This window comes from Bacillus sp. 17RED48 (assembly GCF_019837545.1).
Classification (GTDB): Bacteria; Bacillota; Bacilli; order Bacillales; family Bacillaceae_G; genus Bacillus_A; species Bacillus_A wiedmannii.
The window spans coordinates 346,028-403,698 of sequence record NZ_JADAXG010000003.1 but is presented as its reverse complement, the minus strand read 5'-3'; the positions used below and the strand labels follow the sequence as shown (position 1 = coordinate 403,698).

The following is a 57,671-nucleotide window of genomic DNA, read 5'->3' as shown; positions in this document are numbered from 1 at the left end:
TAATGTAAATATAAAAGAACTCATTGCATTTCATAAAAAACACGGCAAAACGGCTACTGTTACAGCCGTACAACCTCCTGGTAGATTCGGTTCTCTCGTCTTAGATAAACAATCTGTAACATCCTTTCAAGAGAAGCCACTAGGTGATGGCGGATGGGTTAACGGTGGATTTTTCGTTTTAAATCCTGATGTTTTCAACTACATTAGTGGAGATAAATCTGTTTTTGAAACAGACACTTTAGTTCAGTTAGTAAACAAAAACGAATTGGCTGCATATCAACATACTGGTTTTTGGCATCCAATGGATACATTGCGCGATAAAAATAAATTAGTCGAGCTATGGGAAAGTAATAATGCTCCGTGGAAGGTTTGGTAATATGGCTTCATCATCTTTTTGGAATAAGAAAAAAGTATTTATTACAGGACATACTGGCTTTAAAGGCTCATGGCTCACCCTTTTTTTAAGTTCTTTAGGCGCAGCAGTAGTTGGCTATTCTTCTCATCCCCCATCCATCCCTAACCTTTTTGAACAAGGTAACGTAGCAAATGAGTGCACATCAATGAATGGCGACATTACAGATTACGATTCTTTATTCCATGCCCTAAAACAACATAACCCTGACATACTATTTCATTTAGCAGCCCAGCCAATTGTCACCATTTCATACAAAAATCCTATCGAAACATTTAAAACGAATGTTTTAGGTACTGTTCACGTATTAGAAGCAGCAAAACATATAGAAAGTATACGTAGTATCATTAATGTTACAAGTGATAAATGTTATGAAAATGACGGGAGCGGTAACCGAGCATTCTTGGAAAGTGACCGATTAGGAGGTTTCGATCCTTATAGCGCTAGTAAAGCTTGCGCTGAACTAGTTGCAACGTCATATCAAAAATCATTCTTCCACACTAACACTCTGAGACTCGCCTCAGTCAGAGCAGGTAACGTCATCGGTGGTGGTGATTGGGCAAATGACCGACTATTCCCAGATGTCATTCGTGCATATTTACAAGATACTACGTTAAATATTAGAAACAAACACGCTATTCGCCCGTGGCAACACGTATTAGATCCTTTACACGGCTATATTCTTTTAGCTGAAAATCTTTGGCAAGACGCAGAATATGCAACAGCGTGGAATTTCGGCCCGATAAATGAACCTAACAGAACAGTTTATGATGTCATTCAATCTATAATGAAATTATGGAATCAACCATTAACAGTCCTTTCTCCTCATACAAATAACCCTTATGAATCGCCAATTTTAACACTTGATAGTACAAAAGCAGTAAATAAACTCGGTTGGACTCCTAAGTTATCAACAGATCATTCTATCACTTGGACTGTTGATTGGTACAAAAAATATGCATCTGGTGAAAATATGGAATCTTTCACGCGCCAACAAATCGATGCATTCAAAAATTTATAAGGGGGCTATAAAATGGAACAGAAAAAATGCCGTTTTTGCCACTCATTACTCACAAATACTTTTTTAGATTTAGGTGTTTCCCCTCTCGCTAACTCATTTGTAGCTCCTGAACACTCATATAAAATGGAACCATTTTATCCGCTCCACACATTTGTTTGTCACTCTTGTTTACTTGTACAATTAGATGAATTTGAATCTCCGCACAACATTTTTCATGACTATTTATACTTCAGCTCTTACTCCTCCAGTTGGCTACTACACGCTAAACAATATGTAGAAATGGCGGTTAAGCGTTTCAACTTAACAAATCATTCGAAAGTAATTGAAATCGCGAGTAACGACGGGTACTTATTACAATACTTTCAAAAAGAACATATCGAAACGTTAGGAATTGAACCAGCAAAAAATGTAGCAGAAATCGCTATTCAAAAAGGAATTCCTACTGAAGTGAATTTTTTCAGCAATGACTTAGCAAAAAAATTACCGCAAGCAGATTTAATCGTCGCAAATAACGTATTAGCACACGTACCGAACTTGCATGATTTTGTTGCCGGTTTAAAAACATTATTAAAACAAGACGGTACAATAACAATTGAATTTCCGCACTTATTAAACCTTATATCCTTTAAACAGTTTGATACTATATACCATGAGCACTTCTCCTACTTCTCACTTATAAGTCTTCAAAAAGTTTTAGCTCATCATCATTTACAAATTGTCGATGTAGAAGAACTTTCAACGCACGGTGGTTCCTTGCGTGTTTTTATAAACCATCACAGTGATTCATCCACTATCCACTCCAGTGTTACAAATATAATCCAAAAAGAAGTAGATCACGGGCTAGATACATTAGATTGCTATCTCCTTTTTTCTAAACGCATTGAACAATTGAAAATAAATATTTTAAAGTTTTTTATCGAAGCAAAAGCTTCAAACAAACAAATTATCGGTTACGGTGCTCCAGCTAAAGGAAACACCCTTTTAAACTATTGCGGGATAGGAAAAGAATTTCTAGCTTATACCGTAGATAAAAACCCTCACAAACAAAATTTCCTTCTACCAGGAACCCGTATTCCAATAAAATCTCCAGAAGAAATACACCGTACAAAACCTGATTACATTCTCATACTTCCTTGGAATTTAAAAGACGAAATTATGAAAGAATGCTCTTTCATTCGTGAATGGGGCGGCAAATTTTTAGTAACGATACCAGAAATTGAGGTAATTGAGCCATGAAAAAAATTCTTGTAACAGGCGGTAGTGGATGGATTGGTAAATATGTTGTAAATTCTCTTATACAAAAGAGCTATGAAGTGCACGCCACTTATCATACAAATAAACCTTCTCACATCTCTTGCCACTGGCATAAAGTAAACTTACTTTGCGATGAAGAAGTAAAAAAACTCATTTACGACATGAAGCCTAGTCATCTCATTCATTTAGCTTGGGAAGCCGTACCGCCAGCGTGTTATGTATCTATTAATAATTACTATTGGCTTACATCCAGCATCTCATTGATTCAACACTTCACAACATGCGGCGGAAAGCGCGTCGTTGTTGCAGGTACTGGCGCAGAATATGAATGGTTTAACGGTGTACTATTTGAAGACTCACCACTTCTTTCCTATAAAACCCCGTATGCAGTATGTAAAAATACGCTACACTCCTGGCTACAAACGTACGCTGAACAAAACGACCTCAGCATGTGTTGGGGCCGCATTTTTCATATGTATGGCCCTCACGAACAAGGGAATCGGCTCGTTTCTAACATTATCACTTCCTTATTACAAAATGAGGAAGCACTATGTACACATGGAAAACAATCAAGAGATTTCCTCCATGTGAGCGACGTCGCTCATGCTCTCGTAACAGTATTAGAACACGACGTTACAGGCACAATCAATATCGCTTCTGGTCAATCTGTACAAATTAAAGAATTAGCTTCTATCATTGCTAAAAAGATTGGAAAAGAACATTTAATGAAACTAGGTGCGATCCCATTCTCTACAGATGAGCCTTTATTCGTCGGCGTTAATGTGGAACGTTTAAAAACTGAAGTAAATTGGAAACCAACATACGATCTAAATACTGGAATCGAAGAAACAATTTTATGGTGGGAATCATTTATAAAAAAGCATAACGATACGCATTACTAAAACGTAAATCCTTCGCCCCACTTGCTAAATCCTTATACCATTCTTCTAATTTTTCAGGTGTAATAATATGATGCGTGCCCATTCCACCTTGCTTACTAGCTTCAGAAAGAGTAGGACCAATTTGTAATTTCCTCTTTCTCATCGCATCGTTCCAAGGGCTGAAACCAAACCATGCAATACACGCAAGTGGCGGATAAACCATAGATTCATGTGCAGATAAATGTCTTCCAACCGTATAACTTCCGTGTTCATGATTATGAATAAATCTACCTCTTCTCCATAACGGCCAATCTTCTGGTAAATAACCGTGAAATCGCTGTTTCATTAAAGGTATTCCAAAGTTAAGGTCTGGATAATTATAGTTAAGATCATCGACCATAATAAGCCCTTCCAACCAATACATCCTCCCTCCCAATTCATTTAGTGATTTCCAAAATTGATTTTTATCTTGCACACAAAGGAACTCAGTCGTATTTAAAATCATTTTCCATCCCTTTACTTCTCGTTCTACCATCATCACTTCATCATCTGTCGCTAGTGCATCAAATTCTGGATTTAAAGAATCTCGCACTTCCCAATGCGGCGCGAATTTTTTACAAATTTTCACTGAACGATCTGTAGAACCTTTATTAATTAAAATGCCATGATCAAAAAGTTTCGTATGATGCATAAGCCACCACGGCAATAAATATTCTTCATTATAAAAATGAGAAATAACGGTTGTAGTTATAACAATCTCCTCCTCTTACTCTATTAATCTACTTTTTCATCCTACTCTTACTATACTTATCAGTAATGTAATTGGTTTCTTTTATTTCAAAAATATGTTTTTCTACCATATACTATGCTTTCTTAGACAACCACCATTTCCATTTTCTAAAGAAACATCCCAATAAACTGAAAATTAAGTTATAATATCATTATAAAATTATGAAGGAGGAATGCATTCATGTACTACAACACTTCATTCGAAAACGATCAACCTGTAGGCCGTCTATAAACTAAGGCGGGCATTCATATAACATAAAACACTATGCCTCGTCTTAGGGAACTCATAATACCCTAAAAATAGACGGAGGTACTTTACATGAAACAAACAATTTTAGGAGCTATATGTTTATCACTAGCAGCTAGTATATGGGGCGGTATGTATGTTGTTAGCAAATACGTACTCGACTTTATCCCACCACTGACACTCGTTTGGCTACGCTTTATCATTGCTTTTGTTGTTTTATATGCAATTTTGAAAATAGCTGAGAAAAAGAAAAAGAAAAAAATAACCATACGCAAAAAAGATTGGCTATTATTCGCTTGGATTGGATTTATCGGATACTTCATTTCGATCACATGTCAATTTATCGGAACAAAATTATCTGACGCTCATACAGGCTCGTTAGTAACATCAGCCACCCCTGCATTTATGGTTATATTTGCAGCAATCATTTTAAAAGAAAAGCTAACCGCTCGTAGACTGCTGTCTACTATCATAGCGACAATCGGTGTCATTATCGTCATTGGATGGGATATTGAAATTGGTTCCTATTTTATCGGTACAATCATATTAGTCGGGGCCGCTATTACGTGGGCTTTACTATCCATTTACGTAAAAATCGCTTCAGCTCGATTTTCATCTTTAGTGATTACAACATATGCCATATTCTTTTCACTCTTTTTTATTACACCTTTTATGATATGGGAACTACAATCAAGTTCTATTGAACATACGAACATGTATGTATTATTAGGCGTACTTTATTTAGGAATCGTCTCAACAGCAGGTGCCTTTTTTCTTTGGAATAAAGGATTAGAATTAATGGACGCGAGCATCGGATCATTATTTTTCTTCTTCCAACCTATCGTTGGATCGTTGCTTGGTTGGTTACTATTAAATGAAACATTGAGTAGTAACTTTTTTATTGGTGGTATTCTTATTATATGTAGTGTTTTCATTACTACTTTTGAAAAGAAATGAAAAAACAGGCAGAGATTCTTAATCTCTGCCTGTTCCATACTCTTTACGCACTCCAATGCGATGGACGGGACAATATTTTCGGCAATTTCGTATGTTTGTCCCCTTTCGCTGCATTAATTTGAACTTGCGTCAGAAAAATACTATTTGTAAAATCAGCCCCACGAATATCTGCATCTCGTAAATCTGCTCCGATAAGATCTGCTCCTCTTAAGTTTGCTCCATTTAAGTTAGCCGCAATTAAATACGCTCCTCTTAAATTCGCTCCTTGCAAATCTTTCTTCTTCAAATTTGCTCCCATAAGATCTGCTCCGCGGTGACTCATTCGTTTCTTACGCGCGGCATTCATTTCCTTCCAAACTAGCTCACTCGTTTCTAAAAGTAATACATTTACTTCTGCACGATGTAATAGAATATTTACTTTCATTAACTCGTCCGCATTTAAATTTGAAAGGCGGTCCGTCTCTTCAATTGCTTTACTTAGTTCTTTATGAATCGGTTGTGTCGCCGTCAAAAGAATAGCCTCATTCAAATACCACAGTATTTCATGAAGCTGATGCATAATCGGAAAAGCATCATACATTTTTCTCGCATGCTTTGCATCTTTCCGCCAATCAATCCCGTTAAATGTAACTTGCGAAATCTTCTGCCCAGCACCGAAACACTCAAATACTGTACAACCTTTATAACCTTTTCCTCTAAGATTTTTATGTATGCTACATTTAAAATCTGATTGTAAGTTAGAACATGGCTTCCCGCCATCTTTATTCACCGCAAAATCTACCGATGCTGCGAACGGTAACGCTACACAACATAGACCGAAGCATTTTTCACAGTTTGCTTTTAAATGATCGTTATGATTAGTCAAAATATATACCCCCTGTTGTCTTTTGACTATTTCATAATATTCCAACTGCACTAAATAATCAATTTTAAAATAAAATAGACTCTTTCATTTCAAATCATAACTTTATCATTTGATTTCCTTTCAATTGAAAAAGACAGTTTCTATCTAATGAATTATAATTAAATTATAAATATTCGAACTAAAAGGAGACTTACTATGGCACTCGAAATGAAAACAAACTGTCAAATTTGCGACCAATCTCTCGAATCAAATTCCGAAGCATACATTTGCGTGTATGAATGTACATTTTGTGCACCATGTACAGAAGAAAGACAAAATGTTTGCCCAAACTGTGGCGGCGAATTAGTACGTAGACCGAAGAAGAAATAGAAAAAAGCAAAGCGATATCGCTTTGCTTTTTTATTGTTTTTGGGATATATAGAAATTCTACCAATCACAAATTAAACGTTTAAAAACTTCACACAAACAGGCTCTGGTACAACAACATCAGATTGTAGCAGTGTTAACTTCCCTGTCGTTTCATTTCTTGAAAATAGCACAAGGTTATGTGACTTTTCATTTGTCGCAATAAGAAACTTTTCAGTCGGATCTAATACAAAGTCCCTCGGCCAATTTCCTTCTGTAGATGTATGTGCAACAAATGTAAGCTGACCTGAATTTTGATCCACACTGAAAACAGCGATACTATTATGACCGCGATTACCTGCATATACAAAGTGGCCGTCAGAAGAAATATGAATCGCACTTCCTTGACTATTGTCATCAAATTCTTTTGGAACGGTAGAAATATACTGCAACTCTGTAAAGGACCCATCTTCCGGATTATATGATAATGCAATAACTTCCGAACTCAGTTCAGTCATCACATAAGCGTATTTTCCGTTCGGGTGAAAAGCAATATGTCTAGGACCACTTCCTGGGTTCACAGACAAGCTATTCGCTTCTTTTAACTTACTATCTTTTATTTCATACGTAAGTATTTTATCAATTCCTAAATCAACACCTATCACATATTTTTCATCAGGAGTATATCCGGCGTAATGTGCATGTGGTTTTTCTTGTCTTTCTTTATTCGGACCTGAACCTTCATGTGTAATAATAGATGTGGCCGCATTTACAGTTCCAGCTTCTTCATTTACTACGAAAGACTCTATCGTTCCTTTATGGTAATTCGCTGTAACTACCGTACCATTTTCACTATCCACACTAATATGACAAGGAGAAGCCCCTTCTACTACTTGTCTGTTTTGTTCTGTTAGCTCTCCAGTATGACTATGAATCGAATAGGCAGCTACACCACCAGATTCGCCTTCCTTAACAACAGAATAGAGATATTGATTATTTTTGCTAATCGTTACATATGTAGGGTTATCCAGCTTGGCCGCAAGTGTTACATTACTAATTTTTTTTGCTTCCGTGTCTAAAGTAAACTTATATATTCCTTCACTATTTTCTTTCGTGTACGTTCCAACATATCCAATAAACTCTTTGTTATCCTTCATTTTCATAACCCTCTCCCTATAGTTTTTGTCCCTCATATTTTTTACAGAACAACCTTAAACTATTTTTTGAAAGAACATCTAAAAAAACTTGAGTACCTCTTTATAAGTTACCATATTTCCCTGCCAAATAGCCTCTAAACCCACTTTTTCTGAAAAGCCGCTATACTCTCATATTCTTCTTCCAGATGACGGGCCAGACGAATATAGATCGGTATTAATTCTTTATATTTCTCCACACTTTCCATGTTTGGCTCATGATAAAAATTGGCACCTACCATATGAGAAACTACATGTAATGTATCTATTTCACCTAAGCTATATAACCCGAGGATTGCCGCTCCTAAGCAAGAGCTTTCGAAACTTTCAGGAACATATACGTCTTGATGAAAAATATCCGCCATCATCTGTCTCCAAAGTTCCGATCTGGCAAAGCCACCTGTCGCTTGAATTTTTTTCGGTTCACCAATTAGCTCTTTTAAAGCAAGAAGAACTGTATACAAGTTATAAATGATTCCCTCTAAAACAGCACGGATAAGATGCTCTTTCTTATGATGTAGCCCAAGCCCAAAGAAAGATCCACGCGCATTCGCATTCCATAAAGGAGCTCTTTCTCCTGCTAAATACGGATGAAATAATAAACCATCCGATCCAGGATTCACTTTCGCTGCTATTTCAGTAAGCAATTCATAAGGATCTTTTCCTAAGCGCTTCCCATGTTCAACTTCTAACGCACATAATTGGTCACGAACCCACCTAAAAATCATACCACCGTTATTAACCGGTCCACCAATTACCCAAAGGTCCTCAGTTAACGCATAACAAAAAGTCCTACCTTTCGGATCCGTTACAGGCTGATTTGTTACAACTCGCACCGCACCGCTCGTACCAATTGTAATAGCAACTACTCCAGGTTCTATTGCATTTACACCTAAATTCGATAGTACCCCATCACTCGCACCGACTATAAAAGGAGTAGTAACAAGTATATTCATCTCTCTTGCAAATTCTTCATCTAATCCTATTAAGCTGTGCGTCGTTGGAACGAGTTTAGAAAGCTTTCCCTCCGAAATTCCTGCAACACGAAGAGCTTCTTTATCCCATTTTAAAGATTTCAAATTGAACATCCCTGTTGCTGATGCTATAGAATAATCAATTACATATTCATTAAATAACTTATAGAAAACATACTCTTTAATTGAGATGAATTTATAGCTTTTTGCAAATAACTCAGCATGTTCATTTTTAAACCAAACTAATTTTGAAAGTGGTGACATAGGATGGATTGGTGTTCCAGTACGAAGGTAAATTTCATGACCATTCATATCATTTTTTATTTTTTCTGCCCAGCTTGCACTTCTATTATCTGCCCAAGTAATACATCTCGTTAACGGCTTCCCTGCTTCGTCTACAGCAATGACACTATGCATTGCCGAACTAAAAGAAACACAAAGAATATCAACTGGCTGCACATTACTCGATTGTATAGTTTCTTTAATCGTATGTATGACCGCTTGAAAAATCTCTTCTGGATCTTGTTCTGCTGTTTCTGGTGCGGGAGAATATAAAGGGTATTCAATTCCATGACTTGTAATAACTGATCCCTCCACCGAAAACAAAACTGATTTTGTACTAGTTGTCCCAATATCTACACCAATCATATATTTCGAGCTCACTATGTAACCCCTTTCAAATTTTTCCTATAACAAAAGAGCACCATGATGTATACAAAAAGACGCTCCCTTATGAGAGCTACGTTTTCATAAACTTCACTCTCCATAAGGGGATCCTTTTTATAACCATTGTGCTGTTTTGAAAATGCATGGTGTCTTTTTATATCGCTGCTTTCACGTAATAAGGTACCAAACTCAGGATTTATTTTACAGGATGAAGTTACATAAAGATTGGTCCTCTCGTGAAAAAGCAATTTGTGAAAACTTTACTCCCTTATAACTTAGGCGCTTTCGCCCAATCCGCAGCAAACTTTTCAATACCTTGATCTGTTAGCGGATGCATAGCAAGTTGTTCAATGACTTTATAAGGAATTGTTGCAATGTGAGCACCTGCCATCGCTACACGAGTTACATGGTCTGGGTGTCTAACAGAAGCCGCAATAATTTGGGTATCTAATAGATGAATATCGAATAATTCAGCGATTTTAGCAACTAATAGTACGCCATCTTCAGAAATATCATCTAAGCGACCTAAAAATGGAGAAACGTACGTTGCACCTGCTCGAGCAGCTAAAAGAGCTTGGTTCACAGTGAAAATAAGTGTAACGTTCGTTTTCACACCTTTTTCAGTAAGGTAACGACAAGCTTCTAATCCTGCTAGTGTCATCGGCAGTTTTATTGTAACTTTTTCATCGCCACCGTTAATTTTAATCAGTTCTTCTGCTTGAGCAATCATCTCTTCGGCTGTAACAGCATCTGGCGTTACTTCTGCCGAAACAGATTCAACGTTAGGCACTGCCTGACAAATTTCTGCAATACGGTCTTCAAACTTAATGCCCTCTTTCGCTACTAAAGAAGGATTCGTTGTAACGCCAGCTAAAACACCTAGTTTATATGCCTTTTTTATGTCCTCAAGATTTGCAGTATCAATAAAAAACTTCATAATTTATTCCCTCCATTTTTTAAACGTTAACGAGTTATACTTTTAAAATGTTTATTTCTTTTCTACTGCATGTCCGCCAAATTCATTGCGCAGTGCTGCTACAACTTTCCCTGTAAATGTATCATTATCTAATGAGCGGTAGCGCATTAATAGAGACATTGCGATAACAGGAGTTGCTGTTTGAAGGTCTAATGCTGTTTCTACTGTCCATTTCCCTTCACCAGAAGAATGCATAACGCCCTTAATTTCATCCAGTTTTGCATCTTTAGAAAATGCATTTTCAGTCAATTCCATTAACCATGAACGAATAACTGAACCGTTGTTCCATACTCTTGATACTTTTTCATAATCGTAATCAAATTCACTCTTCTCTAAAACCTCAAATCCTTCACCAATAGCAGCCATCATTCCGTATTCAATTCCGTTATGAATCATTTTTAAGAAGTGACCGCTACCAGCTTTCCCTGCATATAAGAATCCATTTTCTACAGCTGTATCTCGGAAAATAGGTTCAACGATGTCCCAAGCTTCTTGATCTCCTCCGATCATGTAACACGCACCATTACGAGCACCTTCCATTCCGCCAGAAGTTCCTGCATCCATAAAGTGAATACCATCTTTCTTTAATTGCTCATATCGGCGAATAGATTCTTTATAATGTGAATTCCCTGCTTCAATTAAAATATCTCCTTTTGATAACAGCGGTGTAACCTCATTAATAACAGAATCAACAACAGCGTGCGGAACCATTACCCAAAGAATTCTTGGTGATTCCAACGATTGAACTAGTTCGTTTAAACTAGATACACCTGTAGCACCATACTCTTTCATTTCTTCCACTGCACTCGTATTTAAATCAAATGCAGCTACTTCATGTTTATGATCCATTAAATTCTTCCCTAAATTTAATCCCATTTTACCTAAACCAATTAATCCTACTCTCATAATATAATTCCTCCTTGAATTACCTTTCATCATAAATACATGTTAATAAAATGATGAATATCTTTTTTCATATTGCTTTACTTATAAGAATGTACTTATTTTTTCAATCCCTCATCTAACCACCATTTAAATTCACTTTCTTGTAATAGAGCATGGGCAGCATCTGGACCGTACGAACCTGATTTATATTCATGAAGAGGTAACAAGTTTTCTTCGAACGCTTCAAGTATTGGCTGCACCCATTCCCATGACAATTCAACTTCTCTCCAGTGTGCAAAGAATGTAGAATCTCCACATATAGCATCATAAATGAGTCTTTCATAAGCTTCCGGTATTCCCACTCCTGTTTGCTCACAAGTAAAATGAATACGAATCGGTTCAAGCTCTCCATTGTTCAATGGATTTTTACTATTTAATTGGAGCGAAACATTTTCATTTGGGCTAATTTCAATGATTAACAAATTAGGCTCCGAATTTGGATTACTTTCTTGATATTGCTGTTTTAACGTATTTTTAAATTCAATTACAATACGAGTAGACTTTTCTTTCATTCTTTTTCCTGTTCGTATATAAAAAGGAACATCAGTCCAAAATGGGTTATCAATCCATAAGCGAGCCGCAACATATGTATCTGTTTGAGAAGAAGGATTTACTCCTGGCTCATCTCTATACGCTACAACTTCTTGGCCTTTTATCTCCCCTGAAGCATATTGTCCGCGAATGATATGGTTCTGAACGTCTTCTTTTTTCACTTTACGAAGAGTTTCCATTACCTTTCGTTTTTCCTCACGAATTTCACATGCATTTATCTTTTCCGGCAGATTCATAGCAGTCATCATTAATATTTGCAACATATGATTTTGAACCATATCGCGAATGGCTCCTGCATGATCATAATATGCTGCCCTTTCTTCCACCCCAACCGTTTCACTAGCTGTTATTTGTACATTCGCAATATGTTCTTTATTCCAAATCGATTGAAGAACAGGATTTGCAAATTCAAGTGCTTCAATATTTTGAACCATCGGCTTACCTAAATAATGATCAATACGGTATATTTCGTCTTCTTCAAACGTTCGACTAAGCCTATCATTCAGCTCTCGGGCAGATGTAAGATCATGACCAAATGGTTTCTCAATCATTAGGCGCTTCCATCCATCCGTTTTATCAAGTCCACTTTCTTTAATATTTAAAGCAATGGTCTCAAAGAAGTCAGGAGTAACTGAAAGGTAGAACATTCTATTCCCTTGTATATTTTGTTCTTCTTCCCTTTCACGAACTACTTGCAATAACCTTTTATAATCTTCTGGCTTATTCACATCTAACGGACAATAACGAAAATACTCTAAAAAATCTTCTATTTTCGGAGTACCTTCATCTTTGCGACGAGAAAAAGTTTCTATTGATTCTTTTACTCTTTTTTGAAAATCTACATGAGATACTTCACGTCTTCCAAGCCCAATAACGGATATTTGCTTCGGAAGCTTTTGATCTCTATATAAGTTATATAGCGCAGGGTAAATTTTCCTTTTCGCTAAATCCCCTGTTGCTCCAAATAAAACAAAGGTCATTGATTCCAATTTCAGTCCCCCTCGTGATGTATAGTCATTGTCACCTTAGTAAAAATGCATTGTACAGAAGCTACTATTATTGTTGATCCAACCTTACTTCTTAACTTCTAATTTTTTATATTTGTCGCTTTCTAATTGTCCCCAATATTAATAGTGGCAATTCACAGCATTTTCCCCACATCCTACTTACTCATTGTAACTTACATAAAATAACTTAATTATCAAAAGTAATTAAGTTATTTTATGTCTATCATATTAACTACATAGATTATTACAGTCAAGAAAAGTGTCTCGAATTAAAGATTTTTTATTCCGCAACATCTTATTAGAAACATGTTCATTACATAAAATGAATAATAAAAAGGAAAAAACCGAACATATTCTTGTTCGGTTTTTTCCTTTTTACTATTGCTTCAAATGGTTTTTAACTGCCCTTATAACTAATTCATGATCTTCTTCTGGTGGTAATCCTGAAACTGTTATCATTCCAATAACTCCTACGTCTTTTATTTGGACAGGAACGCAGCCACCGAACGCAGCATAATCCGACCTATCTAAAAGATATTTTTCATTATATGGAACGCCCGTTAGTTCACTTTGTATTTGCATATAATACGAGCTATGATTATGCAAAGAAACAACCCGTTTTTTACGCTCAATCCATTGCGTATTTTCCGCAGTCGTCCCTGTCATCTTGAAATGAAATAGTTGCACACCATTTTTCGCTATATCAACAGCAATCAATTTCCCCTCTTTCTTTGCTGTTTCAACGATAAATAAACCTATTTGCAGTGCATCTTCATTTGTAAAAGAGGAAAATTGAAGTGTTTCCTCTTCTATTAATATTTGCTTACTTATTTCATTCAAATTTGAAGTACTCATATCTTTATCCCCCTTACTCACTTTATGCCACATTGATATTTTTCAATTTCTGTGACTCTATCGTACGGCCTTTCCATATAACTAATACCGTAAAGCGCACTCTTTTCTTCTTAGTGCTATTATGAATTATATTTAACGTATTAAAAATGTATGTCCTCTAGCGCTAAACATTTCGTATAGAAGTTTTCTTTTGGATACTACTTACAAGCTAAAAAAACCAGTTGCTTAAGCAACTGGTTCACTAACAATTTCATATAGGATATTCATTCAACCAAAGGAATGCTTGTTCATAGTCATCGGAAAATTTTACAGATTCTTTTGTATTGGACTGTTGTAAATAATTCAGTATCTCCCCTTCTTCAAGGAGAAAAGCAATTGCCTTACTGTGATTCAAAATCGTTTCATTGAAAAACTTCTCTTTCCATGCTTTTTGAACAGAAAAATGATCTGGCGTATATCCTTTTCTATCTACCAGCAATTTGTATTTTCTTCCCTCGAAAATGAATTGCTGACAAACCTGCTCGAAGCCATTAAACCATTCATAAACATCATCTGTTTTAATCTTGCCGATAAGACGGGTAACAATTATATCTCCCGAAACTGTTGTGCTAATATTCAGCTTACTCAACCTAGAATCATCTCCCTTAGCTACAATTATGCGGAAATATCACATAAAATCAATCAGATAAAATTGTTTCGCATTAAAAAAGGACAGACCCTCCAAACGGAGAAGCCTGTCCCAAAATTGTTCTATTTTATATTAGAACTAACAATCGTGAATTAGAATAATGATTTAATACTTGCTAAAACAGTAAGTACACCTACAATAATAACAAATACGTTACTCATTTTCCCTTTGTATTTAGCTAGTACTGGTACTTTATTGATTGCATACATCGGTAATAGACATAAGATAGCAGCAACTAATGGACCACTTAGAGAATCAATAAGTCCAAGAATACTTGGATTTGTATAAGCAACAAACCAGCATGATAATACAACAAAAGTAAGGACGATTGTCTTAATCGTTTTTTCTTCAATTACTTTTCCACGTGATTTACCGAACTTAATAATCATGTCACGCATTACTTCAAATGCTCCAATATAATGGCCAAGGAAAGATTTTGTAATAGCCACAAAAGCAATAATTGGAGCTGCAATCGTGATTACAGGTGAATTAAGCTCATTCGCAAGATATGAAAGGATTGATAAGTTTTGCTCTTTTGCCATTTTTAAATCTTCTGGAGTCAAGCTTAATGTACTACTCCAAACGAAGAACATAACTACAGCGAATGTCATAATATAACAAACTTTTTGTATTTGCGCACATTTAGCATCAGTAGCTTCTATTCCATACGTAGCTCTCTGCTTCACAACAAATGATGAAATCATAGGTGAATGATTAAATGAGAATACGATAATTGGTAGAATCAACAATATCGTTCCAAAATATCCTGTTCCTGTTGAAGCAGTAGAAACAGCTGAAAAGCTAAGCATTGACGTATTCCACTGTGGAATTAAAGATATTGCGATAAACAGTAGAGAAGCTATGAAAGGATACACTAGCATACTCATGATTTTTACAGTAATATCTTGACCAAAATTCAGTATAGCGATAAGACCAAGAACTAATACAAGTGATAAAATAGCTCTTGGAGGTTCTGGCATGTGCAATTGATGCACGATAAAACTACTTGCAGTATTTGTAAGCGCAACCGAATACATTAGTACGATTGTATAAATTGAACCGAAATATACGATGTTAAAAATGATACTTGCTTTATTTCCGAAATACTCTCTAATTGTACCTGTGATCCCCTCATCAGCAGAATTAGAAGCGTATATCATTTTAGCAAGTGCCCTATGTGAGTAATACATAACTGGATATGCAAGCAATGTAATTAGTAGTAATGATAATAAACCACCTGAACCTGCATTAATCGGTAAAAAGAGCACCCCTGCTCCAATTGCAGTTCCAAATAGACTCAATGCCCATGTAGTATCCTGCTTATGCCACTTTTTCGGATCTGCATATTGCTCATTTTTTAGTGCGGTATTTTCAGCTTGAACTTCTATTTTCTTTGCAGTATTCCCGTTCATATAATAACTCCCCCTTGTATCTATTCCTGCGTCTCTCTTTATAGCTAACAAATATTTACCTTTTTGGATAATGAATTCCTTACAAGTTGCCCCACATTGTATGTCCTTCATCATAATGAATCCAAATTGAAACATTCGTTAGTTAGCGTCCTAACATAAATGTTAGCGTTCACAAAAAAGTTTACTCGTAATATCCGCTCTTTATATAAAGACCGCTTAAGAGAACAATATTGAATAGACTTCATAAATACGTTGCAACATTTCTAATAACAATGTATTACTTTAATGGTTTCTCTGAATTACTTGTAACAGTAATTTTAGTTAAACCGGCCTCTCTTCATTTATGAGGCATTTCTTTCTCAATTCTATACATCACTTTAATAGCTTCGGCAGCATTTATGGTATTGATTACACAAGCCACTGAAGCACTTTACATACATTTCGCCTCTAACCACACACCTTTCTTACTAGTAATCGCATTTTTTATATTTTCTCCAGAGATAATAAAATTTCTCTCGACGCCCTCATTATAACGTGTATATTTATAAAATTAATATTTTTATATTTTCTGAAATATTAAATGGATATAATTTTACATGGATAATACTTTACAGTTAGCATGCAACCCTTGTTCCTATCACTTATAACGGAATTAATCAGCATAAAATACAGTAAAATATTGTTTATTTAAGCTACTCATTTTAAAAATATTTATATTCTTCTTTATCGAAAAATTTTATTTCAAACTAAAAAAGATATTCTAATAAATAATTAACGTGGTGAAAAAGAAATATCTTTTTAAATGTATAAACCAATTTTCAGGATATATATTATAGGCATTGCATTCATATACATTTTTAGGAAAATACATATTTTAACTTGATGGCAATGAGAGAACCGCTAATATTTCGCAAAACCTAAGCTAAACGAAAAAATAAGCTGCCCATATGGACAGCTTATTTACATCATTATTAGGATCGGGTAAACAAATCACTTCAATGTCATCTTAATTGTAGTTTTTTCAACTCTTCTTCAGGGATATTCCTATGTTTGTAATGAATTGGTTTTATTTCATTTCCTTTTAGATAATATTATTGATTATTGCACGATTCAACCGAATAATATAATACGTTAAAATCCCTCATTAACTAGCTCTTTTATCGAGTTTAATTTTGCAGAAAGCTCAATAAACCATTCTTCATCCCCTGTTAATAATGCAAGGTCTATAAGATAAAGGATTTGCTCCTTATTTATTATCTTTGATTCAGGGAGTTTGTTAACGTGTTTACTAAAGAGTAAAATCGCTTCGTTCATTGTGTACTTATCGTCACGTTTCACAATGCTAACTGTAACTACATCTTCCACTTCATCAAGTGATACAATGTAACCAACTATGAATTCACCCTCATTTGATATTCCACGAACCCAATCTCCCACTTTTAAAACATGATTATTATTTGACATCATACTTTTTCACCTTCTTATAAATATTTTTTGTAACGATAAACAATATATAAAAACTAACTTAAACTGTAAAATTTTTCATTACAGTTATTTTTTAAGAACTCACGGCTACATAATAATTAAGCCGCTTAACGTTCTTGATTAATAAGGTCAACAACTTCTTTCATTGTATAATTCTTTAAATATTCACCTAGATGTTCTTCCGCACCTAAGAAAATAGCAAAAAGAACTTTCCGCATGTTCGAACCTACAATACACTGATCATTTGATTCTGGACACTTCGGTTGCAATGCACCTTCAGAGGTTATTTGATACATATTCCAAAGATTAATTTCACTTAAATCACGGGCAAAAATAAATCCTCCACCCGTTCCCTCTTTTGATTGTATAAACTTATGTTTTTTTAACAAACTTAGCACTTTGCGAATGCGTACTGGATGAACACCTGCACTTTCTGAAATAGAATTACTTGTTGACATCCGATCTGGCTGTAAAGCTAAATAAGTTAAACTGTGAATGGCCAAAGTAAAGTCGCTGTTCATTGTTGTCCTCCTACGATAAAAAATATGATGTCTCGTTTAGTAACATACTGTAGCCATAAATATTACAGATAGGTTAGTCAAACGTTAAAATATATAAGAAGCATGCTTAGCATGAAAAATTAAATCCCTTTATATTCTATCAGAACTCCCCTATATCTCCTAACTTCATTTAGCTTTTTAAGTTGCAACTAAATTTAAACAGTCCACTGTTTCTTAACTTGTTCTTCTGCCAATTGTTTAATTTTTGTCCAAATCGTATCTTTACTCACAATAACATTTGTATGATAGTTTCTATCTTTATAATTAACTGTAACACATACTTCAATCACTTCTGTTTCCTCCTTTCAAAATATTACTTATTAATTAGCCATTTTTTGCAATTCAATATTCAAAAATGTTCGAACGCTACGCGGTAAAAATTTGCGAATTTCTTCCTCGTTAAAACCAACCTGTAATCTTTTTTCGTCCAGCATAATTGGACGACGTAACATTTGAGGATACTCAATTATTAATTTATAAAACTCATTAAGCGAAAGCGCCTCAATATTTATATTTAATTCCTGAAAAGTTTTAGATCTAGTTGAAATAATTTCAGTAGCACCATCTTCAGTTAAACGAAGAATGGATTTAAGTTCATCAACTGTAAGCGAATTTGATACGATATTTTTTTCGGTATAATCAATTTGATGTTCTTCAAGCCATGCTTTTGCTTTTCGGCATGAACTACAGCTTGCTGTCGTATATAAAATCACCATATTTTACACACTCCTTTACTTTTTAAAATTATTATATAGATTATTGAAATGTATTAAAAAAAATTACAGTTTAGAATGAAATACACGTTATATTATTTATTCGACAATATTTAATTTATCTGTTTTTTACAAACGATGGTAACTCACTTCTAAAAACTATACTGTAATTTTAAACTTTACAGTTTGATTAATCAACTGTTAAGTCTTGGATGCATTCCATTAGCGGACCAAATCATTTTCTTTTGTACGAATGTCTCATAGTTTTACGGCTAACCACCTCTTTAAAGTACATTTTATCCCGCTATTTGAGTGCACCGCCTCAAAATTTGGCAAGAACAAAAAAGTTAGGTCGAAGTCAGGCTCCCCCTAATAACTCGATTGGTGCGATCTACTTATATTTCACTTTATTCATTTCATTTTTACATGTGCTACTATGAAATATATTTAGCATATTAAACGCTACTGCATTGAACACAGCAGCATTGTAGGAGGAAATACGCGAGCAAAAAAGCAAAGCGCGCACACTTTGCTTCTTACAAAATCCCTTTTAACTTTTTACCAATTAACTCCGCTAAATATTCATAACCTTGTCGTCCAAAATGTAAACCGTCTTTTTCATCATCTTCTACAAATCTTTTATAATGAGGCTCTTGAATCATTTCAGCATATAAATTTAGAAAATAACTTCCTGTTTCCTTTGCCACTTCCTCTACTACGTCTGCATACTGACCAAGTACTTTATTGGTTCTATTATGCTGGCGTTCTTCATCAACTGGCGCAGGACTAATAAGTAATACTTTTTCTGGTGAAATCATACTTATAATCTTCTCTAGATTGTCTTTGTATACTTGTAATGGTACTGGATCAAATAATACCGAATCATTCGTACCAAGAAAAACTGTGACAAAATCTGGTTTATGTGATAGTACATCATCTTCAACCCTATGTAACGCATCGAACGTATTATCACCCGGAACCCCCGCATTTACCACCTTCCAATTTGGAAACATCTCTTGCAAACGCGGTGTTAATCTCGGCGTTCCATCAAAAAACGTTTCATCAGCTGTAATACTATCACCGAAGCATACTAACGTTTTCATAGAGCTAATTCTCCTTTTACGTACGAAATAACTTTCCTTCTACCGCCTTAATATATCTTTCAGCAGAACGTTCCACTGCCTCATTTGCATTTTCTTTCACTACTCCGTGAAAAGCATTATATAAACGATTAAATTGTAATGGCTTCACTCGATTCGCCATTTCTTCCACTTTTCTCGCCGGTAATGGAATTAAGTTCGGATAGCTGTACATGAAACTCACCCACTGCTGATCCGCTACAACTTGAATAATATCACCTGTTAATAAAATACCTTTCCCATCATTTCCTTCTTCCCAATGTAATACAGAACCGCCGCTAAAATGTCCTCCGAGACGATGAATAGTAATTCCGTCCGCTAATTGTAAAGACTCACCAGACCAGTAAATAATACGACTACTCGGGCGTACTACCCACTCTTTATCGTCTTCATGTATATAAATTGGTACATTAAACGTTTCTGCCCATTCTACTTGCGTTGAATAATAATGAGGATGAGATAGTGCGATCGCATCTAACCCACCCCACTCTTTTATCTTCTCAATTGTCGTTTCATCTAAATAAGTAATGCAATCCCATAATAAACGATAGGAATCCGTTTTTACGACAAATGCTGTTTGACCGATCGCAAATTTCGGTTTTGTCGTAATGCTATAAAGTCTATGCTCTTCTTCTATCATTTCATTTTTATATGTATCAATCGTTCGCAAGTTTTCTAAAGTCGTCCAACACTGCCCTTTCAGATTCACATATTGTCGCTCCTCATCACAAATAACACAACTTACCGGTTCTTCCACACCCGCTGCATACTGTACGCCGCACGTTGTACAAACGAAATTTTTCATAATAATTCCCCCTATCCCTATATTTTTATTAAGCTGATTTTTGTTGATAATGATCTATTTTTTTATTTTCAATTACTAAACCTATTAGAGTTAGTAAGTAGACAACTGTAACTGACAATGGAATTACAGTAAATCCATTGTCAGCAAAAAGAATCCCGCAAACTGACGTTACGAATATGGTCCCTACTGACAGTAAACCATAACTTTTACTTTCATAAATCCATACGTACGGTACAAAATGAACACCTATTAACATCGCTACTACAAAAGGTAACCACTCTGGAAATTGAAAATAGGCAAGTAACACAAACGGAATATTTAATACATTTATCCCGCCAATTAATCCAGCTAAAGTCCCTAGCGGATTCCCCTTCGCAAACATGTCAATTTTTAATATGGCAGCTATCATTAAGCCACAAGGAAACACACAACCCATACCAATTAAATACACCCACACAACTTGCTTTTCTGAAAGAAAAACACCCGTTATACTCGCTATAACCCAAAATAAAATACCAGCTATTATAACTGGAAATCCTTTTTTCGTTCTTTGTGCTAAATCTCGTTTTGCTTCTGCTATGTTCATTTCACTATCTCCCCCAAACTATTTGTACTATAAAGCCGGCTCAATTTCGCCCATCCAATAACGCCAAGCTACTAAATAATCTTCTAAATCTTTCGGGTGGTGTCTTACACATGTATCTATACGCAAATATAATCCTATGACTATTTCTTCGTATAAATCTCGTTCTGTTTTATGAAATACACATTGTTTCATCACATAATCAATCGTTTCTTTTGTTATATCTTCTGGAGTTGAACAGAACGCGTAAATTAAATCATATAAAGGATCTCCTAAAACAGGTAACGGATCAATTACCCCATGTAACCTATTCTCTCGAAATATAAAATTATGAAATCCGAAATCACCATGTAATAAAAAGGGCTGATTTACTCCGGCATCCCTATTTGCTAGTTTTAGAACAATTCTATAATCTTCCTCACTTATGTAACGTCTTACATTTTCATAAGCTTCCATCACATTTGTCGTTAAAAATTCATTCCAAGTTTGAACCGGACTCTCTTTCCATCCCCAGCCTTCTGCCTCTGGAACCATTTTATACTTATTGATAACTTCTTTTACAAGTGTACGAAGCGTACTTCGTTTAAATCCTTGTTCGCACGAAGTATTACCTTCAAGGAAAGAATACACGAAATATGTATGTAAAGGTTCCTTATACAAAAGCTTTGAAAATAAAGTATTCCCCTCATAAAAAGAAAGAAAATTAGCTTCTTCACGTATCACTTCCGCTTCATTCAGCTTTACTACATATTTTTCGTCCAACAAATATACAGTACTTGTCGTTCCTCCGTTCAACACTTTTACGCTATTTGGATCATGTGAAATAACTTTCTCCTTAACTAGTTGTGCAGCAATTATTGAAATGTCCATTCCCTCACCCTTTAATTCCGAAGATTCCCTCAATTCAAAAGACAACTTTACTATTATTTGACAAACGGATAGGAAACCCCTTCCAAAATCTTAATATAACAAAAAATCATTTACTTTTATATTTCAAAAATAAGGAAATACTAACAACAATGTTACATACATATTAGGAGGACAATATGAAACCTGAATTTTTAAAAGCAGTACATGATGCCATTGGAAATGTCGAACACATTCATATAGAAGAAAGCGGTGCTGACAGCTTACTTATCCATCATGATGATGCACAGCAGTTACAACAAGTCGCTAAAACATTAGAAAACAACAATTTCCGCTCTGCTTTAAGAACGACTGGAGATGCTTCGTATATTGAAGTGTTGAACAGATAACGTAAAGCCCTGGCTATATGCCGGGCTTTCTTCTTTTATATTGAAACTTCAAACTCATTCACATACACCGCTGTTCCAGCAATATCTATTTGTAATCTCTTATTTTCTCCATCTTTCGTTACATATACGGTTACACGACCATCTTTATTCATTTCCTGTCCTTGTTCAACGATTAACTCCATTTCATGGTCAAAATCTTTCTCCACATACATCGCATAGTACGCTCCCATCACACCTGAAGCCGTTCCTGTCACTGGATCTTCAATCGTTCCCGCATAAGCCAATGAGAAATGGCGCCCATGCATTTGTGCCTGCTCATCATAAGTTTCTAAACAAACTGGATGAATAGAAGCGTTAGGTATTTCTTTTAATACCGATGGAAACACTTCATTGTTAGGCTTCATCTTCTCACATACATCTAGATTTTTCACCGGTACAATTACAGTCCAGTTCCCCGTACTTCCATATACAATCGGTAAACTTACATCTAAATCCTTTACGTCCAAACCAATGCTATGAGCTAATTCACCTTTTGAACCTGCAAAATCTTTAAACTGAGGTGCTGCCTGCCTCATTTTAATAAAGGCTTCTCCCTTATCATTTACATCTATTTGTATTGGTAAAATTCCTGCCTTCGTTTCAATCGTAAAATTTGTTTTCTCTTCTAATAAACCTCTTTCACGCAAGGCAAATATTGTCCCAACTGTCCCATGACCACATACATCCATTTCAAAACGAGGTGTAAAATAGCGCATTCTTATATCTGCTACTTCTGAAGAAAGAACGAAAGACGTTTCGTTAAATCCAACTTTTTCAGCAATATGCTGCATCTCCTCTTCCGTTAATCCATCTGCCTCTAATACAACACCTGCTGGATTACCCATATTTGGTCTATTCGTAAATGCGTCGTAATGAAATACGTTTATGTTCTTCATTTTCTTTTCTCCTAACCTTCTTTAAAAATTTTATAATAAAGCTCTATCTCCGTTTTCACCGAACAATTATTTCTCCAAAATATCTTCTGCATCTTTTCATTTGAAGTATGTGTGCTTCCGATGTAATAAGTAGCACCCATTTCCTTTAACATATGTAACGATTGAAGATGCAGTTGGGAAGAGATTCCTTTCCCACGATAATGAGGCATTACCCCAAAGTAAAATAATCGTCCTTCATTTTCCGTTCCAGACTCTATATGCGGTATGGACAAACCAATTGGATCATTTTCATTATAAAAAACAATGCATGACTTTTCCCAACCTTTACCTATCTCCGTTTGCACTGAATAAAAATGCTCATCAATATTTAAAATTGAAGTTTGATTTCCTGAATCCGCCATACATTGCTCCCAAATGCATTTAAATTCTTTTTCCGATAACGTCTCTTCTATTGAACCGTATGTAAATCGTTTGTTAAGCGCCTCTACATTGTCTAACCCTCTACACACTTCTATCTTTGCTGCATGTAAAGAAAAATCCGCATCAAGTAACACCCTCGCACTTGAGTAATAACTACTAAACCTTTTGTTTAATACAATACTCGCTCTTTTTAACTCCCAGTTAAAACAAATTTCTTCAAATCTACTTATCTTCTCTTTATAAGTTTGTACGTTATAAAAAATATCTTCTTCTATCTCTTCAATCGTTACTGCATTTGGTAAACCATTTAATACTTTTTTTGAAGGACCAAATAAACTTTGAACAACTGTAAGATCGTACTTCACCACTTCAATTCCCCTACACCCGGCTCAATAAACTTCCCTGAAACATCCTCATTTGAATCGATTACCCAATCAAATATATTTTGCGCTCCTTCAGCCGGAGTCATATTCGCATCAAAGGCACCAATGTCAGTCTTTAATTTCCCAGGATGAATTGCCGTTACACGAATTCCTTTATTCTCAAACTCTTGTTGTAAGCAGAGTGTTAACATATTTTGTGCAGCTTTAGCAATTCGATAGGAATATGAGAACTGACCTTGCGGAAATTCTTTGTTCGCCATTTTATGTAATGATCCTAATCGAGAGGACACATTTATTATTCTCGGATGATCCGATTTAGCTAAAGCCACATAGGTACCTTTTACAGCTCGAATTACACCTAAGCAATGAATATTAAATAAGTCTGTTAACTCTTCTGAATTCGTATGTAAAATCTCAGTCTCCTTTCCAGTAATTCCAGCGTTATTTATAACTAGATCAATATGCTCCGTATATTCCTTAAGCTGGTTCTTAATTCGCTCCGTACTCTCATCAATCGATAAGTCTGCCATTATAGGAAAACATCTACAACTAAACATTTGCTTCAATTGCGTAACCGCAACCTCAGTTCTAACTAACGGATAAACGATATGCCCATGTTCATGAAATACTTTTACTAACTGTAACCCTAATCCACGATTTCCACCTGTAATTAGAACTCTCATTTTTCCATCTCCTTATTTTTAAAATAAATAAGAAAATCCATCCACTTACCATTCTCTAAAGAAAACGCCTCTCTCTTGCATTCAAAAGAAAAACCTGCTCGTTCCGCAAGACGAATGGATGGCTCATTATCAACATGTATATGTAATTCAATTCTATGAAAATGAAGACTATTAAAAAATAACGATAACGCAGCTTTCACACTTTCCATGCCATATCCATTTTTCCAGTATTGATTATGTATGGAATAGCCCATCATCGCCCATTGATAGTCCATACGTAAAATTTTTATTAGCTCTAGCTTTCCAATATTAGCCCCATCTTCTTTACGAAAAATACCTAATACATACATCTCATCTCGATGCGCTGCTTCATCAAAACCTCTTATCCATTCCGTGAACCATTCTTTTGTTGAAGACGACATATCATGATAGCCATCATCGTATTTATACTGAGCTGGTAACCGCATTCGAAATCCATCTAACCAACTTTCATAATCATTTTTTTGGAACTGACGAATCATAAGTCTCTCTGTCTCTACTTGTAATAGCGGCAGCTTCATTTATATCTCTTCCTTTAATTAATGATTGAATATTCTTTATTATCTTACAAGAAATACAAAATCTAGTAAATTATTATGTTCTTTACAAGTAGAAATCCAGTCATGCTCACTGCATAACTGGATTTCTCATCATCTAATAACTTTTTATTTTACAAGTACATCTTCCCTTAATTCCCTCTTCAACACTTTCCCTAAAGCATTTTTCGGTAATTTTTCCATAAATACAACTTCGGGTATTTTATAACTTGCTAATTTCCCTTTACAATGCTGTATAATTTCTTCTTCCGTTAAAGACGTTTGCATGTCTTTTACAATGTACGCTGTCGGAATCTCTCCCCAAAAGTCATCTGAAACCCCAACTACTGCAACTTCTAAAACACCATGTATTTCATGAATAACATCTTCTACTTGATCTGGATATACGTTGTCACCACCGCGTATGATAACGTCTTTATATCTTCCCATAATATGCAGGAATCCGTCATCATCTATCATGCCAGCATCGCCCATGTTAAACCAACTATCTTTTACTACCTTCTTTGTCGCCTTTTCATTATTCCAATACCCTTTAAACATGTATGGACTTCTTACATGAATCTCTCCAATTTCATTTGTTGTTAGTTCATCACCTGTTTCTGGATGAACAATTTTCAGCTCTACATGTTTCAGTGTTTTCCCTACAGAAGACATCTTTTCTTTTCCCATCATTGGATGCCATGAAGTTACAACCCAACCTTCTGTACTCCCATATCCTTGCACCATATATATTCCTTTTTCCATATATTTTTGAATGAGGGTTTCTGGCACTTTTGTACCACCACTTTGCGCTACTTTAAAAGTTGAAATGTTTCGTTCCTTTTTATTTAGCTCATCCAGCATGTAGCTATAAACAGCTGGGAACGCAAGCATCGTCGTAATTTTCTCTTCTTCAATCTTATCCCAAATTAGAGTAGGATTCGAATCAGCTAAGAAAATCATCGTAACACCATGATAAATACAATTTAAAATAGAAAGCACGCCACTCATATGAAATAATGGATGCACGGATAAAAAGCGTTCACCTGCAGGAAATTCTCTTTGCCCCGCAATTTCAGTAAAATAATGATGTAAGTTTTTATGTCCAATTACACATGCTTTTGCCTGTCCAGTCGTTCCTGAAGTAAATAAGTAAATCGCATCATCATCTTCATGAACTTCTACGTTCGGCTCTGTACTTGGCTGTTCTTGTAATGTTAATTCAAACGAACCAAAACCTTCTTCTGTCGTTTTCATTACATAAGGAATTTCTTTAACAGCATCAATCTTTAATAAAACTTCACTAAATTCTTCATCAATAACTAACACTTTTAATTTCGCTTCTTTTACAATCGTTTCTAGTTCATAAACAGTAAGCTGATGATTTAGCGGAATACATACCGCTCCAATTTTTAAACTTGCCATCATAACGCTTGGAAACAGGTGATTATTTTTGCATAGTATTCCTATACGATCGCCTCTTTGCACACCATTATGTAACAAATAATGTGCAAGCTGATTTACTCGTTCATTATACTGCTGAAACGAATACCGTTTCTCTCCGCCTACAAGCGCTTCCAAATTTGGTGATTGCATTGCTCTTTTTTGTAATAATTTTTGCATCGTTCTCAAGTAAAACTCCCCTTTATATATGTTAGGTTTTTTATTTTACCAGATTAACTATTAATTTACTAAAGATTACACTTAGTGAATATAAATTCACTAAAAATAGCCATCTACTTAACAAGTAAATGGCTATTGCCTCTTATATATTAGAATACTCCTTATTCATCACATAGCGCACATACTCCGGTGCACTTTTATCAATCTCTTCATCACTTAATTTATATTCGGCACCATATAAATAAAATGAAGGTATAAATTTCATATCTGTATATAAGCAAGTAGCTTGAAATGGTTTCGTTAACTCATCCATTGTAATTCCGCTATTTTCATAGTCTTTTTCTAATCCACCTATAGAAATAGCTACACCAAACTCTTTTCCCTTCACTTTATCCCCTTTTGATCCGTACGCAAATCCATATGTTAATACATCGTCAAACCATTTTTTCAATAATGGTGGTGAGCTGTACCAGTAGAGTGGAAATTGAAATATATATCGGTCGTGTTCTACTAACAACTTTTGTTCCTCTTCCACATTAAACTCCCAATTCGGTGCCACTTTATACAATTCATGCACCGTAATTTCATCCGAATATTTCTCAATTTCTTCAATCCATCTTTTATTAATTTTTGATTTTTCAATATCAGGATGTGCTACAATTACAAGTGTTTTCATCATCTTCCATCCCCTTTATAAATTAATCAACCCTTTACGTATTAGTATGAATGAGTCACATATAATTGAAAAGTACGTACTTTAAAGTGCTATAGGAACCTTAAAGTACCTGTGGAGGTGTTATATGAATCAAAATGAAGACTGCCCAATTGCAACGACACTCGATGTAATCGGCGGAAAATGGAAAGTTCATATTTTATGTGTTTTGATGGATGGAAAAATGCGAACAAATGAAATCCGAAGAGAAATCTCAAACATTACGCAAAAAGTTCTGACTCAACAACTTCGGCAACTTGAAGCTGATGGGATTATCCATCGTACTGTATATCAAGAAGTACCACCAAAGGTTGAGTACACAATAAGCGAATACGGGAAATCTTTAATGCAAATTATGGATGAACTATGTGAATGGGGAAAAGATCATCAAATGAAAAGATTACATGACTAACAGAACATTACCATCTTTATTAAATCTGATACATTCATATTAGTAGTTCAATATTTCTATTGAAATTTTATATTAGAGGTACTCCAACAACTCGTAATTTAGAACCTCAAATCTTTCAAAAGTAAAAAACAATAACATTCATCTATAAATACTCTTTATAACAAAAGTATCCTATACTTTTTACCTTATATTTAACTCGGACACTTTTTATTAATTGAACCGCATCCTAGTTGTTAGACATACAGTCGACAATTTGAGATGTGGTTTTATTATGACTAGAAAAATACGGGTTATCTCATAGTCATAGTAAAACATCATCACTGCATTTAACACTATATATATATTGATCACCGCTAATCCTTTAAAATATCCCCTTATGAATGTATCCTTTTGCGAATTATAGCAATAACAAATATAAATTACCGGTATAATAATCTGAAGTGGAATATGCACAAATATCAGGACTTTCTACAATCCTAGTTCTACATGCTCCATATAATTAACAGCAATCATAAGTGATAGATGGACTACAATTGTGTCCTGTTTTCGGAATTCACTTCATATAAAGGAACATCTTGATAATGATTATTTTAATACCACTCTTTTCTTAACTGTCGCTCTAGTAACTGGTCGATGGGGTTTCTTTTTTGGGAGCTTAATGGCTAGTTTTATTAGTCGGATAACAGCTCTCATCAACTTTAAAAATTATGACTGCAGACAAAATACTTTGCAAAGAGTGCCTGTACAAGACGTTTTTTTACATAGACTTACCAAATAGCGTTTTTATTAAAAAACTTCTCACATTTAAATTGGACAAGCATATTTTATTGTATGGGGACTCCCTACTCATAGAAAACTACCTTTCTATTCTAAGAGCACGCATATTTGTGTGCTCTTACATTATTTACAATAAAATAAAGAGTTTATTAATTTTCTTAATTCACTATCGGAAAAGTACCCATAATAATATCTTTATATTTATCTATTGTTTTTTGATTTTTATAAAACTATATTATTTTGGAGTTGGTTAATACGTTACAAAAAACTGGCCGTGTAATCATTATGGTCCCTCCATTTTCACAAGTGTTTGTTACATTTTACTCATCATCAGGAGAACTTCTTTCATCACAAGTCTTATCTAATACCTCTCCACATCCTGTATCAATGTATGCACTTAATGAAATTGAAAGCGAATTATTTGAAGTCGAGTTAAAACCACTACTACTTCATTAAAACTACGAATAGCGGAAAGACCTTTACAACTCCCACATGGAACTACAACAGTAGCATTTTTAGCAAAAATAGCACAAGCAGAAGAAGCTGCAGCTTTTAATGCAAACGCCATTACATATCAATGCTACCCAATGGCTACTGCTGTAGACACGCTATATAGCTTTAACTACACACTTACTATGTAGACTTCTCCTAGGAACTTCATTTTAGTTTCTAAGGAAACTAAAATGAAGTATACTTATATATGTACAATAGATAGCATTTATAAATCTATTTACAATTTTTCACATTAGCTCTTAAACTATTAAATAAATGGAGGGCATGATATGGACAATTATTATGATGTAGCGGTAGTTGGTGGTGGTCCAGTTGGACTTATGGCAGCATGTGAATTAGCTATCCAAGGCGTAAAAGTTGTTGTTTTAGAGAGAAGATTAGACAGGGTACGAAATTCTAGAGCACTCACACTACACCCCCGCTCCTTAGAATTGATGGCTATGAGAGGTATTGCAGATAGATTTTTAGCTAGAGGAAAGAAATTAAATACAAGTCATTTTGCTGCCTTAGATACAAGATTAAACTTTAAAAATTTAAATACTGATTTTCCATATACACTTTTTATTCCCCAATCTATTACAGAAGAAATATTAGAAGAACATGCATTAGAATTAGGTGTAGTCATTAAACGCGGGCATACTCTGAAAGACTTAAAACAATATGAAACATTCGTACAACTAAAAATAGAACAAAGAGAAACAATATATAAAATAGAAGTTCCATATGTAATAGGAGCTGATGGAGCAAGAAGTATAGTTCGTGAATTATCAAATATACCGTTTAATGGAACAAACACAACAACTACTGCTATATTAGGTGATGTTATTTTAGAAGATATACCAGATACTCCATTTTTATCTACTTCTAATATAAATGGGATATTAATGATGGTACCTATTAAACCTGATGTATTTCGTTTTGCAATTGTTGATCCTAAAAATCAGACAATACCTGTTCATGTTGCTGTTACAAAAAAAGAGTTTATAGATAGTATTTATAGTATTACAGGTGAACATCTTCAAATTAAGAGCACAATATGGCTTTCTCGTTTTGGTAATGCAACCAAACTAGCAAATACTTATCAACATAAGCGTGTATTCTTAGCAGGGGATGCAGCACATATTCATTTCCCTGCTGGAGGACAAGGTTTAAATGTAGGTCTACAAGATGCTTTTAATATAGGCTGGAAATTAGGACTCGCAATAAAACAAAAAAAATATGAAAGCCTATTAGAAAGTTATCATATTGAAAGACATGCTGTGGGAAAACAATTTTTCAAGGAAGTACAAGCGCAAGAACAATTAATGATAAACTTTTCAAACGCAGGAATGGAATTAAGGGATTTATTTTCGCACCTACTTACATACCCCGAGATAAATCACGATTTATCTGAAAGAGTAAGTGGCTTAGGGATAATGTATTCGTCGATGCACGATACAGAAAGGCATCCATTGATAGGAAAAAGATGTACAAATCTCACTATTTCTTCTCTAAATAAGAAAAGTTATAGACTCTTTGAATTAATGCAGGATGGTAAATTTATCTTATTAATACACCCTTCTTATATAGATAAGATAAATAAAATAAATATTGATTCACACATAAAGGTGATAGTAGGAGAAATACAAGATCCCAAGTTAAAAAATATAGATACCGTTTTGATTCGACCGGATGGTCACATAGCCGACATTGAGTATAACAAGGTAGATAATTGCGAATAGTCCAGAAAAATGATTATCAATTGTATTAGTGATATAAGATAAATTCACTTTTATAAAACGAAGAGAATCCTATTTATTTAGGACTCTCTTCGTTTTGCCCATCTCACTATTTATAAAAACATATCTACAGGGGAAGAAACACTACATTTACAGTTAACTATAAAATCCCGTTCCAAAGGACTACCCAAAACTCCCCACCTATATACTCTCATGATCATAAATATTTGTCTCTATTTCATATAAAGTATTATAAGCATCCATAAAGATAAAGCACCAAGGATAGCAAGCACTATACGAGTAGATAGTACCCTTACTTCGAAATCGGTTTTCTTGGATGGTTCAGGATATGCAATTACATAAATCCCTTTTAATAGTGCGAGCCATGCAATCAGTGTAATGAGTCCCTGCCAATTAAGTGTCCAAACATTATGCAGGATAACAGTACCTAATCCTAGGAAAATTGATAGAAAGCCATACATAATTCCAAATCCTCTGTCTTCTACCACTAATTTTTTCAGTTCACGTAGTACAGATGGTCGCACAAAAAGTATTCCTGTGATGATAACCGTTACCCATCCCCAAAAAAAACCTAAAAAAAGGCTTACCTCCATTGTTATTCCACTCCTTTCAATTACATTTATATTTCAGTTATTTTCCCTTTAGTATTAGATCTATAGATGAAAAAACTAAAAATGTAACTTTGGAGTAAAGTCGTACTCTTTATAAAATATTTCATGTGTACATAAATAATCCTTCACCTTACTAATTTTTAATAAAATAATATTAAATTTAACAAGGTGAAGATCATACAATATTATTAAATAAATAAAATAAGCTAATTAAGAAGTATAACAAATTAATAACCAGTCTACATACAACTTATGTTAGTAAGAAAATCACACACACTTATACATATTACTTTTGTATAAAATCTTAAAAATTGTAGTCATAAACTTACTTTAGCATCCTCTTCTTAATGTCTAGACAATCAGTATTTAAACTAAACATGCTAGTATTGATTTTGTGCGATTGTCAGTTACCTCATAATAAATTTCTAACCCTTTCCGAGTACCTGTAACGACTTTCGTAGCTTTTAGTTTAGATAAATGTTGACTAATTGTACTTTGAGGCATTTGTAACATTTCATACATTGTCGTTACGTTAATAGGACCTTTTGCAAGCATTATTTTTACTAATGATAAACGGACAGGATGTGCTAATACCTTCAATATTTCAGTGATTTCTTCATACATTTCTTTCATATTTTTTCTCCCCTTTTATATAAACATTAATGATATCCATATATATAATTCGAAAGGATATACGATTTTATGTCCGTCATTTTAAAAAAATGTTAAAAAATATCTTCAGATGGAAGGAATCTCTCCTCCGTTCAATATTCTATAGATTTTCTTTCACTAAATATTATGTGGTAGGAGCCTTCCTTACTGAGACCCTCTGCCATTCTTCTCTTGCTGATTTCCATTATTCCCTTGCGAACCTCTTCCGTTGTTCTCTTGCTGGTGTCCATTATTTCCTTGCGAACCTCTTCCGTTGTTCTCTTGCTGGTGTCCATTATTTCCTTGCGAACCTCTTCCGTTGTTCTCTCGCTGATTCACATTATTTCCTTGGGACCCTCTTCCGTTATTCTCTTGCTTATTTCCATTATTCCCTTGCGAGCCTCTCCCGTTATTCTCTTGCTGCTTCGCATTATTTCCTTGTGATCCTCTTCCGTTATTCCCTTGCTGATTCACATTATTTCCTTGCGAACCTCTTCCGTTATTCTCTTGCTGATGCCCATTATTTCCTTGCGAACCTCTTCCGTTATTCTCTTGCTGGTGCCCATTATTTCCTTGCGAACCTCTTCCGTTATTCTCTTGCTGGTGCCCATTATTCCCTTGCGAGCCTCTTCCGTTATTCTCTTGCTGGTGCCTATTATTTCCTTTTATCTGCTTCGGTTGTTGTTCCTTAGATTGCTTTTGTTCTATATACTCTTTCTTCTCGTTACTTTCTTCTTTTACAGGAGATGCGTCCGATGATGCATCAGAAGACGACTTTTGTTGTTCTTGATTAGACGGCGTTTCAGATGGAGCAAGCGATTTTTTCTTCTCATTCTCTTGTTTTATATAAACGCCCGTTCCAACTCCTGCTTTCTCGGCATCCTCCCGCATTTGCATCGTACTGCTTTGATATTCGACTGTAACATGTTTTATCTCATACTCTTTCTTTAATTCCTGCATAGCCTTTTGCAACTGTGGTTCTAGCAACTTGTCCTTTGCAACAGCCGTTAGCATAACTTGCTTATCATTCGTTAAATACTTATCCTCTTGACTTTGCTTTATAATCGTACGTATTACGTCTTGCAGATGTTTATTTTCCCATCTTTTCATTTCTTGTAAAATACGCCTTCCATCATCATTACGAGCCCGCAAATCTATAACACGAAGATCCTTCGTTACGCTCGCCTCTAAACTTGGATTTATATCAACTGAGACATAAGCAAACACTTTTTCTTCTGGTTGATTGTAAAAAAACAGCAATACGCATAGAAAACCAGCAACAATTACTGTTGTAGGCTTTAAGAAAGGTGGTATGGAAAAACGCGACGCTCTTTGTTCTTGTTTGTTAAACGAGATTTCCTCTCCTATCATGTATGGGTGCGCTTTTCTTTTAAATGTAATAAACTCTCCATTTGGAGTCAAAACAACTACGTTATGCTTTTTTATATCCATCACAATTCCTTTATTCATCATGCTTTTCCCCTCTTATATAATCAAGAATGTATGTATAGTTGTTTGCAAAAATAATACTCATCGCAATAATGTATTTTCTATGTCGTTCCAACGTTTTACGACTTACCCTAACAAGTGGTTCAATATGTTTTAGGGGTAATCTTTTCTTACGGAACAGCTCTTCCATCATTTCCTCTTCTTTTATAATAATCTTCACAATTTCTATTAGGTGCTCACGCGTATCACGATGCTTAGGAGATTCTTTAGCAAGCTCTGAAAATGTAATTTTAAACTCAGCTAACACACTTTGAAAATGAAGAATTTCCTCCTTACGGTTACTATTTTCGATTTCTTTCATATACTCCGTAAGCGATACTTGCCTTTCTAACATTTCCTCTTGCTCATCTTCTTTTAAAAAGACAAAGTTATGCTTAGACTCCTTGCGTATATAGTCAATTACATCTCTTTTTATAAGAAGATCAGCAAACGCTAGAAAAGATTTCCCTCTTTTATATGAATACTGTTCAATTGCTTCGTTAAACGCAAACAGTCCAATACTATATTCATCATCCTGTTCTGTAATATATCGGCGACAGACAGACGATATGGATTTTCTAATAAAAGGCTGATACTGTACGATAAATGCTTCCTTATCTCCTCCGTTGTTTTGTATGTTATATACGATATCTTCTATTTTCGGTTTTCTTAGGATCTTCATTACTAAACTCAACACTAGTAATCTTCCAGCCTCCTTCTGCTTCAAATAGCAAAATGACCACTAAACAAGTGACCATTTAACCACATTTTCTTAGTACTTTTCTTTGGGCTTGTCTACTTGCTATTACTCATATTTTTCGAGGCCGATTTTTTATATGACTATTTTTTCCACTTGTACTAAAGTGAAGTCTGTATTTTGTACTGCTTTCTTGTTTTCTTTTGCAATACCACTTGCTCTTTTCTATTTTAGCCGCACTCTTTGAATAACTCTTCGCTATATTTTTGGTAATTTTAGCTTTTTCTTTCATTTATTTTCTTCTACTTTACATATATTCGAAGGAACAAATAATTTTATGGGGGTCAAAAAAATTTTTTTTATAAAATAGTTATTTTTTCAAAAATAAAAACCATCAATTGGAAGAAAATCGTTATAACTCCTCCTTATGGTAATTCCTTTGTAAACCTTTTTATTTAAATGTATAATTGTATCAAAAGTCTAAATTTTCAGAATCAGAGGACGGCGTCATGAAAAGTTTTGGTACGTTAGTAATCTCTACCGTCATTTCAGCAGGCTTAGTGTATTATAATATCGATTCCTTTTATAATACATTTACATCCGGGAATACATATTACTGGGTAAACGGTATCCTAGCTGCTGGATTCCTTATATCCTTAATTATCAACATAAAAGATATCATCAAGAAAAACTACACAACTTCTGAATCAAATTAAGGAGCCTATTATGGTTCCTTTTTCTATGCAAAATAAAAAAGCAGCTGTTAAGCTACTTTGAATTCTTCTTATCCCCAAATGAAATGATATATATATTCTCCCGTTACACGTTCATTAATTCCAGCGATTCTAGCGAATCTCATTAAGTCCGCCCCTTGAAGAAAATACACCGAGATCGTAACTGGTACTTGTGACCACATGAATTGATAAAGCTCATTCATTCTCTGATTCGTCGAAACGATTAAATCATTTACAGGTCCATGATTCCATGCAGAGGTTTGAACTGAAGTGAACGGAAGGTCTTTCCCATTAACCACTATTCTTACCACACTTTGAGTTATGTCCATAACAATCCCCTCCACCATTACAGAATTTAGACCTGTTTCTATACTCATATTCTTGATTAATAATAAATGTTTAAGGCAACCCCCTATTTTCATTTCTACTCAAAAACAATTTATTTGATAAAATAAAAAAGCAGCGCATTCGCTACTTTAAAATGTCCATTTTGTTCAAATTCACGTTTAATGTGTACTAATTTATGTTTTTTCTTCTAAATAGACCAACGATATATTATAATCCTCTATATACCCAAGGAGGTTTACCATGCTTAATTTTCATAAAACATTCCCCATCTTAGGATTCTTTTGGTTTTTATACGGTTTCATTGGCCTCATCTTTTTATTACTATTCCTTAGCCTGTCGTAACAGCGCTTATTAATATATGTTTAATGTATAATTTCTATATAACAAAGAAAAAAGCATTCATGTCCCATTGTTATTCCTCGCTTTCTATTAAAAGGATTATTTTGTTAAAAATTGATTCTAATTTATAACCTCTATATTTTGCTTTTATTTCCCATTAAAATTGAATAAAACTATTTTGAAAACATAGGAGAAAGCTATGAAGCATAACCTCAATCTATGGTCCTTTATATGCTCTTTGATTTGCGTTGGACTATTCCGTTTATATTTTGAAATTCCACTTGAATTATTCAAATTTTTCACGGATTCATTACACATTCACCCTTTATTTATATTACTAGTTTTAACAATAGGAACTTTTTTTGCTGGCATTATAGGATTTTCTAAGATGAATAATTGGATCGCGATGCTTAGGAGTGTAGCAACAGTCTTACTAACATTGTTATTATCAGTGTTTTTAACACTAACTTTGATTGTGGGTTATGCATTAAGTTAAACGTAGTTTTTTATGAGTAAAACTCAATATTCCGTCAATAATATAGATGACATTAGATTTTTCTCTTTGTTCCCCCTTGGAGATGAGCAGTTAGTTTTTGCTAACTGCTCTTTTATTTATAACAAAGATAAGATTCTTTAGAATGATTCTTCTTTATTTCTCAATATAAGGAGCCTTGGATTTTCATTAAAACTCCTGTAGTATATGAACAAAGAGTAAGGTAAGAGTTACTCTTTGCCATTTTAGGAAAGGTTCTGTTGGAAACAACAGGACCTTTTTTTTGTAAAGAGATGGTTTTGTTAAATTTTTCACCACTAACCACAAAAAATATCTTATAATCGTTATATAATAAATTAAAATAATTGATTAGGAGTAGATCAAATGCCAGTTACACTAGAACTTATTCTTTTCATTCTTCTAGCAATTAGCGCTATTGGCTATTTAGTAAAAGAATTTCAAAAAACTAGGAAAAGAACACTTGGAATTTCACTAGAATTCTTGGTTCTTTTCTGGTCAATATGGAGAATATCGACTATCATAATCTGATTTGTAAAACATGAATTCCTTCGAATAAAAATCAATATTATGTCCATAATGTTGATAGGCTGTATGCCAAAATCCATTTAGTTTTCTCTGTATCTCCTTGTATTGAGCAGTTAGTTTTTGCTAGCTGCTCTTTTATTTATGAAAAAAGATAAAATTTTTTATAATGATTCTTCTTTATTTTTCAATATAAGGAGCCTTGGATTTTCATTAACACTCCTGTAGTATATGAACAAAGAGTAAGGTAAGAGTTACTCTTTGCCACTTTAGGAAAGGTTCTGTTGGAAACAGCGGAACCTTTTTTCGTGATTTTAAGGTACTAAGGCAAAATGAAATATTTACCACGAAGGTAATTGTTAAATATTTTACGCTTATACAGTATAATGGGATAGTTATTGTGTATTGGCATTAAGAGGAGCGTCCTGATTAAGCGCTTCTCTTTTTTTATAAAATAGCTCCAAATTACTTGGACACATTTACCAGTTTATTCAACACAAATATCATGTTAAAATCCCTTTTGAATACGACATAACTCAACTTGGTGAAGCCCTGTAATATTTCCTGTAGGGCTTCTTTTTTTACAAGCAGTTATTTCATTAAGCTGGCTACCTTGTTGTGCAAAATAACGATTTTGTTCACTTTTTTGATACATTTATAAAACATTCATATGTTATCTTCAGTAAGTTCTATTTCCTTTATAATATTGTGTGAAGTATACCAACGAACGAAGCCTAAAAAACTCTAATAAAGTAATGAAAAAAAACTAATTTCTCTACAAAACATTGAGAAATTAGGCTTTTTAATAGAAAAAGTAGCATTCATAAACAATGAATACAGTTTAACTCTTCAATTCTATTTTCACAGATTCATATATTCTTCTAAAGTTAGTTTTTCTTTATATATATTTTTAGCAATATCTCCTACGTAGCGTATATGCCAAGGCTCATAAGCATATCCAGTAATATTCTCTTTACCTTTTGGATAACGGATGATAAATCCTGCACGATGTGCGTTATCTTTTAGCCATTTTCCTTCCTTCGTATTTGCAAAGGCTAGCTCTAGCTCATTGTTTGCACTTTTAGAAGAAACATCCATCGTTAATCCTGTTTGATGTTCACTATGCCCTGGCTTTGCAGAGAAGCGATCCGTATGCTCTTGCCCTTTCTTTTTAACATTGTTGGCATACAGGCCTTTTTGATACTCATAGGAACGAAATCCTGAAACAGCATTCAACTGGATCTCATCTTGCTTAGCTAAAAGGAATAGTTTTTCTAACGCTTCTGCTGCTTCTTTACGAAGATGACTCTTTTCTACCGTTCCACTAAATGAGAACGGTACATTTGGTACAACTAAATCCTCTGGCATATAGTCTTCGGGTAAACCATATTCCTTATTTACTACAGCCTGTACACTAGCAAAAGAACTTGCTATCTTATTTGAAGTCCTATTTTGCTTACTATTTTTTTCTTTATTTATGGAGTTTTCACTAGTTTCATAGTTTGTCTTATATGGTTCTTTACCAATAGATATATTGGTATAAATGATAAAGATACCTAACATTACTACTATACAAGTTAAGGTTCCTACTAATTTAAGTCTCATCATTCATTTCCTTCCTGCAACTCCTACTGTTACTGTTACTGTTACTGTTACTGTTACTGTTACTGTTACTGTTACTGTTACTCATTCATCATACTTCAACCATATCAAATCCATATTAATTCCCTGTGAACTTTTCTTCATAACGTATTCCTTAATAGATTGATAGTATATCTTCCCGTTCTTTTGGCACCCTTAAAATATCCGCTCTATTCATACATGTAGAAATATAATCTAAAAATTTTTATAATAAGATAAGAAGTGTAGCATTCTATTATAGAAAGGTCTTGGTATAATGCTAGGTATTGATGTCAAAAAAACAAAAGAAGAGTTAATTATTTCATGGCAATTTGCGGAGGTCACGATTCCATTACGTGATGTAATCGAGGTTGCCGAAGATGATACCTATGCGGGTGTTGAAGAACCAAGTGCAATCCGTATCGGAACAGCATATGGGACAACTGATCGTATATTAATTAGAACTGTAAAACAAAATTATGTATTATTTACTACAAACAAAGTGTCAATTTTAAAAGCTATTCTTGCTTAAATATGGTCATATAAATAGACTCAAACAAAGTTCGAATAAAGCAAAAGAGAGAAGTCATAGAATAGACTCCTCTCTTTTGCTTTATTCGAAATAAATTTTATAATCCATACTCACTTCAGTATAGATTTTACAACATAAGTACGTCTTACTGTTTCGATTCTAATATTACTAATCTTATTAAGACCAAATCCACACATCATCATTATTTTGAGTGCTATTGTTTATCTCATGCACTTTTTCGATATGATCAACTGTGTTGTAATTAATAGAAATGCCGCCCCAACCTACATACTTCATATCAATTTTCACTTTCTCACCTGTTTTAAATACTTGCCCCTTTGTTAAGAACACGTCAATAACATCTTTCTCCCCATTTTGTGATGGATACTCAACTACGACATATGTAGTCGCACTGTCTTCCATCGTACCTACTTCTGATACTTCACCAATCACATAATCAGGTGAGCCATTTTCTTTTAAATGCATACCTAATTTGTTTGTCGTATTCTCAACTTCTGTTGCAACCATATATTCCGTGAAGTTACGCATCATAGATCCAGTTGCTTTTACTTCGTCTCCTACTTTCACATTTGAAAGATTTTCTATATACACACTAACTGGTTCTTCGTATTGTTTAGATTTCACAACAATCACACCATGGTCCACTTCTACTACGCGTCCTTCTAACGTCGAGAAATTCGTTTCAATAGAAGCTGCACTCGCTTTTGTTGCTTCTAATCCTGGTAGATTTGTTCCTGATAATGCTGCGAATCCTAAAGCACCTGCTAAAATTAATTTTTTCATACCCATTCTATAACATCTCCATTCATGATAATTGTATTTGTTTGATTGGTATCGGCCAACCTGTAACTATTATAGTTACAGGTTGGCCAGAATTGCAACCATTTTATTGATGCAATCTTACATACTACATTTTCGCAATATATCTATGTAATTTTCTTATGCCTGCTTCTAACTAACAAAAAATAACTTGATAAGGTAATTAAAAGACCTTCTATTTACAATATAATCCTCGTTAGAACACAATAATGCAAACAAAAATATGCCCCCCAGATTTGTCCTCAGGTTTTGTTGAGTTTAAATTAAAGCCTACTTCTCCCTGATGTTTCCCCTTTTTATTAAGTACTTCAAATCTACCATGTTGTGTATCTAAAGCATAAAGATATTACATTGTCTAAAAAGGGCGTAGTACTGGTGTATTCAAAGGAAAGTTAATTAAAAACAGATGGATTCTAATGAATTGTGTACAGTTTAGCAGTATATTATGAACATTATCTTAAGGATAATGGTATCACTTTATTCAGTATGTTGTTTCTTGTTTTTTCGTTGGTAGGTTTACAATAAAGAGACGATAGACATGTCTCACCTGCATATGAACATAATCGGACCCTGTTTTACTGTAGAAGTTTAAACAGGCGAAGTAACACCCTCGAACAATCGCGGGTGTTTTTTTATATTGTATGAAATGGATAAAGAGCATAGCCTTTAATTAAATATACCAATACATTAATTGGCTAAATAATACAAACGGTATGAAAAGAATAGAATTTCTACTCTTTTCATACCGTTTTACATTTGTTCATAAGTATCATATGAGATTCGTGGGAAGATGGCAGCATTTCTTTATAAATAAGACTCAAAAGTTACCATACCTGATAAAGGAAATATTAATGTAACTCTAGTTCCTTTATTCATTTCAGATTCAATGCCAATTTTCAATCCTAATTTTGAACACAGTTTTTCGCATAGATACAAGCCCATTCCTGTACTTTTGCTAAATCTCCTTCCATTCTCTCCAGTAAATCCTTTTTCGAAAACTCTATTTATATCTTTAGGTATTATCCCTACTCCATTGTCCTCTATGGTTACTATTACTGAGTTAGCTTTCTTAATTGAATATATACGTATCATTGATTTTTTGTTATTTGAGTACTTTATGGAATTTCCTATTATTTGATTAATAATAAATTCAATCCATTTCCCATCACTATATACAATCTCATCAATATCCTGTATATCTAATTTTATTCTCTTATGAATAAAATCTCTATAATTTCTTTTAATTACAGTTCTTACTACATCATCAAGGTTGATTGGTTTTATAATATAGTCCTTACCGACATTATTGCTTCGAGAATAATACAGCACCTGTTCTACAAACCCTTCGATTCGATCCAATTGGGAGTCTATTTTATTAGTTACTTCATTTTGATTATTTTCAATTATTAGCTTTGTAGAAGCTATCGGCGTCTTAATTTCATGTACCCATGTTTCTATATATTCCCTATAATCCGATTGCATATCTCTATAATATTTTACATTTTCATGCATATCTCTACTTACTTCTTTCAGTATAGCGTTAAGCTTTTCCCCATGTATAAAGTTTGATTCCTTTACTACCTCTGGAAGTAGGTATTTTTTCTCCAACTTTTCTAATATGCCATTAATCTCATTATAATAATTTTTACATTTTATAAATTCTATAGCCATATATATAATCAATGGAAAAAACCAAATACAAAAGACAAAGAATATTATAATGAACTGAACATTCACAGTCAGCAATATACCTGCTAGTATAATAAATAACAGTACATTAAATAGTATTACTACCATTTTATCTTTAATAAATTCACCTATATTCATGGCATTATATACCCTAAGCTTCTTCTTGTTGCAATTGGATTTTCTATACCTATCTCTTCAAGCTTTTTTCTTAATCTATTTATATTAACAGTTAAGGTGCTATCATCCACAAAATAATCAGATTTCCATAAGGTTTCTATGAGTGAATCTCTTTTTACAATATATCCGCGATTATTTATTAAGCATGAGAGTATTTTAACTTCATTTTTAGTTAACTCTACAGACTTGTCTTGATAAGTAACTGTTGCATTTGAGAGATTTAAATTAAAATCTCTATAAATTAAGATATGATTCGTCTTTAAATCTCCAGATGTTCTTCTTAAAATGTTTGTTACTCTTGCTAATAGTATTTCTGTATTATAAGGCTTTGTTATAAAATCATCTGCTCCTAAATTCATACTTATTAGTTCATCTACATCACTATCTCTGCTTGTAACCATGATGATTGGAACATCTGAAGTTTTACGTATTTCTCTGCATATATAATAGCCATCGAACACAGGAAGATTTATGTCTAGTAATATAAGGTCTACATTCTCACTTTCTATATGTTTGATAATATGATTAAAATCTGTGGGAGCCTTTACTTCATATCCATACTTTATAAAAAAATGTTGTAATTCTTCTCTGATGATTTCGTCATCTTCAATCAGAATGATTTTTTTCATGACTTTTCCCTCCCTATACAGAATATAAGGCTATTACATCTTGAGAAACAAAGTGTAATAGCCCTAATAAGCATTATAAAATCAAGTATTACTTTTTACAATATTTTTATAACCGACATATGTCGTGTAGAAATATACTACATAAACTACAAGAAATACTAAGCCTGTCATCAATGCTGGTAAAATAATGTCTGTTTGTTGAAATCTGTTAATATAATAATTGACTACATAAATTCCAACTATAGAATGAATTATGGCAAGAAAAACTGGAAGACTAAAGTATACGAACGTTTGAATGAAAATCGTTTTGTCGATCATTGTTCCGTTTGAACCAATTCTCTTCAAAGATTTATATCGATCTATGCTATCACTGGCTTCTGATAATTGTTGAAGAGCTAATACAGCCATACTCGTTATTAAAAATACAATACCTATATATATCCCAATAAACAGTACGATAGTTTTCAATCCCTTACTTCCTGCACAAACTTCATCCTTTGATTTGCCTGCTATACGATTAATATTTAATTTCGGGCCATTTTCGTCATAAAAGCCCCGTGCAACGTTATCATATTTTTTATTATATTCTTCTCTATTTCCATCTAAATAATTTACATTAAGTACGGATTCAGTAATTTTGTAGCCTGATAAAAACTCATCATTTATAACGATTGTGAAGTAATTAGTTCGCACATCATAAGTGTAAAGATTCTCTTGTATAACTTTAGCGTTTTTTACCAAATATTCTTTTTCTTTAATATTCACCTTATTGCTATTTTTTAATCTTTCATTTGTCGAATTAGCCAACCGGCTTTCATTTGATAAAAGTAAAATTTCATTGTTATTTAAAGTGATTTCCTTTTCACCTTTAAGATTTAAAATTTTATTATAATCAGATACTTTAATGAAATCTATATCGTTATTATAATCTTTACCTTCTGGTACAAAGTCCACCACTTCCATCCCTGTTCGATATACATTATAAGATACATATTTTTCGTTATTACTTATTTTAAAATTAGCTTTATTTAATACTTCTTCTATAGTGTAACTTTCATCCTTATTCTCCAACGTAATACTGGCATCAAATGGTGTTATTTCTTTCGTTGTGGCGTCCATCATTCTGTTAAAGCTGATTCCTGTAGATAAAGCCACCATTGTAAGGAATAACATTAAACAAATTACAGACATGGATATAAAATTTGTATTAACCTTACTATTTATTTGTTTGATGATAAATATATTTAAACCTTTAAAATAGACTTTTTTATTCTTCTTTACAACATATAATATAAATCCAGATAAACTAAAGAAAAACAGCAATGTACCTAATATGCCAAGAATGATTGATACCACGAGCATAGGATTAGTAAAATTCAATCCGATTTTTAGTACAGTCACATATGCATATCCAAGTGATGCTACACACATAATAAATGTGATTACATAGATAAGAGGATTTCTAAATTTTACATCTTCGTTTTTTCTACCTGCTGTTAACAAATCAATTATTTTGTATTTAGAAACAACATATACATTAAATAACATAACAAGTAAAAACATGATTCCAAAGTATAATACGCTTTTACCTATAGCACCTGTTGAAATTGCAAATTTATATTTATTGATGGGCAAGTCAAATAGCTTTAATGCAAATGTAGATAACCCCTGCGATACTCCAATACCTATTATAAGTCCACTCACTAAAGATATAACGCCAACTAGAAATGTCTCTGTTACTAATATTCTGGATATGTTTCTTCTTCCCATACCTAAAGTCATGTATATTCCTAATTCTTTTTTACGTTTTTTAATTAAGAAATTATTTGCATACAATATTAAACCACCTAATATTACGGATACAAATACTGACACATTTGAGATAGCGTTCATTACTGTAGGCACATACTTTCTATCTGAAGCGTTAATTTCCATAAGTGCCTTTTGTGATTCTATTGAGTTAAAGCTATAAAATATACAAACAGCCAGTGTTAGTGTTAAGAAATATATTGCATAATCTTTAAAACTTTTCTTTACATTCCCAATAGCAATCTTAGAGTACATTATTATCGTCACCTCCAAGAAGGGTTATAACTTCGATAATTTTAGTAAAGAATTCTTTTCTAGAATCATTCCCTCTTACCAACTCAATAAATATTTTTCCATCTTTAATAAAAAGAATTCTACGAGCATAGCTTGCTGTAAATGCATCATGAGTAACCATAAGTATTGTAGCTTTTAAATCCCTATTAAGACTTTCAAATCTTTCGAGTAATAATCTAGCTGATTTAGAATCTAGCGATCCTGTTGGTTCATCTGCAAGTACTAAAGATGGATCTGTTACGATAGCTCTTGCCGAAGCAACCCTTTGTTTTTGTCCGCCTGATATTTGATAAGGGTATTTGCTTAATACTTGTTCAATGTCTAAATATTTTGCAACAGCTTGTATTTTGCCATCAATTTTTGAACTTTCCTCACCTTTTATAGTTAACGCTAGGGCAATATTTTCATAAGCAGTAAGGGTATCTAATAAATTAAAGTCCTGAAATACAAACCCTAATTCATTTTGTCTAAACTTATCTAGTGACTTTGATTTTAACCGAGTAATGTCACTATTATTGATTATTATTTTTCCCGTAGTAACATTATCAATAGTTGATATACAGTTAAGTAATGTAGTTTTTCCGCTTCCTGAGGGGCCCATTATCCCAACAAATTCTCCCTCATCTACCTTAAAACTAATATTATCTATAGCCTTTGTAACATTATCTTTATTACCATAATATTTTTCGATTTTTTCTACATTTAATATATTTCGCATTAATACTTCTCCTTTTTCATTATAAAAATTCTTTAACTCTCCTTCATTTTATATAATTTCATTAATAGTATCGGTGGAATTACATTTCATTAACATTACATTTTTGTTATATTGAGTGATACCTCTATATGTAAGTTATCAGGAATCGCAGTGGTATACATACGGTTTATTCGATGCCTTACCAAATGGACAGATAAATATAGGGATATCGGTTCTGGTGCAAAAACGATAATCTTTATGTATGTCGAACAATTAAGATGGCTTCCTGCCATCCCTTGTTCGAAGCCAATTCATCTCCCACCTACTCACTGGGCTGTAACCCTTCACGCTCATTGAGAAAGGAGTTTTCTTGGCTAAAATGATAAAAATAGTTACTAAAACATCTTTTTAAAATGTGGTTGCTCAATATAACATATAAGCTTTATGTATCCTTAAGTTCAATCATATCGAGAATTCAACTAGTCCTTTATAGAATAGAATGTTATGGAAGTTTTCCAAGTAATTTTGAAATCCCTGTCATTGCCATGTATTTCTGTAGCTTTGAAATAAAGTCTTATCAAAAATATTGAACAAGATCATATTTTACAGCATGAAAAAGGAATCTATTTTGACAAAAGATTAATCAAAACTCAATTGTTTTTTTGAAGTAATGCAATATCGCCACTTTTTTCAAAACCTCGCGTCTTTCTTAAAAACATCGTGACTTTATTTCAAACCCACAAATACTGTAAATAAGACTAAATTACTAACATAAAAAAGCACATCTTGTAAAAAACAGATGTGCTTTTTTAAAATTTTTATGCGTTTTTACGTTTTAAGAAAATAACTCCACCAACAATTAACAGTAATGCGCCTACAGCCATAGAGATCCAACTTGTAAGGTCTGCACCTGTTTGCGGTAACCATCCAATTTTAGATTGAACTTCTTTCTTAGGTTGTGGTTGTTCTTTTGGTTGTTCTGTAGTTGGAGTATTTTTATCTTGATGCGGCTGTTCTGGTTTTGGTTGCTCCGGTTTTACTTCTTTAAATTTCACTGTCTGACCCTTATCTTCGATGTCAACGTGAATAGCTACCAAGACATTATCTTGATACAATTCTTCAAACACTACCACTTCTTTACCTTGTAATGCAGAAGCATTGAATGTGAAATCGAGTGTGATAGAACTATTCTTCTCTTTAGCAGTAAACTTAGATTCTACTGTTACTTCTTTACCACTTACTAATAATGGTTTTTTTGTTGCTTTATCCATTAGTTTACCTTTTACTACGTACTCTTTACCCACGATTAAGTCTTTGTATTCAACTTTATCTTGGATAGTTACTGTTTTAGAAGCGTCTAACTCTTTAGAACCATCAGCTTTATTTGTAGCTGTCGTTTTAATTGAAGGCTCTACAAATCGAACTGTTTGACCTACATCGTTAATGTCAGCGTGAGTTGCAATTACTTGCCCTTCATGCAATAAATCTTCGAACACAACTACTTCTCTTCCTTGCTGTTCAGCACCAACGAAAGTAAAATCTAATATTACAAAACCATTCTTTTCTTTTGCAATAAATTTAGTCTCAGCTGTTACTTCTTTACCATCAATTAATAATGGTTCGTTCATAGCTTTGTTCATTAATTTTCCTTTTACAGTGTACTCTTTACCAACAACTAAGTTAGTGTACTCCACTTTATCCTGGATTGTGATAGAATCCTTTGAATGTATCTCTTTTCCACTATCAGCTTTGTTTGTAGCAGTTGTTTTTACTGATGGCTTAACGAACTTAACTGTTTGACCTTTATCATTGATATCAGCATGTGTAGTAACAACTTTTCCGTCTTTCAGTAACTCTTCGAATACTACTACTTCTTTTTCTTCTAAACCAGTTGCATCAAAAGTGAAATCTAGTGTAATAGAACCGTTTGCTTCTTTTGGTGTAAACTTAGTTTCAGCAGTTACTTCTATACCATTTACAACTAATGGTTTATTAGTCTCTTTATCCATTAATTTACCTTTTAAAGTGTACTCTTTACCTACTTGTAGGTCTTTGTATTCCACTTTATCTTGGATTGTTACAGACTTAGAAGTGTGCATTTCTTTTGTACCATCGGTTTTATCAGTAGCTGTTGTTTTTACTGATGGAATCTTTTCATCTTTGACAATATGTTTAATGATTTGACCATTCTCTTTGATCTCAAAAGAGAATATTTCTTCATTCAATACATAACCTTTTGGTGCAACAGTTTCTTTATATGTGTATTTTCCAAATGGTAACTTTTCAAACTTCGCGATACCTTTATCGTCTGTTTTCCCTTTAACTACTTCTTTTCCTGCTTCATTATAAATAGTAAACTCTGCATTCGGAAGCTTATTGTTTCCATCAGCTACATCAACTTTTGTAATTTCTAGATCACCTTTGATAAGATGATTAACTGCTAATAGCTCAATAATTTTTCCGTGTTCCTTTATTTCGAATACAATTGGTTCTGTAATAAGAACGTAACCATTTGGAGAAGCCTTTTCTACAAATGAATATTTACCATACGCTAAATCTTTGACGTTAACTTCACCATTTTTATCTGTCTTATATTCCCCAATTACTTTCCCGCTTGCATCTTTTAGCTCGAATACTGCACCTTCTAATTTTTTACTGATATCTTCATTATCTACTTTTAGTAATTTCACACTACCTTTCACTTCTGTATTTTCCACTGTAAAAGTAAGTGTTTTATTGTGCTCTTTAATTTCAAAAGGATACTTTGTTTTATTTCCAATATATCCATTAGGTGTTTTTGTCTCTAAGAAATAATATTTACCATACGTAAGACCATCAACATTTGCAATTCCATTTTCTTTTGTTACTACTTTTTTCACTTCTGTTCCATCTTCAGTAAAGACCGTGAATTCAACATTAGGTAACATCTTACCTGAATCACTAAGTTTTTTTATTTCGATGTTACCTTTTACTTTGTTGTTTACTACTTGAACAGCTCCTATTTCCCCTGTCTTAACTTCAATAGTTTGTGGTTTATCACCTGAAACATAACCTGTTGGTGCTTTAATTTCTTTTACTGTGTAGGTACCAATTGGTAGGTTATTTAATTCTGCAGTACCATCAGCACCCGTCGTGATTTTTCCAACTGATTCATTATTTGCATTAAAGACTTCAAATATTGCACCAGCTAATATTTCTCCATTTTCCCCAACCTTTTTAATTTTTAAAGAACCAGCAGCTTCCCAATTTACTGCAAGGTCACTACTAAGCTTTTCCTCATTTCTTTCTAGTAGCACTGTAGCATTCTGAACAGTATCAGTACCGCGATAAGCAATTGCTTGAACCTTAGTTAAATTTGCAGCAACACTTAGATTAAATTCACCTGTTTTTGTATCTTTAGGAATTTGGATACGGAATTTTTCCCCAAGTGAAAGCTGATCTTTCACTTCTCCATTTTCACTAACAATTTTAACTCCATTAGGTGCATTTTTCGCTACTACTTTATAAGAACCACTCTTAGCATTTGTTTGTACTGTGTATAGGTTTGTTTCAAAAAACTCACCCTTTAATTCTGCCTTTTGCTTTTCAGCAGGAATCACATTCATAAAAATATCCTGAGTATCTTCACTTGTATTTGCAGCATTAATAATTGTCTTAGCCGCTTTTTCAACATTTTTATTTTCATGCTTTAATTCATTTACATCAAGTTGACCTAATGCATTCCAAACCGCAAGCTGGGTTGCATAATGTGCTTCATTCTTATTAGCTACTCCCAGTTGTTCTATACTTTTTTGTGGGAAACCATTTAATAGAACCCTATATACTACATTATCTGTTTTCCCCATTTCAGGAAGATCTTCACCATTTGGTGATTTTAAGCCAAGAGTTAAACAATAAGCAATTTGACCGCTTGAATTTTTAATAATTTCAGTTCGGATATCCTTTCCTAAACTGTTGCTATAACTCCAGTTCATTGAATACTTTTCATGCGTCATAACCTCCGCATTTGCCTTCGGTAGAAACACATTCAAGAATAATGCTAGTACTGATAATAATGCAAAAACTCTTTTAACAACTCTTCTCCCCAATTTTAAAACCTCCCTAGATAAAATGAATCTGATGTATTATTCAAATATTTAAAATAATCACAACGAAGATATTTCATATTATAAGACATAAAGTTACAAATATTATATTATTTTTACAAATTATTTATTTTCTCAACATCCACTATAAATTATAATATTTAAATATTTAATTTCATAAAAGTAACGATATTAGGATACCTTAACAAAATAAGAAACTTGGTAAAATACTAGAATAACGGTAGTTGGAGTACGGAAACGATTCTTGGCATGAAGGACCACTACAAAGATATTTTAATATGTAAACAGATATTTTCAGATTGAATATATGTATTAATAATGAAATTTTATTGCATTTACACCTGCAATGTTTATATAAAAGATTGTAAATTATGTTTTTATAGGATTTTTTCTATTAGTTTACTGGAAATTTGCATTATTATGTGACAATAAATATCATTGTATTTAATATAAAATGATATAAAAAAAAGGGTATGCAAATAATTATCAGAACTTTCGATTAATTAATTATACTAAAATTAGTATTAAGAATATTAGCAAAAAAAGTAACAACGTTATTACAAAGTTCGAATATTGGTCTAAGTACCCTAGCATCTCAATGGTAACCTCTTGAATACTTTTACGTCTTTAAATAAATTAAAATAACAAAAAAATAATAATTTTTAATTTTTTCTTTGTAATTTAATAAGTTGCATGTTAATATGGCGAAGGTTATAAAATGGATTTCGCCATATACAATGTTTTTTCGGAATATTCACTCCAGAGAAATGTAGCTATTTTAGTAATTTGCTTCATCTTTTACCTATACACGGGCTACTCTCAATTTTTTTGTTCATAAGTAAAAGTAACTTTTTATTCTATATTCCTCATCAATTTTAATATAAATGGTAAAAAAGCACTTTTTCAAGTGCCCTTCCTTTTCTTTTTTTAAAGATAGAAAATCTAATAAAATCAAACACCTAGATTAAACACAGACATAATCCTACTTACAAACTCTCAGAGAGGTATAAACTATGGGAATTCCTACACTATTATTAAATACATTTATTATTATTATTATTTGTATCCTTAGTTACCAAGTATTTTGGCTAGAACATAAAGAAAAAATGGCATGTAATAATATATTAATTTCTGTACTTTCCTCCATTGCAATTATTTTTTGTATGACTTTTCCTTTTCATTTACACGCTGGGTTCATTTATGATTTACGTTTTATTCCCATTATATTAGTTTTTCTATATGGAAATACAAAGAGCATTATTTGTATTGGAGTTTTATATCTTTCTTATAGATTTTACTTAGGTGGAAGCGGGGTCTTCCCATCATTTATTATCTTTACTATTATTTCTGTTATTACAATCATGTTTCGTTACTTGTCACCTACTTATTTCAAGGAAAAGAAGATATTATTAAGTATTCTACTTATTTTGATATGTACAACTTCCCTTTCTATCTGCGGTATTGTAACGCAAATAGATACAGGTGGTAAAATTGACTCTACTCTCATTGAATTTTTATTCAATTATATAATCATAAATATTTTCACAGTATTATTATCAGTTTATTTAATAGAAGGAATGATCAAGAAATATAAAATAAAAGAAAGAATGCAAAGAGCAGAAAAATTTTATATAGCTAGCGAACTAGCTGCATCGATCGCGCATGAAATTCATAATCCACTGACCACGGTACGTGGATTCACTCAATTACTAAATGAAGATGAGAGTGCTAAGATGTCTCAAGATAAGTACTTAGAAATTATGTTACTTGAAATGCAGCAAATACAATCTACTATTAATAACTATTTATCTTTAACCAAACCACAAAATATTATAAAAGAGGAACTAGATATTAATTACATATTAAATCAAGTGAAAGATAATATTTCACCACTCGCGCTTTCATATAATGTTGAAATAAAACAGCATATTACAACAGATTCCCTTTACATAAATGCTAATCCTGAAAAATTAAAAATATGTCTAACCAACATCATACAAAATGGAATTGAGGCTATGAAAAATGGTGGCGTATTACAAATAAATATACAAAAAATAAAAGATAATATTGTAATTGATATCATTGATACAGGAATAGGAATGTCTTCCCAACAAATAAAACGTATTGCCTTGCCATTTTATTCAACAACAGAAAAAGGTACTGGGCTTGGTACTATGATTGCGTACAGTATTATTAAAGAATTAAACGGAGATATAGAGATAGAAAGTGAACTAGGAAAAGGAACACACTTTTCTATCACTATCCCCTGCTAATATAATAGAAGATTTATTTAAATGATATTATTTTGTGGCTAATATACCCATATAAAAAGAGGACGTAACTATTCGTCCTCTTTTTGTATGGTTCTGGTTCAAAAATAAAATACAAATGAAGTTACTACAGAAAGGATAAGGAAAATAACATCAAAAAATGTAGGTACACTCGCATAGATTGCACCATCTATTTTATCCCCCCATCTTTTATTACATCACTGCCCCATTAAACAAAGAACCAAACCAGTCTACAATCCAATCGGTCATCCAAGAAATATCGAATGGTAAATCTTCATTTTTTATTTGTGTAGGAGCAACTCAGTTGAAAATTTTCAAATTCTCCTCCCCCTTCATTAAAAATTACCCCCTTTACTTTAAGTATATAAATTTCCTTAACCAAAACTAAGAAAGTATTAAATCATACTTGATTAAATAGAAGAACCACACTTATGATTAGAAATTTCATTTGTTACATTTGTACACTCGCTTTTTGATAACTATCCGTTGCATTTAGCTTTGTCCCTATTTTGGAATGTGTAATGAAGTACACATTCTTTATTCTGTTTTTATTGACATAGACGAGGTTTATACATTTCATGGTGATACAAACTGAAGTACCGAATAAAATAATTTTTAAATATTACTACATAATTCACTCGATTTAAGAAAATAAAATTTCACAAACCTTCGATGATAACTTCTTGGTTTATCGGATAGAACATATGTATGGAAAAATGCAACATAATATCGGTTTTTCTAACCTTGTAAATGACTTAATATATATCTTTGCGTATTTATGTCTTGGCGTTTTAATGCCGTTACTAATTCTCGATTAACATCTGATACAAGTAATGGTTCTCCATATATATCAAATAATCTTATACCCAATTTACTTAGAATCCGTATATTATTAAGATTCCTACTCTCTTGTGTATAACTAATAATATTGCGTAAATTAATCCCGAAACTTATCATAAATTAACGCTCCCTCTTCAATTTAAATAGATATGGATATACTTCTATTTATTTTCGAGGAATCCCTTGAAGCTTAATAAGCCCTATATATTTCTCAATACCATAACAATATAAGCTCTCTTTTTTTCTACTATAGTGCTACGCCACCTCTTATAAGAAGTATTCAATAGGTAACAGTTAATAAATCAAAAAAAATCCATTAATGAAACTTGTACTGTCTTAACTATACTTTTTCAAATTTACAAGCATGGACGATCGGATAATTCAGAATATTCTGTATATTAATGAAAAAAATCGTAGTTAAATTTAATGTATCTATTTCCTGTTATTATCAGAATAAGCCTTTACAGAGAAATGGGGGATATTATGACTGTTCAAGAAAAAAGTAATAAGCAATTGATGGAATTATTACATGAATGGTATGAAGAAATTCGTTTATATCATGTAAAAGAAGCACAACAGACATATCTACAAATAAAAGAACGTTTAAAGGAAATAGAAATAGACCAATATGTATCATTCTATTATTCCCTACTGAATTTTAGATATAAAGTCTTGGTAGATGGAATGAGTATTACAAAAGATTCTTTTAATCAAATAGAAAAACTCCCTAATATCAAAGAGGAATTTTCATTTTTAGCTTACTATTATTATTGCTTTAAGGCAATCCACTCTACAATTTTAGCAAATTATACTGAAGCGAAAACACACTATGAAAAGGCAGAAGAACTTTTAATTGATATACCTGATGAAGTAGAAAAAGCCGAGTTTGAGTATAGATTTTCAACTTACTGTTATCAATCTTATCAACCATTTGAAGCGATTCAACATGTAGTAAAAGCCAAAGAAATATACCGGAATCATGTAGGCTATGAAATTAATATTGCTTTATGCGACAATGTATATGGACTGGCTTGTATAGATCTAAGAGAATTTGAAAGAGCGGAAGAATGTCTCAATACGGTTATTGATGTTTTTAAGAAGTATGATGAAGAACAATTATTATTACGAGTACGATCCAATTTAGGCTGGTTATATAATATTCAAGGTTTATATCCATTGGCGATTAGACAGAGTTCTGAAATTATAAATACCATACCGAACCATTTTAAAGCATTATTTGTCTTAGCAAGAGCATATTATAAATTAGAAGGCGTTGAAACAGCAAAAGCATATATCGAGCAAGGAATAAAGTATACAAATGAATCAGGAAATGAGGAATATAAGCATCGTTTCGCAGTTTTAAATGAACTAATCACAGAACTACCTAGAATTAAATTAGAAAAAGTAGTTACTGATGCAATTTTTTATTTTGAAAAAGAGGACATGTGGGATTGTGTAAAAGAATATGCAGAGATTTTAGCACTCCAATTTTACGAAGCAAATAATCATGTTAAAGCGAGCAAATATTTCTATATTAGCAATAATGCTGATAAGAAACATTTGAGAAAAGGAGCGTTAAAGTAATGAAAAAAATAAAAAAAGTGTTATTAAGTATGGTAGTAGTAAGTGCATTAGCATGTAGCATGATCAGTTTAAATGTATCACAACACTCTTCGTTTAATGGTGGAGATACGCCAGCACCAACAAAACCGATTGTCTCTAGTGGCGTATCTATTGATTAACGTAATACATTTTTCTCACTTTAAAAACCGGAAAATTCAGCCTCTTAATCTTTAAAAAATGTTGAATAAAATGGATAAAATATTGAACCCCTAGTCCGAAACATATTTGTTTCGGACTATTCACGTTCTTCTTTCAACTTTTCTATATAATTGTGAGCAGAATGAAAAATATTAAAAAGTTGATTGAGAAAAAGCACTGCTAAAATCTTCAGCAATGCTTTTCTATTAAACGTACCATGAAAATGAGCGTCTACTTTCTTTTATTCATGAGTACTATAGGTTCATATATTTTTACTTTAATTTCAAGATACGTTCTATTTCCTCTACATTCAACTTACTTGCTTTTGCAATAGTTGCAAGCGGTACACCAATTTCATGCATCCCTCGAATATCTTACCTTGCTCAATGCCTTTTTCCATACCCTCTTGTTCTGCATGTGCTAGCTTAGCTTGTTCATCTAGAAGCAATTTCTCTCGAGCTTCATATGCTGTTCGGAAAGTAGAATCATGGCTCATATTTTCCCATTTCCTTTCGTTCCAAATAACTGTTTAAAAGAAAAATCAATGCGTAAATTTACTAATTTGGTGGACAAGGATTTTCTCTTGTCTAAATTTACTTAGCATACAGTGGTCATATATTTTTAAGAATAACGGAAGAATATATAAAAAATGCTACATAAATGTGAAGTTTGAAATAAGCATAAACTGGTTGGTGGATCAAGGTTTAATCATTAGCTAATAATTGTTGAGGTCTATTGTACGTTGAAAAGGCGGAGTCTCTTTGAAGACTTCGCCTTTTTTTATATAGGACATGAATGGTCTCGATACCTTTTTGTGGGTTCAGTTATTCCTTTACCACTCTCCCCTTAAAATTCTCACAAGTTCTTAGATGTCATCTCAATTTTATTTTTAAAAGATGAACGTAACATTGTATATATACTAAAGTGCTTCATAAAATTAAACAAAATAGGAATTTATATTCGCAAATGGAGAGGTATCTAAAAATAAGTATCTAAAAAATACTAATATTCCCTTAAAAATGTAAAGTTTTTTATTGGGATGTATGAAGAAAGTGTTAAGAGGATCTTGACTGTCGAGAGTTGTTTTTTTATTAATTGTATCCAGTATAATTAGGCCGAAAATATAAAGAGAAATTATATAAGCTATTTCATCCTACTATGTTTTTTTGTAAAAATCGAATAATTATGAATGTATATTGAAGGAGGATTTATAGTGGAGAATGGAAAGCCAAAGGTTATTGTGTATACTGCCTTATTTGGTAATTATGACTCAGTGAAAGAACCCTTATTCATAGATGAGAATATAGATTATATATTATTTACAGATAATGGAGGTATACAATCGGACAATTGGAAAACTAAAATATTAGAAATACAAAATTTAAGTTCTAGAAAAATGTCTCGTATACCTAAAATATTACCTCATAAATTTCTACCATCCCATGATATTAGTATTTATTTAGATGCAAGCTTCCAATTACAAACACAACATATACATCGAATGATTACAGATTGCTTAGAGGGACATGAAATAGCTTTATATAAACATCATTGTAGGAACTGTACTTATGAAGAAATAGAAATTTGCAAGCAAATTGGATTTGAAAGCCCAACCATTGCAGATCGAGTTAGAAAAAAATATTTGAAGGAGTGTTTCCCTAATAACTGGGGATTATTTGAAAATGGATTTATTTTAAGGAAAAATACAGAAAATATAAATAAACTAAATAAAATGTGGTTTATAGAATATATATCAGGAAGCGAAAGAGATCAATTTTCTTTAATGTATTGCTTGTGGAAATTGGGAATCACTGCAAATTCGATAAAAATGGGGAAAGATATATATAATAATCCTTATCTTAAATGGTATAACCATTTATAAAGGTTGTTGGGAATTTATTGAGAATATTGTGAGAAGTGAAGAATAAGCGATTGTTCCCAAATTATATTGAATCTCTTTTGCTGTTGAATAGAAGTGCTAATTACTTATCTAATCATTGACAGACTCCATCTCTTAGTAGATTTTTACCTTTTTGTTTATATATGCATCCCCCATGCCGGTTAGTCCATTTGTTTAATAGTAAATTTTATTAATGAAATAACAATCTAATAACTGTGTGCGCAACAGACACCTCTCTTTCTCCACGAAAACTTAAGCCATACCGAAGGTACACCTCATCGTAAATAAAATAATTTTTGGTTGATACTATTTCCACATAAAATCTGCTGGTTTTGCCCTACTAAATCTTTATCCTTTGTAAGTATGTCTCCTCTGTACAATCTAACTTTTCAGTAACTTTATCCTTTTGTATTAGGACATTCAACCTCTTGTACTAAAAACAATATTTATACAAAGTAAAGGAGGAAGTACATTGAATACTTATTTAGTAACGGGTGGTGCCGGTTTTATTGGATCTCATCTCGTTCATGCATTATTAAAACAAGGGAAAGAAGTAAAAGTTCTAGACAATCTATACTCAGGAAAAGAAGAAAATTTAAAAGGAGTATTACATGACATTAAACTAATAATAGGTGACATTACAGACTACCATACAGTAAAGAATGCATTGAAAGGAGTTGATGTAGTTTACCATTTAGCTGCAGTTCCATCAGTACCTAGGTCTATTGTGAATCCAATGTTAAGTAATAAAGTTAATATTACGGGCACATTACAGCTTTTACATGTTGCATTAGAATTGAATGTAAGGAGGTTCATATACTCCTCTTCATCTTCTATTTATGGAAATTCGAATTTTATAATTAAAAAAGAAAATATGGCTCCCGCTCCCTTATCTCCATATGCTATTAGTAAATATGCTGGTGAACTTTACTGCAAAACATTTTATGAATTATACGGCCTGGAGACCGTATCCCTTCGTTATTTTAATGTATTTGGTCCAAAACAAGATAGTCAATCCGAATTTGCAGCGGTAATTCCAAAATTTATTTCTACAATACACCAGAATCATTACCCCATCATCTATGGTGACGGGACTCAAACACGTGATTTTACTTACGTCGATAATGTAGTTTCGGCTAATCTTTTAGCAAGTGATGCAGAAAAACTTCACGGTGAAGTTATTAATATTGGGTGCGGGAATGGTATTTCATTAAACAGTTTAGTAGATAA

General features: G+C 33.1%; 56 protein-coding genes and 4 pseudogenes (2 of these 60 running past the window's edge). 17 read left to right on the top strand and 43 right to left on the bottom strand.

Annotated elements, in window-relative coordinates:
- The 4 genes in view from rfbF to ILT06_RS14890 are tightly spaced (at most 12 nt apart) and all read left to right on the top strand, a layout consistent with a single transcriptional unit that may run on beyond the window.
- Positions 1-376: the 3' end of a glucose-1-phosphate cytidylyltransferase gene (gene rfbF, locus ILT06_RS14905; protein ID WP_154131382.1), read on the top strand. Its footprint begins 392 nt before the window's first position; only the last 376 of its 768 coding nucleotides appear in the window; its start codon lies beyond the left edge, outside the window; the stop codon is at positions 374-376.
- A gap of 1 nt (position 377) precedes the next feature.
- The gene (gene rfbG / locus ILT06_RS14900) at positions 378-1,433 is read left to right on the top strand and encodes a CDP-glucose 4,6-dehydratase (RefSeq protein ID WP_154131383.1); all 1,056 of its coding nucleotides are present in this window, start codon (positions 378-380) and stop codon (positions 1,431-1,433) included.
- Positions 1,434-1,445: 12 nt separating this feature from the next.
- On the top strand, positions 1,446-2,669 hold the full coding sequence (locus ILT06_RS14895; protein WP_064475879.1) for a class I SAM-dependent methyltransferase: 1,224 nt from the start codon (positions 1,446-1,448) through the stop codon (positions 2,667-2,669).
- Positions 2,666-3,589, top strand: coding sequence for an NAD-dependent epimerase/dehydratase family protein (locus ILT06_RS14890; protein ID WP_064475880.1), 924 nt, complete (start codon positions 2,666-2,668; stop codon positions 3,587-3,589). The genes ILT06_RS14895 and ILT06_RS14890 overlap by 4 nt, the downstream gene beginning before the upstream one ends.
- Here the strand turns inward: ILT06_RS14890 and ILT06_RS14885 are convergent.
- Positions 3,558-4,325, bottom strand: a complete 768-nt coding sequence (locus ILT06_RS14885; RefSeq protein ID WP_081257302.1) for a glycosyltransferase family 2 protein — start codon at positions 4,323-4,325, stop codon at positions 3,558-3,560. The two genes, ILT06_RS14890 and ILT06_RS14885, sit on opposite strands and share 32 nt — an antisense overlap.
- A gap of 351 nt (positions 4,326-4,676) precedes the next feature.
- Between ILT06_RS14885 and ILT06_RS14880 the strand changes: the two genes are divergently transcribed.
- Positions 4,677-5,561 (top strand): DMT family transporter, encoded by an 885-nt coding sequence (locus ILT06_RS14880; RefSeq protein ID WP_088047121.1) that lies wholly within the window; start codon positions 4,677-4,679, stop codon positions 5,559-5,561.
- Positions 5,562-5,604: 43 nt separating this feature from the next.
- On the opposite strand, the gene ILT06_RS14875 is transcribed toward ILT06_RS14880, so the two are convergent.
- Positions 5,605-6,426 carry a pentapeptide repeat-containing protein gene (locus ILT06_RS14875; RefSeq protein ID WP_222655240.1) on the bottom strand — a complete coding sequence of 274 codons (822 nt, stop codon included), beginning with the start codon at positions 6,424-6,426 and terminating at the stop codon, positions 5,605-5,607.
- Positions 6,427-6,621: 195 nt separating this feature from the next.
- On the opposite strand from ILT06_RS14875, the gene ILT06_RS14870 reads away from it, so the two are divergent.
- Positions 6,622-6,795, top strand: a complete 174-nt coding sequence (locus tag ILT06_RS14870) for a DUF1272 domain-containing protein (RefSeq protein WP_001162795.1) — start codon at positions 6,622-6,624, stop codon at positions 6,793-6,795.
- A 71-nt stretch (positions 6,796-6,866) separates the two neighbouring features.
- Here the strand turns inward: ILT06_RS14870 and ILT06_RS14865 are convergent, their stop codons facing one another.
- The 17 genes and pseudogenes from ILT06_RS14865 to ILT06_RS14790 all read right to left on the bottom strand — a co-directional run bounded on the left by ILT06_RS14865 (position 6,867) and on the right by ILT06_RS14790 (position 22,194).
- Positions 6,867-7,934 carry a lactonase family protein gene (locus ILT06_RS14865; RefSeq protein ID WP_483861602.1) on the bottom strand — a complete coding sequence of 356 codons (1,068 nt, stop codon included), beginning with the start codon at positions 7,932-7,934 and terminating at the stop codon, positions 6,867-6,869.
- A 128-nt stretch (positions 7,935-8,062) separates the two neighbouring features.
- A complete protein-coding gene (gntK, locus tag ILT06_RS14860; protein ID WP_222655318.1) occupies positions 8,063-9,604 on the bottom strand; it encodes a gluconokinase in 1,542 nt (513 codons plus the stop codon).
- Positions 9,605-9,872: 268 nt separating this feature from the next.
- Complete coding sequence (gene fsa / locus ILT06_RS14855) at positions 9,873-10,541, bottom strand: fructose-6-phosphate aldolase (protein ID WP_000667683.1); 669 nt, start codon at positions 10,539-10,541, stop codon at positions 9,873-9,875.
- 51 nt (positions 10,542-10,592) lie between these two features.
- Positions 10,593-11,486, bottom strand: a complete 894-nt coding sequence (gnd, locus tag ILT06_RS14850) for a phosphogluconate dehydrogenase (NAD(+)-dependent, decarboxylating) (protein ID WP_064475886.1) — start codon at positions 11,484-11,486, stop codon at positions 10,593-10,595.
- 95 nt (positions 11,487-11,581) lie between these two features.
- A complete protein-coding gene (gene zwf / locus ILT06_RS14845; protein WP_064475887.1) occupies positions 11,582-13,066 on the bottom strand; it encodes a glucose-6-phosphate dehydrogenase in 1,485 nt (494 codons plus the stop codon).
- A 396-nt stretch (positions 13,067-13,462) separates the two neighbouring features.
- A complete protein-coding gene (locus tag ILT06_RS14840; protein ID WP_176713067.1) occupies positions 13,463-13,972 on the bottom strand; it encodes a heme-degrading domain-containing protein in 510 nt (169 codons plus the stop codon).
- Between the two features lie 217 nt (positions 13,973-14,189).
- Positions 14,190-14,597 (bottom strand): STAS/SEC14 domain-containing protein, encoded by a 408-nt coding sequence (locus tag ILT06_RS14835; RefSeq protein ID WP_255299893.1) that lies wholly within the window; start codon positions 14,595-14,597, stop codon positions 14,190-14,192.
- Between the two features lie 122 nt (positions 14,598-14,719).
- Positions 14,720-16,039: an aromatic amino acid transport family protein gene (locus ILT06_RS14830; protein WP_064475890.1), complete on the bottom strand. Its 1,320-nt coding sequence runs from the start codon at positions 16,037-16,039 to the stop codon at positions 14,720-14,722.
- 1,001 nt (positions 16,040-17,040) lie between these two features.
- A pseudogene (locus ILT06_RS33280) lies at positions 17,041-17,130 on the bottom strand (DUF3888 domain-containing protein); the annotation flags it as partial.
- 40 nt (positions 17,131-17,170) lie between these two features.
- Positions 17,171-17,506: an IDEAL domain-containing protein gene (locus tag ILT06_RS14825; RefSeq protein WP_064475891.1), complete on the bottom strand. Its 336-nt coding sequence runs from the start codon at positions 17,504-17,506 to the stop codon at positions 17,171-17,173.
- 125 nt (positions 17,507-17,631) lie between these two features.
- A complete protein-coding gene (gene saiR, locus ILT06_RS14820; protein WP_222655239.1) occupies positions 17,632-18,045 on the bottom strand; it encodes an Rrf2-family transcriptional regulator SaiR in 414 nt (137 codons plus the stop codon).
- Between the two features lie 194 nt (positions 18,046-18,239).
- On the bottom strand, positions 18,240-18,374 hold the full coding sequence (locus ILT06_RS14815) for a BA3454 family stress response protein (protein WP_000573513.1): 135 nt from the start codon (positions 18,372-18,374) through the stop codon (positions 18,240-18,242).
- A gap of 30 nt (positions 18,375-18,404) precedes the next feature.
- A complete protein-coding gene (gene spxA, locus ILT06_RS14810) occupies positions 18,405-18,800 on the bottom strand; it encodes a transcriptional regulator SpxA (RefSeq protein ID WP_000236196.1) in 396 nt (131 codons plus the stop codon).
- Between the two features lie 533 nt (positions 18,801-19,333).
- A complete protein-coding gene (locus ILT06_RS14805; RefSeq protein WP_064475893.1) occupies positions 19,334-19,900 on the bottom strand; it encodes an SGNH/GDSL hydrolase family protein in 567 nt (188 codons plus the stop codon).
- A 16-nt stretch (positions 19,901-19,916) separates the two neighbouring features.
- Complete coding sequence (locus ILT06_RS14800; protein WP_064475894.1) at positions 19,917-20,741, bottom strand: MBL fold metallo-hydrolase; 825 nt, start codon at positions 20,739-20,741, stop codon at positions 19,917-19,919.
- A 28-nt stretch (positions 20,742-20,769) separates the two neighbouring features.
- Positions 20,770-21,327 carry a DUF7010 family protein gene (locus ILT06_RS14795; protein WP_064475895.1) on the bottom strand — a complete coding sequence of 186 codons (558 nt, stop codon included), beginning with the start codon at positions 21,325-21,327 and terminating at the stop codon, positions 20,770-20,772.
- A gap of 27 nt (positions 21,328-21,354) precedes the next feature.
- Entirely contained in the window at positions 21,355-22,194 is an 840-nt protein-coding gene (locus ILT06_RS14790) for a phosphotransferase family protein (protein WP_064475896.1), read from the bottom strand.
- A 176-nt stretch (positions 22,195-22,370) separates the two neighbouring features.
- On the opposite strand from ILT06_RS14790, the gene ILT06_RS14785 reads away from it, so the two are divergent.
- On the top strand, positions 22,371-22,580 hold the full coding sequence (locus tag ILT06_RS14785) for a hypothetical protein (protein WP_000801653.1): 210 nt from the start codon (positions 22,371-22,373) through the stop codon (positions 22,578-22,580).
- A 35-nt stretch (positions 22,581-22,615) separates the two neighbouring features.
- Here the strand turns inward: ILT06_RS14785 and ILT06_RS14780 are convergent, their stop codons facing one another.
- From ILT06_RS14780 to ILT06_RS14755, 6 genes are all read right to left on the bottom strand, one after another.
- Positions 22,616-23,515, bottom strand: coding sequence for a PhzF family phenazine biosynthesis isomerase (locus ILT06_RS14780; protein WP_064475897.1), 900 nt, complete (start codon positions 23,513-23,515; stop codon positions 22,616-22,618).
- An 11-nt stretch (positions 23,516-23,526) separates the two neighbouring features.
- A complete protein-coding gene (locus ILT06_RS14775; RefSeq protein ID WP_081257304.1) occupies positions 23,527-24,303 on the bottom strand; it encodes a GNAT family N-acetyltransferase in 777 nt (258 codons plus the stop codon).
- Complete coding sequence (locus ILT06_RS14770) at positions 24,297-25,001, bottom strand: SDR family NAD(P)-dependent oxidoreductase (protein ID WP_064475899.1); 705 nt, start codon at positions 24,999-25,001, stop codon at positions 24,297-24,299. The genes ILT06_RS14775 and ILT06_RS14770 overlap by 7 nt, the downstream gene beginning before the upstream one ends.
- Positions 24,998-25,561 (bottom strand): GNAT family N-acetyltransferase, encoded by a 564-nt coding sequence (locus ILT06_RS14765; RefSeq protein ID WP_064475900.1) that lies wholly within the window; start codon positions 25,559-25,561, stop codon positions 24,998-25,000. Before ILT06_RS14765 ends, ILT06_RS14770 begins: the two co-directional genes overlap by 4 nt.
- 144 nt (positions 25,562-25,705) lie before the next feature.
- Positions 25,706-27,208: a class I adenylate-forming enzyme family protein gene (locus ILT06_RS14760; RefSeq protein WP_064475901.1), complete on the bottom strand. Its 1,503-nt coding sequence runs from the start codon at positions 27,206-27,208 to the stop codon at positions 25,706-25,708.
- Between the two features lie 133 nt (positions 27,209-27,341).
- A complete protein-coding gene (locus ILT06_RS14755; RefSeq protein WP_064475984.1) occupies positions 27,342-27,875 on the bottom strand; it encodes an NAD(P)H-dependent oxidoreductase in 534 nt (177 codons plus the stop codon).
- Positions 27,876-27,999: 124 nt separating this feature from the next.
- Here ILT06_RS14755 and ILT06_RS14750 point away from each other — a divergent pair, with 124 nt between their 5' ends.
- Positions 28,000-28,323 carry a winged helix-turn-helix transcriptional regulator gene (locus ILT06_RS14750; protein ID WP_064475902.1) on the top strand — a complete coding sequence of 108 codons (324 nt, stop codon included), beginning with the start codon at positions 28,000-28,002 and terminating at the stop codon, positions 28,321-28,323.
- A 1,174-nt stretch (positions 28,324-29,497) separates the two neighbouring features.
- Here ILT06_RS14750 and ILT06_RS14745 read toward each other — a convergent pair.
- Positions 29,498-29,668 (bottom strand): hypothetical protein, encoded by a 171-nt coding sequence (locus ILT06_RS14745; RefSeq protein WP_179876817.1) that lies wholly within the window; start codon positions 29,666-29,668, stop codon positions 29,498-29,500.
- 214 nt (positions 29,669-29,882) lie between these two features.
- Here ILT06_RS14745 and ILT06_RS14740 point away from each other — a divergent pair, with 214 nt between their 5' ends.
- Positions 29,883-31,334, top strand: coding sequence for an FAD-dependent oxidoreductase (locus ILT06_RS14740; RefSeq protein ID WP_064475903.1), 1,452 nt, complete (start codon positions 29,883-29,885; stop codon positions 31,332-31,334).
- Positions 31,335-31,564: 230 nt separating this feature from the next.
- Here ILT06_RS14740 and ILT06_RS14735 read toward each other — a convergent pair whose 3' ends face one another.
- The 4 genes from ILT06_RS14735 to sigI all read right to left on the bottom strand — a co-directional run bounded on the left by ILT06_RS14735 (position 31,565) and on the right by sigI (position 34,799).
- Positions 31,565-31,945 (bottom strand): hypothetical protein, encoded by a 381-nt coding sequence (locus ILT06_RS14735; RefSeq protein WP_088047110.1) that lies wholly within the window; start codon positions 31,943-31,945, stop codon positions 31,565-31,567.
- 384 nt (positions 31,946-32,329) lie between these two features.
- Positions 32,330-32,596 carry an ArsR/SmtB family transcription factor gene (locus tag ILT06_RS14730; RefSeq protein WP_048560064.1) on the bottom strand — a complete coding sequence of 89 codons (267 nt, stop codon included), beginning with the start codon at positions 32,594-32,596 and terminating at the stop codon, positions 32,330-32,332.
- A gap of 183 nt (positions 32,597-32,779) precedes the next feature.
- On the bottom strand, positions 32,780-34,084 hold the full coding sequence (locus ILT06_RS14725; protein WP_308010586.1) for an anti-sigma-I factor RsgI family protein: 1,305 nt from the start codon (positions 34,082-34,084) through the stop codon (positions 32,780-32,782).
- Positions 34,077-34,799 carry an RNA polymerase sigma factor SigI gene (gene sigI, locus ILT06_RS14720; protein ID WP_064475907.1) on the bottom strand — a complete coding sequence of 241 codons (723 nt, stop codon included), beginning with the start codon at positions 34,797-34,799 and terminating at the stop codon, positions 34,077-34,079. Before sigI ends, ILT06_RS14725 begins: the two co-directional genes overlap by 8 nt.
- Before the next feature lie 509 nt (positions 34,800-35,308).
- Here sigI and ILT06_RS14715 point away from each other — a divergent pair.
- Entirely contained in the window at positions 35,309-35,515 is a 207-nt protein-coding gene (locus tag ILT06_RS14715) for a hypothetical protein (protein WP_088047108.1), read from the top strand.
- Positions 35,516-35,583: 68 nt separating this feature from the next.
- Here the strand turns inward: ILT06_RS14715 and ILT06_RS14710 are convergent, their stop codons facing one another.
- Entirely contained in the window at positions 35,584-35,862 is a 279-nt protein-coding gene (locus ILT06_RS14710; protein ID WP_229135873.1) for a hypothetical protein, read from the bottom strand.
- A 557-nt stretch (positions 35,863-36,419) separates the two neighbouring features.
- Between ILT06_RS14710 and ILT06_RS32520 the strand changes: the two genes are divergently transcribed.
- On the top strand, positions 36,420-36,716 hold the full coding sequence (locus ILT06_RS32520) for a hypothetical protein (protein WP_002142559.1): 297 nt from the start codon (positions 36,420-36,422) through the stop codon (positions 36,714-36,716).
- Between the two features lie 1,048 nt (positions 36,717-37,764).
- Here the strand turns inward: ILT06_RS32520 and ILT06_RS14705 are convergent.
- Positions 37,765-37,911, bottom strand: coding sequence for a hypothetical protein (locus ILT06_RS14705; protein ID WP_179194442.1), 147 nt, complete (start codon positions 37,909-37,911; stop codon positions 37,765-37,767).
- A 206-nt stretch (positions 37,912-38,117) separates the two neighbouring features.
- Positions 38,118-38,861, bottom strand: coding sequence for a M15 family metallopeptidase (locus ILT06_RS14700; RefSeq protein ID WP_064475985.1), 744 nt, complete (start codon positions 38,859-38,861; stop codon positions 38,118-38,120).
- Positions 38,862-39,153: 292 nt separating this feature from the next.
- On the opposite strand from ILT06_RS14700, the gene ILT06_RS14695 reads away from it, so the two are divergent.
- Complete coding sequence (locus tag ILT06_RS14695) at positions 39,154-39,408, top strand: SunI/YnzG family protein (protein WP_222655237.1); 255 nt, start codon at positions 39,154-39,156, stop codon at positions 39,406-39,408.
- A gap of 177 nt (positions 39,409-39,585) precedes the next feature.
- Here ILT06_RS14695 and ILT06_RS14690 read toward each other — a convergent pair whose 3' ends face one another.
- From ILT06_RS14690 to ILT06_RS14665, 6 genes are all read right to left on the bottom strand, one after another.
- On the bottom strand, positions 39,586-40,218 hold the full coding sequence (locus ILT06_RS14690; RefSeq protein WP_064475910.1) for an ATP F0F1 synthase subunit alpha: 633 nt from the start codon (positions 40,216-40,218) through the stop codon (positions 39,586-39,588).
- Between the two features lie 834 nt (positions 40,219-41,052).
- The gene (locus ILT06_RS14685) at positions 41,053-42,075 is read right to left on the bottom strand and encodes a sensor histidine kinase (protein WP_064475911.1); all 1,023 of its coding nucleotides are present in this window, start codon (positions 42,073-42,075) and stop codon (positions 41,053-41,055) included.
- Complete coding sequence (locus tag ILT06_RS14680; protein ID WP_000720526.1) at positions 42,072-42,743, bottom strand: response regulator transcription factor; 672 nt, start codon at positions 42,741-42,743, stop codon at positions 42,072-42,074. Before ILT06_RS14680 ends, ILT06_RS14685 begins: the two co-directional genes overlap by 4 nt.
- Positions 42,744-42,824: 81 nt before the next feature.
- Positions 42,825-44,807 (bottom strand): FtsX-like permease family protein, encoded by a 1,983-nt coding sequence (locus ILT06_RS14675; protein ID WP_000286987.1) that lies wholly within the window; start codon positions 44,805-44,807, stop codon positions 42,825-42,827.
- Positions 44,797-45,564, bottom strand: coding sequence for an ABC transporter ATP-binding protein (locus tag ILT06_RS14670; protein ID WP_064475912.1), 768 nt, complete (start codon positions 45,562-45,564; stop codon positions 44,797-44,799). Before ILT06_RS14670 ends, ILT06_RS14675 begins: the two co-directional genes overlap by 11 nt.
- 797 nt (positions 45,565-46,361) lie before the next feature.
- Positions 46,362-49,631: a VaFE repeat-containing surface-anchored protein gene (locus ILT06_RS14665; protein ID WP_222655236.1), complete on the bottom strand. Its 3,270-nt coding sequence runs from the start codon at positions 49,629-49,631 to the stop codon at positions 46,362-46,364.
- Between the two features lie 1,031 nt (positions 49,632-50,662).
- Between ILT06_RS14665 and ILT06_RS14660 the strand changes: the two genes are divergently transcribed.
- Positions 50,663-51,922, top strand: a complete 1,260-nt coding sequence (locus ILT06_RS14660; RefSeq protein WP_222655235.1) for an ATP-binding protein — start codon at positions 50,663-50,665, stop codon at positions 51,920-51,922.
- 122 nt (positions 51,923-52,044) lie between these two features.
- Here the strand turns inward: ILT06_RS14660 and ILT06_RS32515 are convergent.
- Together ILT06_RS32515 and ILT06_RS14655 are read right to left on the bottom strand one after the other, a co-directional pair.
- Positions 52,045-52,225: pseudogene (locus ILT06_RS32515) on the bottom strand (hypothetical protein); the annotation flags it as partial.
- 453 nt (positions 52,226-52,678) lie between these two features.
- Positions 52,679-52,897, bottom strand: a complete 219-nt coding sequence (locus tag ILT06_RS14655) for a hypothetical protein (protein ID WP_085311983.1) — start codon at positions 52,895-52,897, stop codon at positions 52,679-52,681.
- 366 nt (positions 52,898-53,263) lie between these two features.
- Between ILT06_RS14655 and ILT06_RS14650 the strand changes: the two genes are divergently transcribed.
- Positions 53,264-54,364 (top strand): response regulator aspartate phosphatase, encoded by a 1,101-nt coding sequence (locus ILT06_RS14650; RefSeq protein ID WP_222655234.1) that lies wholly within the window; start codon positions 53,264-53,266, stop codon positions 54,362-54,364.
- A complete protein-coding gene (locus tag ILT06_RS14645) occupies positions 54,364-54,522 on the top strand; it encodes a Phr family secreted Rap phosphatase inhibitor (RefSeq protein ID WP_000721406.1) in 159 nt (52 codons plus the stop codon). Before ILT06_RS14650 ends, ILT06_RS14645 begins: the two co-directional genes overlap by 1 nt.
- Positions 54,523-54,813: 291 nt before the next feature.
- Here the strand turns inward: ILT06_RS14645 and ILT06_RS14640 are convergent.
- Positions 54,814-55,049 (bottom strand): annotated as a pseudogene (locus tag ILT06_RS14640) (Rpn family recombination-promoting nuclease/putative transposase); the annotation flags it as partial.
- 196 nt (positions 55,050-55,245) lie between these two features.
- Positions 55,246-55,353 (bottom strand): annotated as a pseudogene (locus tag ILT06_RS32510) (IS6 family transposase); the annotation flags it as partial.
- A gap of 401 nt (positions 55,354-55,754) precedes the next feature.
- Here ILT06_RS32510 and ILT06_RS14635 point away from each other — a divergent pair.
- Together ILT06_RS14635 and ILT06_RS14630 are read left to right on the top strand one after the other, a co-directional pair.
- The gene (locus ILT06_RS14635; RefSeq protein ID WP_257155488.1) at positions 55,755-56,423 is read left to right on the top strand and encodes a glycosyltransferase domain-containing protein; all 669 of its coding nucleotides are present in this window, start codon (positions 55,755-55,757) and stop codon (positions 56,421-56,423) included.
- Positions 56,424-56,913: 490 nt separating this feature from the next.
- A protein-coding gene (locus ILT06_RS14630) for an NAD-dependent epimerase/dehydratase family protein (protein ID WP_154131909.1) crosses the window boundary here: on the top strand, positions 56,914-57,671 show its 5' portion. Its footprint extends 187 nt past the window's final position; only the first 758 of its 945 coding nucleotides appear in the window; the start codon lies at positions 56,914-56,916; its stop codon lies beyond the right edge, outside the window.

Bases quoted from the DNA above. Each gene is read 5' to 3' on its own strand.
- rfbG (WP_154131383.1), top strand. From the start codon at position 378: ATGGCTTCATCATCTTTTTGGAATAAGAAAAAAGTATTTATTACAGGA.
- ILT06_RS14895 (WP_064475879.1), top strand. From the start codon at position 1,446: ATGGAACAGAAAAAATGCCGTTTTTGCCACTCATTACTCACAAATACT.
- ILT06_RS14890 (WP_064475880.1), top strand. From the start codon at position 2,666: ATGAAAAAAATTCTTGTAACAGGCGGTAGTGGATGGATTGGTAAATAT.
- ILT06_RS14880 (WP_088047121.1), top strand. From the start codon at position 4,677: ATGAAACAAACAATTTTAGGAGCTATATGTTTATCACTAGCAGCTAGT.
- ILT06_RS14870 (WP_001162795.1), top strand. From the start codon at position 6,622: ATGGCACTCGAAATGAAAACAAACTGTCAAATTTGCGACCAATCTCTC.
- ILT06_RS14865 (WP_483861602.1), bottom strand. From the start codon at position 7,934: ATGAAAATGAAGGATAACAAAGAGTTTATTGGATATGTTGGAACGTAC.
- fsa (WP_000667683.1), bottom strand. From the start codon at position 10,541: ATGAAGTTTTTTATTGATACTGCAAATCTTGAGGACATAAAAAAGGCA.
- gnd (WP_064475886.1), bottom strand. From the start codon at position 11,486: ATGAGAGTAGGATTAATTGGTTTAGGTAAAATGGGATTAAATTTAGGG.
- ILT06_RS14840 (WP_176713067.1), bottom strand. From the start codon at position 13,972: ATGTGGCATAAAGTGAGTAAGGGGGATAAAGATATGAGTACTTCAAAT.
- ILT06_RS14830 (WP_064475890.1), bottom strand. From the start codon at position 16,039: ATGAACGGGAATACTGCAAAGAAAATAGAAGTTCAAGCTGAAAATACC.
- ILT06_RS14825 (WP_064475891.1), bottom strand. From the start codon at position 17,506: ATGATGTCAAATAATAATCATGTTTTAAAAGTGGGAGATTGGGTTCGT.
- saiR (WP_222655239.1), bottom strand. From the start codon at position 18,045: ATGAACAGCGACTTTACTTTGGCCATTCACAGTTTAACTTATTTAGCT.
- spxA (WP_000236196.1), bottom strand. From the start codon at position 18,800: ATGGTGATTTTATATACGACAGCAAGCTGTAGTTCATGCCGAAAAGCA.
- ILT06_RS14805 (WP_064475893.1), bottom strand. From the start codon at position 19,900: ATGAAAACGTTAGTATGCTTCGGTGATAGTATTACAGCTGATGAAACG.
- ILT06_RS14800 (WP_064475894.1), bottom strand. From the start codon at position 20,741: ATGAAAAATTTCGTTTGTACAACGTGCGGCGTACAGTATGCAGCGGGT.
- ILT06_RS14795 (WP_064475895.1), bottom strand. From the start codon at position 21,327: ATGAACATAGCAGAAGCAAAACGAGATTTAGCACAAAGAACGAAAAAA.
- ILT06_RS14790 (WP_064475896.1), bottom strand. From the start codon at position 22,194: ATGGACATTTCAATAATTGCTGCACAACTAGTTAAGGAGAAAGTTATT.
- ILT06_RS14785 (WP_000801653.1), top strand. From the start codon at position 22,371: ATGAAACCTGAATTTTTAAAAGCAGTACATGATGCCATTGGAAATGTC.
- ILT06_RS14780 (WP_064475897.1), bottom strand. From the start codon at position 23,515: ATGAAGAACATAAACGTATTTCATTACGACGCATTTACGAATAGACCA.
- ILT06_RS14770 (WP_064475899.1), bottom strand. From the start codon at position 25,001: ATGAGAGTTCTAATTACAGGTGGAAATCGTGGATTAGGGTTACAGTTA.
- ILT06_RS14765 (WP_064475900.1), bottom strand. From the start codon at position 25,561: ATGAAGCTGCCGCTATTACAAGTAGAGACAGAGAGACTTATGATTCGT.
- ILT06_RS14755 (WP_064475984.1), bottom strand. From the start codon at position 27,875: ATGAAAACACTTGTAATTGTAGCACATCCTGATATTGAAAAATCAAAA.
- ILT06_RS14750 (WP_064475902.1), top strand. From the start codon at position 28,000: ATGAATCAAAATGAAGACTGCCCAATTGCAACGACACTCGATGTAATC.
- ILT06_RS14745 (WP_179876817.1), bottom strand. From the start codon at position 29,668: ATGGCGTTTGCATTAAAAGCTGCAGCTTCTTCTGCTTGTGCTATTTTT.
- ILT06_RS14740 (WP_064475903.1), top strand. From the start codon at position 29,883: ATGGACAATTATTATGATGTAGCGGTAGTTGGTGGTGGTCCAGTTGGA.
- ILT06_RS14735 (WP_088047110.1), bottom strand. From the start codon at position 31,945: ATGGAGGTAAGCCTTTTTTTAGGTTTTTTTTGGGGATGGGTAACGGTT.
- ILT06_RS14730 (WP_048560064.1), bottom strand. From the start codon at position 32,596: ATGAAAGAAATGTATGAAGAAATCACTGAAATATTGAAGGTATTAGCA.
- ILT06_RS14725 (WP_308010586.1), bottom strand. From the start codon at position 34,084: ATGAATAAAGGAATTGTGATGGATATAAAAAAGCATAACGTAGTTGTT.
- ILT06_RS14715 (WP_088047108.1), top strand. From the start codon at position 35,309: ATGAAAAGTTTTGGTACGTTAGTAATCTCTACCGTCATTTCAGCAGGC.
- ILT06_RS14710 (WP_229135873.1), bottom strand. From the start codon at position 35,862: ATGGACATAACTCAAAGTGTGGTAAGAATAGTGGTTAATGGGAAAGAC.
- ILT06_RS32520 (WP_002142559.1), top strand. From the start codon at position 36,420: ATGAAGCATAACCTCAATCTATGGTCCTTTATATGCTCTTTGATTTGC.
- ILT06_RS14705 (WP_179194442.1), bottom strand. From the start codon at position 37,911: ATGTATCAAAAAAGTGAACAAAATCGTTATTTTGCACAACAAGGTAGC.
- ILT06_RS14700 (WP_064475985.1), bottom strand. From the start codon at position 38,861: ATGAGACTTAAATTAGTAGGAACCTTAACTTGTATAGTAGTAATGTTA.
- ILT06_RS14695 (WP_222655237.1), top strand. From the start codon at position 39,154: ATGCTAGGTATTGATGTCAAAAAAACAAAAGAAGAGTTAATTATTTCA.
- ILT06_RS14690 (WP_064475910.1), bottom strand. From the start codon at position 40,218: ATGGGTATGAAAAAATTAATTTTAGCAGGTGCTTTAGGATTCGCAGCA.
- ILT06_RS14685 (WP_064475911.1), bottom strand. From the start codon at position 42,075: ATGAATATAGGTGAATTTATTAAAGATAAAATGGTAGTAATACTATTT.
- ILT06_RS14680 (WP_000720526.1), bottom strand. From the start codon at position 42,743: ATGAAAAAAATCATTCTGATTGAAGATGACGAAATCATCAGAGAAGAA.
- ILT06_RS14675 (WP_000286987.1), bottom strand. From the start codon at position 44,807: ATGTACTCTAAGATTGCTATTGGGAATGTAAAGAAAAGTTTTAAAGAT.
- ILT06_RS14670 (WP_064475912.1), bottom strand. From the start codon at position 45,564: ATGCGAAATATATTAAATGTAGAAAAAATCGAAAAATATTATGGTAAT.
- ILT06_RS14660 (WP_222655235.1), top strand. From the start codon at position 50,663: ATGGGAATTCCTACACTATTATTAAATACATTTATTATTATTATTATT.
- ILT06_RS14655 (WP_085311983.1), bottom strand. From the start codon at position 52,897: ATGATAAGTTTCGGGATTAATTTACGCAATATTATTAGTTATACACAA.
- ILT06_RS14650 (WP_222655234.1), top strand. From the start codon at position 53,264: ATGACTGTTCAAGAAAAAAGTAATAAGCAATTGATGGAATTATTACAT.
- ILT06_RS14645 (WP_000721406.1), top strand. From the start codon at position 54,364: ATGAAAAAAATAAAAAAAGTGTTATTAAGTATGGTAGTAGTAAGTGCA.